This window comes from Stenotrophomonas sp. YJH_SMC_29 (assembly GCF_059371235.1).
Genome location: NZ_JCAFUK010000025.1, coordinates 1 through 55508 on the forward strand (window position 1 = coordinate 1; position 55508 = coordinate 55508).

Sequence of the window (55508 nt, forward strand, 5' to 3'; positions counted from 1 at the left end):
CAGCGGCCGGCACTACCAATCAATGTTCGGCACCGACATTCGCTGTTCAGCACCGCGTGCGCGCTTCGGCCGTGGTCGGCCTGGATGTGATGCCGGCCAGCGGCCGGCACTACCACAGCAGAACCGAAGCGCCGCGCAGATCGCGTTCCGGCGCACAGAGCATCCGCGATGGTAGTGCCGGCCGCTGGCCGGCAACCACATGACCCGCGCAGAGATGCGTGGCTGCCGGCCAGCGGCCGGCACTACCAGTGAATGTTCAGCGCGGCTTGCGTGTCCGTTTCGGCTTTGCGGTATCACCGCCGCTGGCGGCGCCATCCTGCAGTGCCTGCAGCCAGGACAACGTGTCCACGTAGTCGATGAAGTGGCGCAGGTAGCCGGGGCTGGTGGCCTGCATCGTATCCAGCATGCGCTGCACCAGCACCGCCGAGTTCAGCGGGCCGCCGTCGGCGGGGGCTTCGGTGCGCAGGGAGCGGCGCACCTGCAGTTCGCTGCGCAGCTCCGACCACTCGCGCTGCACCTGCTGCAGCATCGGCACCTGCGGGTAATGCGGCAGCGAGCGCGACCCCGCATCGAGATCACGCACCAGTGCGCGCAGGCCCTCCAGTGCTGGCGGCTTACTTGGCATCCGCGACCTTGGGCTTGGGAATCGGCGCGATCTCGACGCGACGGTTGCGCGCTCGGCCTTCCTCATTGGCATTGGAACTGACCGGCTGCTCGCTGCCGAATGCGGCGGCGAACACGGCGTCGGCCGGCACGCCATCGGCGATGAGCGTACGCGTCACGGTCAGCGATCGCTGCGCGGACAGCTCCCAGTTGTCGGCGAAACGACGATTGCCTTCGCGCACCGGCGCGTCATCGGTGAAGCCGCTGACCATCAGGATTTCCTCGCGGCTGCCCAGGTACGCGGCCAGCGGCGCGGCCAGGCTGCGCAGCAGCTCCTGGCCTTCGGGTTGCAGCTGGTCGGAGTTCAGCGCGAACAGCACGCTGCCGCTGATGCCGATGCGGCCATCCACCAGCGTCACGCGGCCGGCGGCCAGAGGTCCAGCCAGCGCCTGTTCCAGCGTCTGCAGGCGCTTGGCTTCGGCCTGGCGCTGTTTCACTTCCTGGTCCAGCCGCTGCGACAGCTCCAGCTGCACCGCGACCACGCCGACCAGGATCAGCACGAACGCGCCCAGCAGCACCGACATCAGGTCGCCGAAGGCGGCCCAGATCGGGGCATGCGAGCCGCCGTCGACCTCCAGCTCGTCGCTCATGCGCTGCCGGCCTTGCCGCGGCGCGCGGCCAGCTGCTGCAGTTCTTCCATTACCTGTTTCTGCGACAGCAGGCTGAGATCGACCACTTCGCGCGCCTGCGCCACGTAGTAGGCCAGCTGTTCATCGCTGCGGGCCAGCGAGGCATCCAGGGCGCCACCGATCTCTTCCAGGCGGCCGGACAACGCGGTGGCGGCGGCGCCGAACTGCGCGACGGCTTCGCCGAAGGTGCCGGCCAGCTGGCCCACTTCGGCAGCGCTGCCGTTGAGCGCGGCGGCGATGCCGTCCAGCTTGCCGGTCTCGGCAGCGATATGGTCGGTGAAGCGGTTGCCGACGCGTTCCAGCAACTCGGCCGAGCCACCGACCAGCGCGTCCACGGCGGTGCGCTGTTCGTGCGACGCATGGTTGACCGCATCGAGCAGCGTCTGCACGGTGGCCAGCAGGCGACCGCGTTCTTCCAGCATTGCGTTGTCGCGCACCAGGCTTTCGGACAGCGTGCTGCGCAGCTCGTTGATGACATCGGCGGCAGCCTTCGGCGCGGCCGCGGCGGTCTGCAGGAGGGTAGACACCTCGGCCAGCGTGGCACTGGCCTGCGCGCGACCGTTCTCGCCGATCTGCTGTGCGGTGGCCGCCAGCGTGTCGCAGACCTGCTGCTGCTGCGCGGCCAGGCGTTCGCCGTTGGCCTGCAGGCGCGCGGCCAGCTCGGTGGAAACATGCTGCAAGGTATCGCTCCAGCGCTGCAGGCGCTGTTCGTCGCCGGCCTGCACCTGCGCCTGCAGGGTGGCGTGGGCCTGCTGCAGTTCGGCACTGACCGCATCCCAGCGCGCCTGGCGCTGCTGTTCGCGGCTGTCCAGGCTGGCCTGCAGCTCGGCGTGCGCGGTGGCGACGCCGGCCTGCGCGGCCTGCCACTCCTGCGAGCGCTGCTGCTCGTGGTCCTGCAGCAGGGACTGGCTGGCGCAGTGGTGCTGGGCCAGTGCCTGCAGCAACGCCTGCGCGTGCTCGTCCAGCTGCTGGCCGGCTGCGAGCAGCGCCTGCTGCTGGCGCTCGACCAGCGCGGCGTTCAGGGCCTGCTGCTGCTCGGCGGCGGCGCGCAAGGCCTCTGCATTGCCCTGTGCATCGGCGTGCAGGCGCTCGCCGATGCGCGCCACCAGCGCTTCGGCGTGCGTGCCCTGGCTCTCGCTGAAGGCTTGCAGGTGCTGGCGCAGTTCACTGACCAGCGACTGCTGTGCCTGTGTCTGCTCGCTCACCACCTTGGCCCAGCTGGCCTCGGTGGCGACGCGGCTGCGCTCGAAACCCTCGCTCAAGCCAGCCAGCTGCTGCTGCACGGCCTGCTCGACACGGGCATGCAGAGCTTCGCCGTGCTCGGCCAGGCCGGCCAGCGTGGTTTCGGCCATCGGCTGCAGCGCACCACCGATGGCAGCGGCACTGGCTTCGGCACCTTCGCGCAGCGACTGCTGCAGCGAGACGGCCAGGCGTTCCTGCAGGGCCTGGCTCTGGGCCAGGAACTCGGCCTGGCCGGCCAGCAGGCGCTCATTGGCGACCGCACTGTGCTGTTCAAAGGTGCTGGTCATCGCCTGCAGGCGGTCGACCAGCGCCGGCAGCGCCGCGGACTGTGCCTGCAGCAGGCGCAGCGATTCGGCGCGCTGCCAGGCCTGCGAATACGGGTGCAGGTCGCCGGCAATGGCGCGGTCCAGCTGCTGCACGGCCTGCAGGCGGTCGCGGCGCAGCAGGGCGGCCAACAGGCCGAGCATGGCCGAGCTGGCCACGCCCGCGATCGAGGTACCGAATGCCACCGCCAGGCCCTGCACCGGCGAGGCCAGCGAGCCGCGGATGGCGGCCATGTCGGTGGCGCTCTGCAGGGCCAGGCCGGTGCCACGTAGCGTGTCCATCATGCCCAGCAGGGTGCCGAGCATGCCCAGCAGCACCAGCAGGCCGACCAGGTAGGGGGTCAGCACGGGTGCGGGCAGAGCAGTGCGCTCGCCCTCCACGCGCAGGCGCACGGCGTTGCGCAGGCCCAGCGGCACGCGTTCCAACCAGGCGGCAAGGCTCTCCTTCGCGCTGGACAGATCGCTCAGTGCGCTGCGCAGGCCGTTGCTGGCCTGGCGGTAGCGGTACAGCTCCACGCCGCCGGCGATGTAGCAGGCCGCGATGATCGCCGCCACCGCTGCACCCAGCGGATGCACCGAAACGTAGCCGATGCCGATCCAGCACACGGCCAGCAGGCCGACAAGGAAAACAACGACATGGAAAGCAGTTCTGGACATGGTGTTCCGGTCAGTGGGAGCGCAGGGCGGCTTGCAGCCCTTCGATCGGGTGGAAGCGCAGCTGCAGCTCGGCAAGCAGCAGCGTGCGCATGTCATGGCGGAAGGCCGCGCGCCAGCCGGGCTGGCCGTGCACGCGGTCAAAACGGGCGCCGAGCACGGCCGGCGCCGTGGCCAGCAGGCTGTGCTCGCGCGGGGTGAGGGTCTGTTCCATCACCGCATCGACCTCGGCCAGCCGCGCCAGCTCGGGCGAAACCTGCACCAGCTGGTCGCGCAGGCGGCCGCGCAGGCGCCCGGTGGCGGTCTGGATGGCCTGCTGCAGCACCCGGTAGCGCTGGCGCAGCGAGGCAAAGTTGGGTGCAGCGGCGGCTTCGGCCAGGTCCAGCAGGCGCTCGGCCTCGGCATCCTCGCTGATCGAGGCCCGCAAGCTGGCGTGGGCGTGGGCGCAGTCGGCCAGCACATCGTCGACCGCTTCGCTGGCCTCGCCCGGCTCGGGCAGGCGTCCACCCAGCGCCCCGGACAGGGCCACGGCACGGCTCCAGTCCACCCACTGGCCGAGGCGATCGGTCAGGGCGGGACTGGTGGCCGGCATCGCGCCGTCGCTGAGACGGGCGAGCAGGCGGAGGAACTCCGGTCCACCCAGGACCGGCTGCGCTGCGTTCGCCATCAAGGGGTGAGGGGCCAAAAACCGTTGATTTTACAACCAGATGAACCCGCCTGGATGAAGGCGCGGCCGGGGCAGGGCACCCGCAGGCGCGACAGGGCTTAGAATGTCCGGCTGCACCCATCCCGTTCGACCCCTGGAGTACCCCATGACTGTTGCGCAGTTCTACCCGATCGGCACCCCCGGACAGCCCTGGGGCGACGCGGAACGCGCACAGTGGCGGGCGCGCCAGCAGCGCCAGCGCAGCTACCAGGAGGATGTGGTGGCGGCCCTTGAGCGGCTGGACGACAGCGTCTTCGACGTGATCCAGTACGGCCAGCTGGACTATGCGCCGGACCACTACCCACTGTTCGCGGTGGTCAACCATGACTGGAACCCGGCGCTGCCGACCGCGCTGATCACCGGCGGCGTGCACGGCTATGAGACCAGCGGCGTGCACGGTGCCCTGCAGTTCCTGGAACAGCAGGCCGAGCGCTACCTGGGCCGGCTGAACCTGATCGTGGCGCCGTGCGTCAGCCCATGGGGCTATGAGCGCATCCAGCGCTGGAACCCGGATGCGATCGACCCCAACCGCAGCTTCCGTGATGGCGGCCAGATCGAGGAAGCGGCCGCGCTGATGCGCTGGGTGGCCGAGCGCAAGCCGAACCTGCTGGTGCACCTGGACCTGCACGAGACCACCGACAGCGACCTGCACGAGTTCGATCCGGCCCGTTGCGCCCGCGACGGCAAGCCGTTCGAGCGCGACACCATTCCGGACGGCTTCTACGTGATCGGCAACAGTGAAGATCCGCAGGCCGAGTTCCAGAAGGCCCTGATCGCCGCGGTCGCCCCGGTCACCCATATCGCTCCGGCCGACGCCGAGGGCAACCTGGTCGGCCTGCCGTTGCAGTCGCCGGGCGTGGTCTGGGGTGAGTCGCGTTCGATCGGTGCCTGCGCCGGCTTCACCGATGCGCGCTTTGCCACCACCACCGAGGTCTACCCGGACAGCCCGCGCACCAACCCGCAGGAATGCAACGACGCCCAGGTGGTTGCGGTGTGCGCCGGCCTGGATTTCGCCCTGGCCGCACAGTAACGCGCCACGTTCCGGGCGGTGACCGGCATCAGCCGGTGCCGCTCTGCCGGCGCAGTGGCGAGTGGCGCGGCGGTCGTCGCCCGGCAGCCGGCGAACACATCGCGTTCGCGCTGGTATACGGCGCTGCTGACACCGAACAGGCCCAGCAGGGAATGGAACACGTTGTCATGGCTGTACGCGCGGTGCAGCGCATTCCCGCCCAGGCAGCCCATGTCCAGGCCCGCGTTGCGGCTGAATTCCGTTGAGAACCACATCACCATCGGCACCTGGGTCTGTTCGCGCGGGGCGATGAAGTAAGGCGTGCCATGCAGGTACATGCCGCGTTCGCCGAGCGACTCACCATGGTCGGAGACATAGATCAGCGCAACGTCGCGGTGGTCCGAATAGCCCCGCAGCAGGTCGATGGTCTCCGCCAGCACCCGGTCGGTATGCACCAGGGTGTTGTCATACGTGTTGACCAGTGCCTCGTTGCTGCAGTGCTGGATCTGGTTGCTGTCGCAGGTCGGGCTGAAGGCCCGCGACGCTGCGGGATACCGTTCAAAGTAGGTGGGCCCGTGGCTGCCAAGCTGATGCAGCACGACCAGGGCATCGCCGTTGATCGCGTCGATGCGTGCGCCGAGCTGATGCAGCAGTACGTCGTCGTAGCAGGTGCCGTCGGTGTTGACGCACTGGCCGGCCACCTTGAGTGCAGGCATGTCCTCGGTCGGTACGCGCTCGCACACGCCCTTGCAGCCGCCATTGTTGTTGTTGCGCCAGAGCACGCCGACGCCGGTACGCTGCAGGATGTCGAGCACGTTCTCCTCGGTCGCCGCGCGGACGTCGTCGTATTGCTGGCGGGTCATCTGCGAGAACATGCACGGCACCGAGATGGCCGTTGCGGTGCCACACGAGGAGACATCATTGAAGCTGATGACGCCGTCGCTGCGCGACAGCCGCGGGTTGGTCGCGCGCGGGTAGCCGTTCAGCTGGAAGTTCTGTGACCGTGCGGTTTCACCGACCACCATGACCACCAGCCTGGGCCGTGGCCCCGCGGTGCGCCGTGCGTCCATGGCGATCGTGCGCAGCGGTTGCTGGCGGGTGCTGTAGCGGCTTTTCAGGTAGCCGTGGGTATGGCGCAGCACGTTCAACGGCAGCACCTGGTCGCGGATGTAGCGGTTGTTGCGCAGCAGTGAGGAATAGTCCTTGTAGAACCCAAAGCCGATCACCAGCAGCACCACCAACGACGCCAGGACATTGGCCGGCCACACCAGCAGGGAACGCAGCGAGGCCGCTCGGCGCGTGGTGCGCAGCAGGACCAGCGCGGTGGCCGGCAGCACGCCCAGCGCCAGCAGCGTGAGCAGCAGCGGTAGCGAGAGATAGGCGTTCAGTTCGGCCTGATTGGTTTCGAACACGTTCTGCACCATGCTGCGGTCGATCAGCACGTTGTAGTGCAGCATGAAGTAGCTGCACGCGGCGCTGACGACGACCAGCACCACCAGCAGCGGCTTGCGCACGAAGGGGAGTGCCAGCAACGGCGTCAGCAGCAGGTTGAACAGGCAGAACAGCAGCGGCGGCAGGCTGGCCAGGAACAGCACGCTGTGCAGGCTGTTGAGGTCGATCAGCCCCCACAGCGTCTTCCAGAGGGCGATGTTTCCAATCGTGGCGAAGAACAGTGCGGCGGCCCAGACCAGAACGATCGGATGGGGCCGTGGGAAACGGAGGCATTGACGCACGAGCAGGTTCCGCGGAACAGGAGTGCGCGCAGTATCGAAACGGCTTTATCAGGAAGTTGTCAGGATTGCCGGGCTAGCCCAGCAGGATCACGCCCCACACCGCACCGACCATCAACAACGCGGTGGTCTGCGCGGCGCTGCCCATGTCCTTGGCGTTCTTGGACAGCGGATGCTGCTCCAGCGAGATGCGATCAACCACGGCCTCAATCGCGGAATTCAGCAGTTCCACCAGAAGGCTGATGAAACAGACCGCCAGCACCAGCGCCCGCTCGACCGTGCTGATGTCCAGCACGAACGCGGCCGCCATCAGCAGTGCGTGCAGCAGCAACAACTGGCGGAATGCCGCCTCGCCGCGAAAGGTGGCGATGAAGCCATCGCGCGAATGGATGAGGGTGTGGAAGACGCGGCTCAGTCCGGTCTTGCCGTGCGGGTACTTGCCGCTGTCCTTGGGATGCTGCATGCCGTATCCAGAGCGGGGAGCAACCCCGAGCATGTGCAGCCCGATGTCAGGAATCCGTCAGATGCGGGGGCAGGGCCAGCGCAGGGTGAACCGGCACCCCTGCCCGGTGGATTCCACGGTCATCGTCCAGCCCAGATGCTCGACGATCCGCTGCACGATCGACAGCCCCAGCCCTTCGCCACTGTGCACGCCACTGGGCACGAAGCGCTGGAACTGCCGTGGATCGATGCTGGAGGGCAGGCCGGGTCCGGTGTCAGCGACGATGAGTGCGGTGTCGTGGAGGGTGATCCGCACTTCGCCGTTTTCGGTGTACTGGCAGGCGTTGCGCAGCAGATTCCACAGGATGCTGTGCGCCAGATCCGCGTTGGTGACCAGCACGGCGTCATGCCGGGCATCAAACGCAACGATCACGGGCTTGCCGGAAAGCCAGGGCTGGCAGCGTTCCATGCAGGCTTCGATCAACGGGCGCAGGGCCACTTCATTGCGCGGCACGGTGCCGGGGGCACGCGAGAGCAGCAGCAGGCAGGACAGCTGGCGCTGCATCTCCTGGGTGGTGCGCAGGATGCGCTCGGCGCTGGGAACCAGGTGGCTGTCGGGCGGCAACTGGCAGGCCAGCGTCTCGGCAGCACCACCGATGATGGCCAAGGGCGTGCGCAGCTCGTGGCTGGCGTCGCCGCTGAAGCACTGTTCGCGCTGCAGGAACCGTTCGAGCTCGTCACTATGGCGGGCAAAGGCGCGCGCGAGCACGCCGATCTCATCGCGTGCGTCCTGGTAGGGAAAGGGCTTGTGGCCGTCCTGCACCGCATCGGCCAATCGGGTGATGGGCGCGATGACGTGGGTCGCGACCTTGCGGCCGATCAGGAAGGCACCGAGCACGCAGATCGAAATGACCAGCGCGGCGAAGGCATTGATCAGATGTTCCAGATAGGCATAGTGCGCTGCGTCCTGCAGCAGGTAGTAGCGCTGGCCGCCGCTGTCGAAGACGCTCAAGTGCCACTCGTTGGGCGCCTCTTCGCCGTGATGGCCCGGGCCGTACTGGCGCAGCACAGCGGGCACGTCATCGGCATCGTACAACCGGGTCCCCGCTGGCAGGGCGGGGCGTTGGCCCCGGGCCAGCGCGGCCTGCAGCCGCTGCACTTCGCTGTGCTGGGTCCGCGCAACGACGGCGGCCCGGACCTGGTCGTAGTCGACCTGCTCGGCCAGCACGATGAACCCCATGGCACCGGCCATCAACAGCACGAACGAGATCGTGATGCGGGTGCGCAGGCTCAGGCGGCGGTAGAGGGACGCAGGGCTCACGCCTGCATGCGCCAGCCGACGCTGTGTACCGTGTTGATCAGCGCGGTGTCGAAGCTGCGGTCCACCAGCAGGCGCAGCTCATGGATGTGGGTTCGCAGCGCGCCGCTGTCCGGTGGTTCGTCGCCCCAGACCAGATACTCCATCTCCTGCTTGCGGACCACCGCGGGCGCCGCACGCACCAGGCACATCAGCAGCTTGTGCGACGTGGGCGTCAGCGCGATGCAGCGGCCTTGCCGCCAGGCCTGTGGTGAGCGCGTGTCCACCTGCAGGTCCTTCCACGCCAGCACGCTGTCGACCTGGCGACCCTGCGCGCGTCGTACCAGGGCCTTGATCCGCGCGTCCAGTTCCTTCAGCGAGCACGGCTTGACCAGGTAGTCATCCGCGCCCAGGGCGAGGCCCTGCACCCGGTCATCCACCGGGTCGCGCGCGGTCAGCATCAGGATCGGCACCGGGTTCTGGAACTCCTGGCGCAGCTTCTGGCACAACGTCATGCCGTCCAGGCGCGGCAGCATCAGGTCCAGCAGGATGGCGTCGTAGTCGTGCTGCGTGGCCCGGCGCAGTCCGCTGGCGCCGTCGCGGGCGTCGTCCAGCACGTAGCCCAGCGGTTCAAAGAAGGCATACAGGTTGGCAACCAGCTCGGGGTTGTCTTCGATGATCAGCAGGCGGGTCATGGCATGCGTCCTTGCGCGTGGCCGAACTCTGCCCGATCACTGGCTGATTGCCAATGCGCTGGCTGAATGGATCGCAATCGGCGCTCGGCGCCATCCAGCGACGTTCACTCGGCCGGGCTGCGTGAATCGCGGATCGAATAGATCACCGAAAAGATCTTCCAGCCTTGTTCGGTGCGGATCAGCTGCCACATTTCCTTGCCCCAGTTGGTCTTCACCCCATCGTCGTGGAAGCTGTAGTCGAACGACACCGAGGCCACATCGCCATCCGTCTCGATCTTCGTGTTGGAGAATGTCTCTTCTTTCGGCTTCGGCGAGGCCACCGCCCCGTCGATCAGTGCGATGAAGTTGTTGGCGGGAATCTGCCGTGCCTTGATCGCATCGGGCTTGGCCCTGCGGATGTCCTGCAGGCGCACATCCTCGGAAACGTACTGCCAGCCGATGTCTTCCGGTTTATCAGAGAAGAACAGGCTCATGTAGGTCGGCTTGTCCTTGTTGATCAGCGAGGTACGGAAGGATTCGACCACCTGTTTGATCGCCTCGACGTCGGCAGGGGCGTCCTTTGCGGCGTGGGCCGGCAAGCACGCCGGGAGGAAGAGGGCGAGGGCAGCGAAGCGTGCTCGTGCGTTGGGCATCATGGGGTCCTGGGGAGGAATAGGGGGGCGCTGGCGCATCACCGCGCGTAGGTTCGCCAGAAGAGCACGTGGTCTTCGGTCCTGTTGATGGCGACGAAGACTGATTTTCCGGATTCGGGCGCGCAGCGAAAGACGCGGTACGACGACTTGAGCGTCCAGTCGCCCGGCCACCAGTATCGATCGAACGCAACAGGATCGCTGCTACTGAATGTCGTTGCCTGGCAATCCGCAGGCAGCTGCAGTGATACCGCAGGGGGTTTGGTGAAGGCCAGCGCGCTGGTGTTCGAGTCGAGGTCATGTACCTCCCGCAGGTCGGTCGCCGCTTGCGGCACCCAGCCGGGAATCCATCCCTTGTTCACCATGTCGGAATCGAGCGCCTCGCGCAGCGTGTCGAACGAACTGTCCATCACCAGGCCGCAGGCGCACAGTACACTGCAGAGCGTCACGAAGATGGCGCGCCGGATCACTCCTCCAGGGCTGATCATCGTTGTCGTCCTCACCGGGGAGCATCCTGACCCGCTCTTCTGGCGCCAGACGCATGAGCCGCTCTCGCAGTTCCAGTCGCAGGGCCGGTCGCTGGATTCGGCATGGCGCTGCCCTTGGGCCCGTACCGCTTCACGAACAGACCGTGCTCCTGCGTGATCCTGTCCTTCCGGCGCTTGCCTGCCATCGATGGGTGTCCCTGCGTTCATCCTGAATCATCGGTCGGCGCACGCTAGCACGGTTGCCGGGCGCTGCAACAGGTCCGCTCGTCGTTGAGGTTTGACGTCGAAGAGCGTCTGCGCGGATGATGCGCGGGCGCGCGGCGCAGGAGGGGATCTGTCAATGAGGACACTGATGTGGGGACTGGCCGGCCTGTTCGTGGCGTACGTGGCCGGTTGCTCGGCGATCTCAGCGTGGCATTCCCACGCGCTTGCCTCGGTCCCGGTCGGGGCGAGCAGGGCCGAGGTACTGCGGGCGCTGGGGCACCCTGACGTGGTGGAGCACGCCGGTGCTCCCTTTACCCGCTATGCCAGCCGTGGATGCAGTGGTCGCTGTGCGCAGCGATGGTGGTATGAGAACCGGCTGGGCCTGGGTACCCAAGCTTGGTCGGTAGAGCTGGATGCTTCCGATCGCGTGCTCGCAACGTCGCGCTGGACATCACCGTAGAAGATCGCGACGAGCGCATGCGTATCCAACGACCTTTCATCTTCATCGCAAGCCTGGCCCTGATGGCGTGGTGCGGGCTGATGGGTGTACTGGTGCTCATCCATGGCTTCAACGAGCACGGTCTGCGCTGCGGCAGGCTGTGCTCACTGGAGACCTCCATCCGCCTGCTCTTTGGTCATCGGGGATTCGAAATACTGGTGGCGATGGGGCTATTTGCCACAGCGCTGATGTGCGGGTATATCGCGCTGCGGGAGGGCCTGCATGGCGGGCCGCGGAGGCGGGCGGGGCGCCGTGGGCGCAGACACCGCCGACCGGGGCGGCCCCGGTCGTAAGGTGTCTGCACCGAGGCAGATCGCTCCGCGTGGGACGTTGCAGGTCGCTTCAACGATGCAGGGCGTCGACAATCAAGCCGGTGGCGATCTCCACCAACAGGTACTCGTTGTCGGACTGGCGCACCCAGCGCCGGTCGCGGCCCGGCTCCCGCAGGTGATAGCGCGCGTAATCGTCTACCCAGTAGCGGCGGTCCACTTCGGCCCACGGCAGGCGCTCGCCACGACGCCAGGCCTTCTTCTGCCAACCCGGCGGCGGCGCATCGCGGTGGTGCGGGCCGCCTGCGTGCGGCGGCGGGCCGTTGCCGCGGGCATGGTGCGGCGGATCGGCGAAGGCGGGCGCTACGGCGAGTGCTGCGGCCGAGCCCACGGCAATGGCAAGAAGACGTATGGATGTCATCGGGATGCCTCCGTCATGGCCGCGATATGCGGCGCTGTGAGCGCGAATATAGGGCAGGCTGCGTGAATGAATACGGGTGTGGACAGGGCTTTCATGAACAGATCGGGGAGCGGCTGCGGCTGCGAAGACGACGTCAGCGGGCCGCACCAACGGCGATGGCCCCTGCAGCCCAACCGCCCCCCAGTGACAGGAACACATCCATCTGACGGTCGACCCGCTGCGCGCGCGAGGCGGCCAGTGCGGACTCCGCATCTGCCAGCGCGGCCTGGGCCGAAAGCACGTCGAGGAAATCGATCTTGCCGTAACGGTACAGTTGCTGTGCCTGCCCGGCGGCCCGCTCGGCATCCCCACGCGCCTGCGCCAGGCTGCGCTCGCGTTCAAGCTCCTGCGTGCAGGCAGAAAGCGCGGTCTCGGTCTGGCGCAGGGCCTGCAGCACGACGCCGTCGAAAGCAGCAAGAGTGGCCTCTGCATTGGCGCCGGCCGCCGCGATGCGGGCCTTGGCCACGCGGCGGTTGGGCCAGTGCCATGAGAGCAGTGGCCCGACGCTCACCCCGAAACCGTCGGCCGAAAGCAGCTGACGCCGCGTGCCCGCTGTACCCAGGGAACCGCCCAAGGTGACCCGCGGATAAAGGTCTGCGGTCTCTACGCCGATCATCGCCGTGGCCGCCGCAAGGCTGCGCTCGGCGGCACGTATGTCGGGGCGCCGCTGGAGCAGCTGCCAGCCGTCACCGACCGGCAGCGCCTGCTCCAGCTCAGGGGGCTGGGGGCAGGCTTCCGCCTCCCTGGGATAGTCTGCCGGGACCCTGCCCATCAGTGCGGCCAGCTCGAACAGTGCGGCCTGGCGCTCCGCCAGCAGGTGCGGTACCGCCGCCGCGCTGCGGTTGACCGCGGCGCCGGCACGGCTGACATCGAAGTCCGTTCCACGCCCGCCTGCAGCCAGGCGACGGGTTGCCTCCAGCGTGGCGTGCTGTATCGCCAGCACCTGCCGGGTTGCAGTGAGCGTGTGATTGCGGGTGCACACCTGGAGATAGGCCCGGGTGACGGCTGCAGCGACGACCACGCGGACCTGGTCCCGTGCCGCAGCGACGGCCTCCGCGTCCGCGTTGGCGGCTTCGATACCGCGGCGGATGCCACCTGCAAGATCCAGTGGATAGGAGAGGTGAAGGCCCAGCACATACGACTGCGGCGCGGCCGACGCCTGGGTGTAGCCACCGGCATGGGTGAGCGTGCCCGATGCATCCACGTCGGCTTGCACGGCCCCGCGCGCGCGGTACTCCAGCACGGTGGCGCTGGCGCGCCGGAGGTTGGCATCGGCGGCGCGCAGATCGGTATTGGCTGCCAGTGCTTCGCCTACATAGGCGTCAAGCTGCGGGTCGCCATACAGCTGCCACCACCGATCCGGAGGCACGTCGCGGCTGAACGATGCGTCCTGGCCCGAGATGAACGGCCGCGCCGCCTGGGGGGAGGCCGCGACGGCATTCGCAGGCAGGTGATAGTTGGGGCCGGAGACGCAGGCCGTCATCGGCAGCAGCAGGGCAAGCAGCCCACCACGCACTGTTCGCACGCTCACTTACAGGCTCCCTGTGCCGAGGGCGTGATGGTGACACTCGCGGTGCGACCCACGATCAGGCGGGTATCCGCCGGCGCATCGTCGATACGGATGCGTACCGGAATGCGCTGGGCCAGCCTGACCCAGGTATAGGTCGGTGCCACGGCAGGCAGCAGGTTGTGCGTGCTCGAGCGCTGATCGTCGGCAATGCCGGCGGCGATGGTCTCCACGTGTCCGCGGACATCGCGGGCGTCGCCCATCAGCCGCGCCACCGCGGCATCGCCCTCGGTGATGCAGCCCAGCTTGGTTTCCTCGAAGTAGCCCTCGATACGCAGGCTGCCGGTGTCGATCAGCGCCAGCGCCTGCGCGCCCGGTTGCAGGTAATCGCCCGCATGCAGGTCCAGGTTGGTGACGATGCCGTCGGTGCTCGCGCGCACCTCGGTGCGTTGCACGTTGAGTTGGGCAACGCGCTGTTCGGCCCGTGCCTGCGCCAGGGCGGCCAGCTCGGTGTCGACCTTGGCGGCATTGCGTTCGCGTGTTTCCGAGGCGACCAGGTTGCCCAGTGCGTTGTCCCGCATCGATTCGCGGCGGGCCAGCGCCAGCGTGGCGCGTGCGCTGCTGACCGCTGCGTCGGCCTTCTCAAGTGCGGCAGCGAAGCGCGGTTGATCGAGCACCAGCAGCAGTTGTCCGGCGCTGACCCGCTGGTTGTCGTGCACCCGCACCTGGGTCACCAGCCCCCCCATGTCTGATGCAACGCGCACCACATCGGCGCGCACCCGCCCGTCCCGCGTCCACGGGCGCATTTCGTAACGACTCCAGAGGGAAAGCGCGGCGACGGCAGCAAGTGCGCACACGCCCAGTGTGGCGCTCCAGCGCCCGATGACAGCAAGCAGGTGTTTCATTTCATTTCTCGAGCAGGGGCGCGAGCCGGATCATCAGCTCCGCCAGGATCACGAACAGGGACAGGCCCACCAGAGGCCGCGCGGCGAACCACCGGTACAGGCCCAGGCTGGCGAGCAGACGTGAGGTCAGCACCGACAGCACCAGCGCGGCCACCGCCACGGCGAGCAGTGCTGGAATGAGCACCCCATCAATGGAAAGATCAGAAAGCATGAGGTCAGTGCCGATGGGTGAGCGCGGGTACCAGCAGGTCGCGGCGCAGGCTGCAGAGCAGATGCAACAGGTGATCCCGATCAGCCCCGCTACTGGCCGTCGCGGCCTCGCGCATGCGGTCCAGCAGTTCCAGAAGATGGATGTCGACACTGCGTGCCGAGTGGGCGCGTACCCTGAAATGTGCAGCGATGCGTTCGACCAGCGCCGCATGAAGCGCACGAACCTGCGGGTTGTGCAGCCGCTTTTCCAGCGCGCGGAGCTGGCGGGATGCTCGTACCGCGCGCACGTCCGCAAACAATGCCCGCAGGTCGTGTGCGGCACTGGAACGGCTCCGCAACCGGGGAGCGAGCTGCCCGATGCGATCCAGCATGCGGCTGAGCCAGGCCCGGGCCACGCCACCTTGTCCGGCGGCGTGTCGTGCGATATCCCGACGGATCGAACGCTCCAACCGAGCGCGGTTGCGGCCCGCATCGGCGGTCTGGAACAGCTGCATGCTGCACAGTGCCACCGTCGTACCGATGAACAACGCAACGCTGTTGTTGAGTGCGCCGACGATGTTGACCGTATTGGTCGCGCCCAGGCCGGCGATGAGCGGAAACGTGAGCACCACGCCCAGCGCAGCCATGATGAAGGATGGCCGGGCCAGGAACGATCCGCACAGCAGCAGCACCGGCGCTAGCGCGGCAATCAGGCCGGTGATATCGGACAACGCGGGGAAGATCAGCAGACCGTAGAGCAGGCCGACGGCAACGCCGATCGACGACCCCACTAGATAGCGCATGACATGCGGCGCAGGCGCTTCGATCGTGCCGAACAGCACGCACGCCGTGCCGATGATGGACACCGCCGTGGCGCCCTCCGACCAGCCGGTAACGATCCACAGCACGCAGCTCAGCAGGATGCCGACGAACGCGCCCAGCGCGCTGCGCAGGGCAAGCCGATGATCCCGGTGAAGTACCGCACCCTGCGCATGTCGGGCAAGGCGGGCAGGTACATGCCGGCGCCAGCCGGGGCGGGCAGCGCATAGTTGTGCCTGCAGCACGCGGCAGTCGGCGTGGGCGAGGTCGAGCTCGGCCTGTTGCGCGGCGAGGCCGGTCTGCATCAGCTCGCGCCAGCCAGGCGAATCCATGGCGCTGGCCTGTGATGAGCGCAGCCGTGCGATGGAATCTTCCACCGCGCTGGAGAGCATCAGTACATCCAGCATCCGGTCATGCAGGGCGCGCAGGATCTGCACCTGGGCCACGCCGTGGGCGCTGTCGAAGGGCAGGTGGATCGACAGCACATGCAGCTCGAGCAGGTCGGCGGCCACTTTCGAGCGGTCCGTCGCCAGCACCGTGTCCGATGCACCGGCGCGCATGTCGCGTGTCCATCGTTCCGCGTCATCCAGCACGGCAGCAACCCGCGCGTGCACGCGCATCGAGACCCGGCGCGGCAGCACCAGCCCATGTACCAGCGTAGCCGCCAGGATGCCGATGGCGATTTCCTGCACCCGCGTGATGGCGATGGTGAACACGTCTCCCGGCACCATCACCGCAGGAAACCCGATCAGGCTGGTGGTATAGCCGGCCAGCAGGAACGCGTACGCACGTGGCGTGCGGTCGAGCATCGCCAGGTACAGGCACAGCGCCATCCAGGTCGCAAGCGCGGCGCTCAGCACCAGGGGTGCATTGGCGAAACGTGGCACCAGCACGACGGTGGCGACGGCCCCGCCCACGGTACCGAGCAGGCGGAACAGGCCGCGGCTGAGTGTTGCCCCGGAAAGGGGCTGCGACACCAGATAGACCGTCCCGATCACCCAGAACGGGCGATTCAGGCCGATCCTTAGAGAGACATACAGCCCCAGCGACGCGGCGAGCAGGCATTTGAGCGAGAACAGCACCGCCTCCTGGTCGGTCCTGAGGGCAGGGCTTTTCAACCAGGCGAATGCCTGGAACACGTGGGGACGGGCAGGGGTGGGGGCGTGCATGCGGCTCATGCTAGTGATCGGCCGCACTGGAGAATTTCGCTACAATGACAATCAATCGCTGAAACCGGCCAATGTGAGAATGGCTCGCATTTCGCTCCCCGGCTTTGACCTGGACCCGGACGAGACCGATCGCCCGGCGGTCGCCAGCCGCCTGCAGGTGGCCGAGCACGACGCAGAGATTCCCGTGCATGAGCACCGCAAGGGCCAGCTGATTCTTGCGCTGCATGGGGCGGTGACCTGCGAAGTGGCCAACGCGCTGTGGATCGTGCCGCCCCAGTGTGGCGTCTGGATCCCGGGCGGCATGCCGCACAGCAATCGCGCCACCGCCAACGCGCGCCTGTGCTACCTGTTCGTCGAGCCCGGCGTCGTCGACCTGCCGGCGCAGTGCGTGACGCTGGCGATCTCGCCGATGCTGCGCGAGATGATCCTGCACCTGGCCGACGCGCCGCTGGACTACCCGCATGGCAGCCACACCGACCGGTTGGCGCGGGTGCTGCTGGACGAACTGGTGCAGATGCCGGCCGAGCATCTGTCGCTGCCGGTCAGCCATCACCCGAAGGTGCGGGCGTTGGCGGCGGCGCTGTCGGCGGATCCGGCAGATCGCAGCACCATCCGCCAGTGGGCCATGCGCCTGGCCCTGGGCGAGCGCACGTTGACCCGGCTCGTTGAGCGAGAAACGGGATTGTCCTTCGGGCGCTGGCGGCAGCAGCTGCACCTGCTCATCGCTATTCGGGAACTTGCCGCGGGCGCATCGGTACAACGCGTTTCCGAGACGCTGGGCTATGAGTCGGTGACGGCCTTCATCACGATGTTCAAGAAAGCGCTTGGCCTTTCCCCGGCGCGGTACTTTGCGGTTCGCCTGCGTGGGCAGTAGCGGGGAACAACCCGGGAAGCCCCTGCCTGGAACAGCTACTTCGAGGTGCCGGAGACAGATTGAATCGCGGCCACCACCGCAGCAGGGTCCTCGCGCTGGACGGTGTGGCCGGTTGCCAGGTAGCGATGCGAGCCACGCGTGAAGCCCGAGAAGAGCAGGGCGTGCTGCGCCTTCCAGAGTGCCTTGCCCGCTGCGGTTTCTTCGAAGAACAGCGGTTCGGCAGCCAGCCGCGTTGCAGTCAGCAGCGCCACCGGCAAGTCCGGCATCGTGCGCGGGGTTTCCGCACCCGGTGCATCCAGCTGTTCGGTCAGCACGGCGTAGTCGGCGGCCATGGCTGGCGGCAGCATCGCCCGCAGCTGGGCATCATCTGCCTGCACGCGGGCACTGTCGGCCTGCTTGAACGCATGGCGCTGACCCATCGTGGCCGGGTCCACCAGCACCAGGCCCTGCAGGCGCTCCGGATGGCGGCGTGCAAACTCCGTGGCCAGCAGGCCGCCATAGGAATGACCCACCAGCACCACGCGGCGACCGGGAGCGAGCGTATCGATCACGGCCGTGAGGTCGGCCAGATGCGCATCGATGCGCTTGGGGTGACCGTCGCTGCCGGACTTGCCGAGTCCCGCACGGGCGTAGGTGATGCTGTGGTAGTCGCGCCCCAGACCGGCAACCACCTCCTTCCAGGCACCCGCACCCTGCCCGAAGCCGGATTCAAAGACCACGGTGATCGGGCCGGCCCCGGTCTCTTCGGCCTGCAGCGCGTAGGCACCGCGATCCACCTGGATTTCCCCTGCGTGCGCGGTGCCCGCCGCGGCCATCACCGCGGCCAGCGCCCACATCGTCACTCGGCTGCTCTTCATTGCCATTCCCCTGGGTCGTGACGCGTGCCGGCCCTTCCGATGGGTCAGGTCTGCAGCGGAGTGCCGCAGCCTGCCGACCTCGCGACAGATCGTGCTGGTAATGTAGTGAGGTAGAACACCGACTCCCTGTGCAGGAAGTCATGGGGACGGGGCGTAGACTGCTGAATGGCGTTGGATGCTTGAATCTGTGATCGGTTACGCGACTCCACACTTGAATGTGCAAGCGTCCTCAACGATAAAGGCGGCATGTGGCGCTGCCGCATTCCGGACCAGGGACGATCCGAAGCATGACGCGGGGCACAGCTCCGCGTTCTCGTTCCCGCCGGCGCTGTGTTCGTCCAGGAAGGAGAACAGGGATGTTGGAACGACTGAAGACCATTTCGTGTGCCGTGCTGGCGATCGTTGCCGTTGGCTGCTTCGCCCCCGCAGTGGCACAGGCGCAGGAAAGCAAGATCACCTGGCGCATTTCACAGCCCGGCGGCAATTCGACGCAGTACAAGACCCAGCAGCAGGCGGTGCAGGCGATCAAGAGCCTGCCCGCACCCAGTCCATTCCCGCCGGAGTTCCAGTTCGGCTGGCAGTCTGTCGACAAGATCAAGTCGAAAGTTGTGGACTTGAACGGCAATACGTCGATCACCTACTGGATGGGAAAAGCGCAACCTTCGGATCCAGACTGGACCTATCTGAGCACAGCGGAATTTACGACCGAAGAGGCGATGGTCGCGAGCTATCTCGCGGGCGTCCAGGCCACCAATCCTGTCTGTTCGGGTGCCGCTGTTACACCACAGGGAGACTGGTTCTCGGGTGTGCCCGAAATGGAGGGCGTGGTCGAGTCCAGGTTCTATCAGATCACGCATATGATTGGGCAGAACACGGCCGAATCGCCCTGCGCGCCCCACGTGAGTCAGGCGGCCTTTGGTCGCAAGCGCCGCGTTGAGTGCCCGGTTCCCCTCACACAGTGGTCCAATACGTATCAGGCGTGCGTCAACGAGGATTTCATTGCGACCATTACGTCGAAGTCGCAGAAGTGCGACAAGGACAGCGCCGGCACGAATTGTCCCTCGGATGAGGACAGCGAGGCGACGAACAAGGCGCCTTGCGACGGCAATGTCGGCAACCCATGTGATGTCAAAACGGGCGAGAAATACGAAATCGCGCCGGACTTCGATCTGGGCTGGATCGCGCTGACGCGCTTCTATCATTCCGGCATCTCGACCTCATCCGGTGGCTTCGGTTATGGCTGGACCCATTCGCTGGGCGCCCACCTGGCACTGGATGGCGTTGACAGTGTGGGCATCATTGAAAGTACTGGTTTCCAGCGTGCATTCAAGAAGGTCGGCCAAGCCTATGAGGCTGACGACGACAGTGGCGATCGTCTCGTCCAGAACGGCAACTGGACACTGTATTCGACGGGCTCCATCTCGACCTTCGGCGTCGACGGGCGTCTGACCGCCAAGCGCTTCCCGGATGGCACGTCGCTGACCTATATCTACGACGACAGCGACCGCCTTGCGGCGGTCACGCACAGCAGTGGTCGCACACTGGAGTTCGTTTACCAGTCCAACGACTATGAGGCGCTGATCAGTTCGGTGCTGGTCGAAGGCATTGCGCTCGCCGCCTATACCTACACGCCGCAGAACCAGGTCGCCACGGTGACCTATGCGGGTGGCGGTGTGCGCACGTATCACTACGAGAACCAGGACTTCCCCCAGCATCTGACCGGCATCACGGCGGAGGACGGGCGTCGCTACAGCACTTTTACCTATGATTCCACCGGCCGTGTGATCTCCAGTCAGCATGCCGGCGGTGCCGATGGCGTGACACTGGCCTACAGCCCCAATGGCGGTGCGGTGGTGACCGACGCGCTGGGGCGGCAGACCGACTACACCCTGACACCCGGGGGCGACACCGCTCCGTCGCGCAAGGTGACCGGCCTGAGTGATTCGCAGGGAACCGTCAGCCGGACCTACTACGACCAGAGTGTCGACTTCCGTCGGCGCCTGGATACCTACACCGATCGCCGCGGCATCCAGACCAAGCACACCTATGCGCAGGGTACCGATGCGGTGAGCGGCCGTGCCGTCAGCATCCATACCGTGACCGAAGCGGTCGGCTTGCCCGAGCAGCGTGTGGTGACCACGGCGCGCGACGCTGAAACCAATGCGGTACTGACCACCCGGATCGGCAATCGTGAAACCCGAACGTCCTTCAATGGCCGGCGCCAGCCGACAACCAACACGGTGACCGACACCGCTTCCGGTCAGACGCGCATCACCAGCTACACGTACTGCGAAGCCGCTGATGTGGCAGCGGCAGGCAGCTGCCCGGTGGAGGGGCTGCTGAAGAGTGTGGATGGCCCGCGCACGGATGTGGCCGATGTCGTTACCTATGCCTATTACTCGGCGGATGATGCAGGGTGCGCGACCGGAGGTGCCTGCACCTATCGCAAGGGCGACCTGCGCAGCGTGACCAATGCGCTGGGCCAGACGGTCGAGACTCTGGCCTACGACGCTTTCGGGCGGCCGTTGTCGGTCAAGGACGCCAACGGCGTGGTGACTGATTACACCTACCATCCCCGCGGCTGGCCGACCTCCATCACCGTGCGCGGCGCGACCACGGCCGAGGATCGGGTCACCCAGCTGGGCTACTGGCCAACCGGCCAGGTGCAGAAAATCACCGAGCCGAATGGCAGCAGCGTGTCCTACTTCTACGATGCTGCGCTGCGCTTGACCGATATCGAGGACAACGCGGGCAACACGATTCACTACACGCTGGACAATGCCGGCAATCGTCTCAAGGAAGACACGCTCGATGCAGGCGGTACCCTGCGCCGTACCCTGGCACGGACGTTCAACACACTCGGCCAGCTGACCGCACTGAAGGACGCAGGCAACCACGCTACCGGCTTTGCCTACGATGCCAACGGCAACCCGCAGACCGTGACCGACGCCCTGCAGCGCGTGACCAGCCAGCAGTACGACCCGCTGAACCGCCTGGCCCAGACCCTGCAGGACGTGGGTGGCGTGGCCGCCGAGATCCGCAGCCAGTACAACGCGCTGGACCAGGTCACGCAGGTCACTGACCCGAAGGGTCTGCATACCACCTACGCCTACAACGGTTTCGGTGATCTGACCGGCCAGGTCAGCCCGGACAGTGGCGCCAGCAGCTTCACCGTGGACGCCGCCGGCAACCGCAAGACCGCCACCGATGCGCGCGGCGTCACCGCCACCTATCACTACGATGCGCTCAACCGCCTGATCGGCATCGCCTATCCGGACCCCAATCTGGACGTGGGCTACAGCTATGACGTGGCGCCGGCCGCCTGTGCCGCCGACGAGCGCTTCGCCAAGGGCCGCCTGGGGCAGGTGCTGCACGCCAATGGCAGCACCCAGTACTGCCATGACCGTTTCGGCCAGGTCACCCGCAAGGTGCAGACCGTCAATGGTGTGGCCACCACCCTGCGCTATGCCTACAGCAAGTCGGGTCGCTTGACCGCGTTGACCTACCCCGACGGCAGCGTGGCCGACTACGTGCGCGATACCCAGGGCCGCATCAGCCAGATCGGCCTGACCCGCCCCGGCCAAGCGCGCCAGATCGTGGTGAACAACGTGACCTATGCGGCCTTCGGCCCGGCGACCGGCTGGACCTATGGCAATGGCCGCCAGCTGCAGCGTCCGCTGGACCTGGACTATCGCCCGCAGGCGGTACACGACCCGGCCGCAGGCGGCCTGTCGCTGGGCTATGGCTATGACCCGGTGGGTTCGATCACCGAGCTGAAGAACGGCACAGGCTCGACGGTGCTGGCCAAGTACGCCTACGACACGCTGGGCCGCCTGACCCAGACCCAAGACGGCGCGACCGGCACGCCGATTGAAACCTATGCCTACGACGCCACCGGCAATCGCACCGCGCTGACCACCTCGGCAGGCACCGCCAGCTACACCTACCCCACAACCAGCCATCGCCTGACTGCGGTGGATGGCGAAGCGCGCACCCATGACGCAGCGGGCAATACCACCAGCATCGGCAGCAAGACCTTCACCTACAGCGATGCCAACCGCATGAACGCGGTGAAGCAGGGCAATGCGGTGGTGGAAAGCTACAGCTACAACCATCGCGGTGAACGCGTACTGCGTACCCCGGTTAGTGGCGCAGCGCAGATCACCCTGTATGACGAGGCAGGGCAGTGGCTGGGCAACTACTCGGCCACGGGCCAGGCGCAGCAGCAGGCCATCTGGCTGGACAACTACCCGGTGGCACTGATCAATGTGCCAAGCACAGGTGTGCCAGAGCTGGCCTACGTCCAGCCGGATCATCTGGGTACGCCGCGCGTGGTGATCGATCCAGTGCGTGATGTCGCGATCTGGGAGTGGAGCAATAAGAGCGAGGTGTTCGGCAACCAGATTCCGAGTGCGGATCCGGATGGTGATGGCCTGCCCTTTCTATTGGCTCTCCGTTTCCCAGGGCAGCAGGCGACCGATGCGAGCGGCTTCTTCTACAACTCGCAGCGAGAGTATGACCCTGAGGTTGGACGGTATTCTCAGGCCGATCCGTTGGGATTGAATGGTGGCATTTTGTTGTATCTCTATGCGAGTGCGAGGCCGGTCGCTTCGATGGATCCATTTGGGTTGCTGGATTGGGAGTTGAATCCGGTTGCATGGAAGAGGGGAACTCGAAATGGCGACATGACTGCGACGTACCCGGGCGCACCGACATCTGAATTCAGGGCCAATACGCTTGCTCGGACGACCATGGAATGGACTATCAGCCCTAAGTGCAATTGCGATGCTGCGGGCCACTATCTTGAAGAATATGCCGTTGGCCTCACCCCCACTGTGCTGATGCGCGACCGATATGATTCCCCTGCCATCAGGCGTTCGACGATTCGTGACGAAATGGATCATGTCGGAGACCTGCAGGGCTGGGCCGAAAATGCAAGAGCGGCCGCAGAGCGATTCGAAGCTAGTATTGGCGCAAACCGGTATCAGAGCGCGCAGGAATGTGAGGTGCAAAGTGCTGCCGCAATGCAGAGCCATTTGTCGGAGAGCATTCTTCCTGCGGTGATCAGGTCAAGGCAACAGTGGGATGATAGTGGCAAGCATCGATTGATAATCAGGGGGCGGTGAATTGAAGAACGTCGCGCTTTTCCTAGCGATCGCACTGAGTAGTGCGGCATGTTCCACACTTGATGGTCACAAGGTCTGCAGTGAGGCCCAGATAAGGTATGTCGAATCGGCTTCAGTTGCCGAATCCAGGGTTGGCAGATTCGAGGTGACACATATGTCTGGTCCCGCAATCCGGATTGCGCTCGACGGTCCTGACGGTCATGTCGCTGCCCGGAGCGCGGTCACCGAGCAGAGACAGAAGGGAAGCCCAAGTTGGAAGATTTTCAACCCGATCCTTGAGGAGGTTGCTGGCCCCACCCGGAGTCTGCGTGTCAGTCGCGGCAAGCCGCAGGTAGTATTGTTTGATGCAAACGGTCTCTTCGTTCCCGGGCAGGCAGATGAACATAAGGAATACTCAGTAGTGTTTCGCGACATCAATGGATGTGACTACAGGTCTGAGCCTTTCACCCCTTGATTCCGACTGCCGGGGGCGAGGCTTGGGCTGTTTGTGGCGGGTTCAGGAATCCGTAGCGGGATGGCCATGCGCGTCGAGACGGTGGCGCATGGACGTGGCGGATTCCGCGAGGCCGCGCCCGTTGCTACCGATTCTGTCTTTCCTTGCTACGGATGGAGAGTGAAATCCTAAAAAGCTGGGCGGCGGCGTTCTTTGCCAAAGAATCCACGTGAGGTACGCCTTCGTCGCCAGTCAGAGGACTCTCTATCCCACCATGCTGCTCTGCCGAGTGCTGGCTGTTTCCGTGTCGGGATTTGAGGACTACTTAGGCCGACAGTCTGCCGGAACGAGCGATTCTCTGATGCCGACCGTCGTACCGAGATCCTGGCCGTTCCACAAGGCCCGCAGGAGCACGTATACCCGCCATAGCAAATGGCGGCGGTGTCACGTTTCGGTCGTTCAGCTGTATACGTCTGAGAGGTTCGCGTAGATGAATGAGGATTTCAACGCGCTCGAATGGTGTGACGCCACGTTGCTGGCTATCAACATTGATAGAAGCAATCCAGGCGTATGCGATGAGGTAAAGGTCCAGGTGCGCTGGCCGGACGGCCGGCAGGAAATCGTTTGCTTCTCGGAAGCCTACGGGTGCTCGGCGCTCATGAACTTCGGTGTACTGGGGGAGGAGGGAATAGAGTTCGCCAAGGTCGACGATGACGAGCCGGGACTCGCTGATCTTCTTGATCGTTGGAAGGCGGTCGGCTATCCGCTGTCCGGTCTGAAGAGTTTCCGTATCGAGACCAGCTCGACCGGAAGCGTCATTCTCATCTACGCCAAGTCATGGCGGATCGAGCATCTGCCGATGGCGGACGCGGTGCTCTGAAGGACATTCCGTGCCCAGATTCCTCACCCCCGACGAGGTCTCCCTCATCCACAGGCTGCTGCCGGAGACGACCGAGCTGTCCGAACGGTTGTTGAAGGATCTGGCGCTCGCCCAGGTGGAGGACGTGGAGGTCGTCGGATTCGGGGGCGTGGTGTTCCTGTCCAGCACGACCCAGGTCTTCGGAAGCGACATTGCCACGGCGATGCTTGCCGATGCCGACGGCGTGCCGGTGAGAGTCACCCTGTGCCTGGACAATCACGATCAGCTCTTCGAGCTGGAGCTGTGCAAGGTGGACTTCTCGCCGATCATCGGCGTCGATCTGAGGAGCGCTTTCAGCGAGCAATGACGCCTCCTGGAATCAGTCCACGCTGAAGGGCGTAGCGCCGGGATTCACCCTTCGGAATCGGACACGGCCTGGCGCTGCACTTCGGTTTCCATCCGGATTGCTTGCAGGTTCTGGAAGCTAGGTTCGACGTCATGTTCGAGCGAGCTGCTTCCATCCGGGTAGTGAAAAGTGGTTCGACTCTCTGGGTGCTTTACCATTGATTGAATTGATTGAGTTAAAAGCGTCGAATGAAGAATGGGTTCGAAGTATGCGTTGCGGGCATTGGTTGATTTGTAGGCAATAAAGATATATCTGCCCGTGAATAGACTGATGAATCTTGCATATTCTCTCAGGAATGATTCATTGAGCCAGGGGTAGTAGTCCCGCGTGATTGCCAAATCTCCGTCGACCTTGACATCCCACCCGCCGTGGGGCGAATTGTTGTCATCAAAAATGACAATCATGCCGGCAGGACGGCCGGCTTTGCATCATTGGGCCACGATGATGGCAAAGCTCCTGACAGTGGTACTTCTGATTGGAGTGGGATTTGGATTATCCGATGGCGCTTGCGCCATCGGAAAACGGCCCTTCAAGATGATCCAGTTCTGCGTGCACGACCAAGAGGGCCTGGATCTGTTCAAACAGACCCTCCGCGCTATCGCCAAGGACGAAGGAATGCAGTTCTTCGATGGCAGCGCGGAATTGGATCGGCAGCTCGCCAAGTCAAAGGTCGACGTGAAGCGTCCTGTCGTCTACGTCGGAGTCAAGCGGGAAGATGGCTCCGGAATGGAGGCGGGGAACCTCGGATTGGATCGCTTCGAGATAGCTATTGGCTTCTCTGAAGGGAGGAAGCCTGCCGAGGCCCAGTCATTTTCTGTCCGTGTCGAACGCACCTTGGCCGAGCGCTGGAATGTACTCGCGATTCCACCGGACAAGGGCGCTGCGCCGCTGGCATGTCGGGCGGGCAGGCCACAATCGGTCGCGCGATGAAAGAGCCTATGTCGGATGATGGAGGGGGCAGCCTGATCGTCCGCTGCCATTACGGATCAATCTGCAACCGCCCCACCGCCTGCGCGCACAGCGACTGGCAAGCCATGACCAACCCCTCCATCACCCGGTCGCCCACGTACTCTTCCGGTTCCCCGTTCTGACGGGTGCGTTCGGCCGCCAACAGCATTTCCAGCACCACCCGCAATCCATTCAACGCGCAATCGGCATCGGCCAGGGCCAGGCAGCGACCGGGCAGCTGATGCCGCTCCGGCCAGGGTTGTCCGTCGGCCGCCGCACCGGAGCCGATGCGGTTGAGATTGGCAATGAAGGTGTTCCTGTCCACAGCAGGCGCCGCCGGTGGCGAACCGTCGTCGCCGGCGGTGTTGCGGTAGGCGTGCAGATGCGGGAGGTCCGATTCGTTCATGGCAAGGCTCCGTGCAGGGCAATCGGTAGCCGCCACCCATAAAAGTGGCGGACGGTACGTGGTTCGAATCCGGGTTGGTCCCAAGCCGGTGGGCGCGAACGCCCCCACGCACCGCCCGCCATAGCCGGCAGACGGATTGCCAGCCGGCGCCACGGAATGTGACGCCGACTGGCAAGCGCAATCACTCAGGACCAACTCGGGATTCGAAACCCGGCCACCCTTTTCCGGTGGCACGCCATCTGAGCCCCTGGCGCTGTGCAATGCCAATCAGAAGAGTTGCAAACATCACTCGATTGGAGACGCTTTTGACATTGTCCTACGCTGTTAAGCCCCGCCAGTGCTGGCTGGCGTAGTGATCCGCCCGCAACGTGCAATCTGCGACAGGTGTCGAGGTTGTCACGGCGAACGGGACGGGCGGGGAGGGCCTATCACGACAGGCGGTGCCAATTCAGGCTGCGTGGCTCCCGGGTTGACGCTTTCAACGCCCCAGCGCACTCTGCGGGCTGGGGTCGACAACCCGTTCAGGGGCAGGGCTGCAGGGTGGTACCAGGAGGCGGAACAGCCATGAGCCAACTCACCGACAGCTTCGGACGCAGCTTTCCGTACCTGCGCTTGTCGCTCACCGAAGCCTGCAACTTCCGGTGCAGCTACTGCCTGCCCGACGGGTACCAGGCCGATGGCCACCCGCGCTTCCTGCAGGTGGATGAAATCGCGCGCCTGGTGCGGGCCTTTGCCGCGCTGGGCATGAGCAAGATCCGCCTGACCGGTGGCGAGCCCAGCCTGCGCAAGGATCTGGACGAGATCATCGCCACCGTGGCGGCGGTGCCGGGCATCCGCAAGGTGGCCATCACTACCAATGGCACGCTGCTGCCGCGGCGCCTGCCGGGCTGGCACCGGGCCGGACTGACTGCGCTGAACGTGAGCATGGACAGCCTGCAGCGCGAACGCTTCAAGACCATCACCGGCCATGACCGCCTGCCGGAGATCCAGCAGGGCCTGGCCCTGGCGCAGGCGTTGGGCCTGCCGGCGATCAAGCTCAACGCGGTGCTGCTGCGCGGCCTGAACGACGACGAGCTCCCGCAGTGGATGGAGTACCTGCGCGATCGCCCCTTCAGCGTGCGCTTCATCGAGCTGATGCGCACCGGCGACAACGAAGCCTATTTCCAGCGCCACCACCTGCGCGCCGATCGGGTGATCGAGCAGTTGCTCGCCGCGGGCTGGCACGAGCGACCGCGCGCGGCCGATGCTGGCCCGGCGCGCGAGTTCGGCCACCCCGACCATCGCGGCAGCATCGGCATCATCGCCCCGTATTCGCGTGACTTCTGCAAGGGCTGCAACCGCCTGCGGGTGACCGCCAGGGGCGACCTGCGGCTGTGCCTGTTCGGCGAGTTCGGCGTGCCGCTGCGCCCGCTGCTGCAGCGCGACGATGACCACGACGCGCTGCTGGCACGCATCACCACCCAGCTTGGCCTGAAAGCGGCCGGGCATGGACTGCACCAGGGCCAGACCGGGCTGACCCCGCACCTGGCCTCCATCGGAGGATGAGCAACACGATGAGTGGGGAATTGAACGCGGCGTTCCACATGGCCGATGTGCGCAACAAGCGGATCAGCCGCCGCCGTGCGGTGGCGGTGGGCGAGCTGCATGCCGGCCCGGTGGCGTATCCGCTGATTGTCGAGCGCCGCCTGCCCAAGGGCGATGCGCTGGTGATGGCCGAGATTGCCGGCCTGCAGGGCGCCAAGATGGCCTCGATGCTGATGCCGCTGTGCCATCCGCTGCCGCTGGAACTGGTGCAGGTGTTCTGCGCGCCTGTGCCGGAACGGCAGGCGATCCGCGTGTGGTGCGAGTGCGCCAGCGAGGCGCGCACCGGCGTGGAGATGGAGGCACTGGCCGGCGTCAACGCGGCGCTGCTGACCCTGTACGACCTGAGCAAGCCGGTGGAGCCGGCACTTAGCATCGAGGGCATCCGCCTGCTGTTCAAGGAAGGCGGCAAGCGCGGGGTCTGGCTGCACCCGGATGGCATGGACGAGGCCGAGCTCGCGCGTTTCAAGCCGCGTGCGCCGAAGGGCCTGGAGGGCGGTGCCTGCGCGGTGATCACGCTGAGCGATCGCGCCAGCGAAGGCACCTATGAGGACATCTCTGGCCCGACCCTGGTGGCCGGGCTGAAGAAGCTGGGGGGCGAGGTGGTGGCCGCAGAGGTACTGCCCGATGGCATCGAGCCGTTGGCCAGCCGCCTGCAGGCCTTGGCCGCCGACGGCGTGCGCCTGTGCCTGTGTACCGGCGGTACCGGGCTGGGCCCGCGCGACCTGACCCCTGAGGCGCTGCGTTCCTTGAACGCGCGGCCGGTGCATGGCCTGGCGCAGATGGTGCGGGCCCTGAGTGCGCAGCACACGCCGATGGCCTGGCTGAGCCGCGCCGAGGTGGTGCAGCTGGGCAACATGCTGGTGTTCGCGCTGCCCGGCAGCCCGAAGGCGGCGGCGCAGTGCCTGGACATCCTGGCGCCGGTATTGGGCCACGCCCTGGCGATGGTCGAGGGGGATGGCCACTGATGATTGCCTACAGCGAGGCCTTGCAGCACCTGCTGGACGCGGCCACGCCGCTGCCGGCCGAACGCCTGCCGCTGCACCAGGCCGCGGGCCGCACGCTGGCCCGTGACATCCACAGCGCGCAGTCGTTGCCGCCGTTCGACAATTCGGCGATGGACGGCTTCGCGCTGCGCGCCAACGGCACGGCGTTCGAGACCGGTACCGAATTTGCCGTGCAGGGTTGGCAGGCGGCCGGCGATGCCGGTGCCGACGGCGGCGAGGGTGCCTGGGAAATCATGACCGGTGCGCGCATGCCGGTTGGGCTGGATACGGTGGTACCGGTCGAGAATGTGGAGATCCTCGCCAGCGAAGAAGGACGCCCGACCCGCATTGCCCTGAAGGGCACGGTGAAGCCAGGCCAGAACGTGCGCCTGCGCGGCGAAGATGTGAGTGACGGCGAGCGCGTGCTGCAGGCCGGGCAGGTGCTGGACATCAATGCGCGCACCCTGCTGCATGCGATCGGCGTGGGCGAGGTGGCGGTGGTGGCGCGGCCGAAGGCGGCGGTGATCGCCACCGGCAAGGAACTGGTGACCGAGGCGGCGCAGGCGCTGGAATCCGGCCAGATCCGTGACAGCAACCGGCCGTATTTGGTCGGTCGCCTGCAGGCCGCCGGTGCCGAGGTGGTCTGGCAGGGCACGGTGGGCGATGACGTGGCCGCGTTCAATGCGGTGCTCGATGCAGCGCTGGACGCGGGTGCGCAGCTGTTGATCAGCACGGGCGCGGTGTCGGCCGGCCGCTACGATTTCATTCCCTACGCGCTGCGTGGCCGAGGTGCGCGCATCGTGTTCCACAAGGTCGCGATCCGTCCCGGCAAGCCGTTGCTGTTCGCGGTGCTGCCCAATGGCGCGCTGTATTTTGGCCTGCCGGGCAACCCGGTCTCCGCTGCCGTGGGCCAGCGCTTCTTTGTCGAGCCGGTGCTGCGCCGCCTGCTGGGGCTGGCACCCGAGCGGGTGCTGACGTTGCCGCTGCAGGCCGACGTGCGCACGCCGCCGGGCCTGCGCTTCCATGCGCGGGCCCGGGTGGAAGTGGACGCGCATGGCCGGCTGAGTGCGCGCGTGCTGGCCGGGCAGGAGTCGTTCCGTTTGATGTCCATGCTGCAGGCCAATGCCTGGGTGGTGCTGGAAGGCGAGGGCGGCGTGGCCGCTGCCGGCACGCCGGTGCGTGTGCAGGGCTGGGGTCATCAGGACCCGGTGCAGCTGGCGAGCCAGGAGCCGTGATGAAACAGGTGAATGTGCAGTTGTTCGGTGCGTTTTCCGATCTGGATGCCAGCCGTGAGATCGCGGTGGAGGTGGCCGGTGGCACCGTGGCCGATCTGCGCCAGGCGCTGCGCGAGCTGCTGCCGCTGCGTTGGCCGGGTTTCCGTGCTGGCCTGCTGGATTACTCGGCGTTCGCCGACCAGCAACGCGTGCTGCGCGACCACGAGGCGCTGCCCGACGATGGCCGGGTGGCGATCCTGCCGCCGGTGAGCGGGGGCTGAGCGATGAACGAGAAGATCATCGCGAAGGTGGTGGACAGCGCGCAGGCGGCGATCGATCCGGCCGAGGGCATCGCGGCAGTGTCCGATCCCGGCTTCGGCGGCATTGACGTGTTCATCGGCAAGGTGCGCGATGTCAATGTGGGCCGGCGGGTGACCGGGATCACCTACGATCTGTTTGAACCGCTGGTGCTGAACGAATTCAAGCGCCTGGCCGCCGAGGTCGAAGCCACGTTCGGGCCGAAGCTGAAGCTGTATGTGGCCCATGCCAAGGGCCGGCTCGGCATCGGCGATGTGGCGGTGGTGGTGGCCGCCGGCAGCCCGCACCGTGACGAAGCGTTCCGCGCCTGCCGGCAGTTGATCGAGGGGGTCAAACACCAGTGCCCGATCTGGAAGCAGGAGCATTACGAAGACGGCGACAGCCAGTGGAGCGAAGGTTGCAGCCTGTGCCATGCGGACAGCGAAGCTTCGCAGTCCCACGACCACACCCATGACCACGGGCATTGACCGCGCCCTTCGGGGGGGCGTCGGGTCCAGTAGATCCACGCCATGCGTGGATGAAGCTCTCGCGATGAATCCGGCCGGCGCAGCCACGCATGGCGTGGCTCTACTGCGATGAGCATTAACGGCATCGTGCTGGCCGGTGGCCTGTCCACCCGCATGGGCCGCGACAAGGCGCTGCTGCCCTGGCACGGCCGCACAGTGCTGGAACACATGCGGGGGCTGTTGCTGCAGGCGGGCGCCGGGCGGGTGTGGGTGAGCGGTGACTACCCGGCGTTTGGCGGAATTCCGGACCGGGTCGCACGCTGCGGCCCGCTGGGCGGCCTCTACAGTGTGGCGATGCAGATGCCCGATGGCCCCGCCTGGGTGGTGCCGGTCGATATGCCGCAGGTGACACCCGCGCTGTTGCAACGGCTGCAGGCCGATCAAGGGCGTGCCTGCACGGTATTCGACGGTGAACCGTTGCCGATGCGCTTGCAGATCGATGATCATTGCCGCCGCGTGCTGCAGGAGCTGATTGAGGATCCGACGGCGCGTCGTTCACTGCGCGCCCTGCAGGAACGCCTGGGCGTGACCCGGCTGCCATTGGCACCCGAGGATCGGGCGTTGCTGCTCAACTGCAATACGCCATCAGAGTGGGAGTCCATCACAGCATGAAGGTCCAGCTGCAACAGCAATCGATGCGCCTGCGCGTGGATGAGGAAGAACTGGCACGATTGCTGGCAGGCGAGTCGGTCGAGAACCTGACCCGCTTTGGTGGCAGCGGTGGCTGGGGCGTGGCGCTGTCGCTGCATGCCGGCGATCAGGCGGTGTTGCTCGATGGCGGGACATTCTGCCGGTTGGTATTGCCGCGTCAGGCCGTTGAGTCGCTGGCGGGAAGGCTGCCTTGCCGCGATGGCCTGGGCTTCGGTATCGCGTTGGATGACGACAGCATGCTGCAGCTGCAGTTCGACGTGGACGTGCGCGACAGCGTGCGCCAGCGTGGCCCGCAGCGGCGTTCCGAACCCGCGCCAGAGTAGGCGCAGGTTGCGCAGGGCCGGATGGCGCGCTGTCGTATGATGAGGGCCTTCGTTCCTGCGTTGCTGCAATGCCTCATACGCCGCCCTCTGCTGCATTTTCCCGGCCAGTCACGCCGAACCCGGCAGCCGCCGATGACGGAGACGCGCTGCACTTCTGCAGTACCTGCGCCTTTTCCGATGCCTGCATGTCGCAGGGCTACGACAAGGCCGCGTTGGGTGAACTGCACGTGCTGGTCGATCACGTGGGTCCGTTCCAGGCCGGTGACTACCTGTTCCGTGCCGGCGATCCGTTCGATTCGATTGCGGCGGTCCGCGCGGGCATGGTCAAGACGTTCGTCGATGACAGCCAGGGCAATGAGCAGGTGCTGGGTTTCAGCCTGCCGGGCGAGGTGATCGGGCTCAATGCCATCCACGGAGCGCGCTTCCCGTGCAATGCCGTGGCGCTGGACACCGTCTACCTGTGCCGGATCTCGTTTCCGCGATTGAGCCTGCTGGCCACGCGCATGCCGGGGCTTCAGGCGCGGCTGTTCAGCCTGCTCAGCGCCGAGATCGGCAAGGTCACCACGCTGGCGGCCAACCATCGCACCGAGGAGCGCATGGCGGCGTTCCTGCTGGATCTTTCACAGCGCTACGCCCGGCGGGGCTTCTCGGCCACGCGTTTCAACCTGAGCATGGCCCGCACCGAGATCGCCAACTACCTGCGGATGGCGCCGGAGACGGTGAGCCGGGTACTGCGCCGCTTGAGCGACGACGGCGTGATTGCGGTGAACCAACGTGAGATGCTGTTGCTGGACCCGGACCGGCTGGCGGCGCTGGCCGCGGTGCGGGAATCCGGACTGGACTGATCAGGCAGGGGGACTGGGCATGAAGCGAGCGGGAGTGTTGTGGCTGGGGTTGCTGGCCTCTGTGCCGGCCTGGGCCGCCGATTTGACGGTGTCGGCGGCTTCGAGCCTGACCGAGAGCTTCCGCGAACTGGGTGCGACCTATGAGAAGACGCACCCGGGGACCAAGGTCGATTTCAACTTCGCCGCCTCTGGCGTGTTGCTGCAGCAGATCAGCCGCGGTGCACCGGTGGATGTGTTTGCGTCGGCCGACGAGACCACGATGGACCAGGCCCAGCAGCAGAACCTGCTGGCGGCCGGCACCCGCGCGGTGTTCGCAGTGAATGCGCTGTGGGTGGTGGTGCCTCCGCAGGCCAAGGCGCCGCCGCGAACACTGAAGGATCTGGCCGGCGCCGGCGTGCAGCGCATCGCACTGGGCAACCCGGACAGCGTGCCGGTGGGCCGCTATGCCAAGGGCGCGCTGGACGCGGCAGGGCTGTGGCCGTCAGTGCGGGGCAAGGCCATCACCACCCAGAACGTGCGCCAGTCGCTGGATTACGTGGCGCGCGGTGAAGTGGATGCGGGCTTCGTCTATGCCACCGACGCGCAGGCGATGCCCGACCGTGTGCGCCGTGCGTTCGTGGTGCCGGTGTCCGGGCGCATCGCCTATCCGCTGGCGGTGACCAGCGCCAGTACGCAGCCGGCTGAGGCCAGGCGCTTCGCTGCCTTCGTGCAGTCGCCGCAGGGCCAGGCGATCCTGGCCAGGCACGGGTTCGGCACCCCCTGAGGCATGGATCTGGACTGGACCGCGCTGGGGTTGTCGCTGAAGGTGGCCGGCTGGGCGACCGCGATCAATCTGGTGCTGGGTGTGGCGCTGGGTGCGCTGTTGGCGCGTCGGCGTTTTCCCGGCCGTGAACTGCTGGATTCGGTGCTGACCTTGCCGATGGTGCTGCCGCCGACGGTACTGGGGTATTACCTGCTGGTGCTGATCGGCCGCAACGGCCCGATCGGCGCGTGGCTGCAATCGTGGTTCGGCATCAACCTGGTGTTCACCTGGCAGGCCGCGGTGATCGCGGCGGCGGTGGCCTCGTTTCCGTTGGTGTTCAAGCCGGCCCGCGCCGCGTTCGAGAATGTGGACGGGCAGCTGGAGCAGGCCGCGCGCACGCTTGGCGCGTCCGAAGCCGCGGTGTTCTTCCGTGTCACGCTGCCGCTGGCGTGGCGCGGCATTCTTGCCGGCCTGCTGCTGGCCTTCGCACGCGCGATGGGCGAATTCGGCGCGACGCTGATGGTGGCCGGCAGCATTCCCGGCCGGACGCAGACGCTGTCGATCGCCATCTACGAGGCGGTGCAGGCCGGGCAGGATGGGAAGGCCAATGCGCTGGTGATCCTGACCTCGGTGGTGTGCATCGTGATCCTGTTGCTGGCCGCGCGGCTGGTGGGCGGGCCTCGCCGGGAGCTGCGTGATGTGGCTTGACCTGCGCGTGCAGCGCCGCCTGCAGGCCGCAGGCCAGGCATTCGTGCTGGACGTCGCGCTGCAGTGCACGCAACGGCAGGTGGTGCTGGCCGGGCCGTCGGGAGCGGGCAAGAGCCTGACCCTGAAGGCGGTGGCCGGGTTGCTGCGGCCAGGTCAGGGGCATGTACGCCTGCAAGGCCAGGCCGTGTTCGATACGGCCACTGGCGTGGACGTGCCGCCGCAGCACCGTCGGCTGGGGTATGTGTTCCAGGACTATGCGCTGTTCCCGCACCTGAGCGTGCGCCAGAACGTGGCGTTCGGGCTGGAGAAGGGCTGGTTGAATCCGCGCGTGGGCCAGCGCTTCGACGCAGTGGAGCAGTGGCTGCACGCATTCCGCATCGACACGGTGGGGGATCTGCTGCCATCACAGATATCCGGCGGGCAGCGCCAGCGCACGGCCTTGGCGCGGGCACTGGTGACCCAGCCGCAGGCGCTGCTGCTGGACGAGCCGTTCTCCGCGCTGGACCACGACCTGCGCCAGCACCTGCGCCAGGAACTGGAGGCGGTGCTGGACAAGACCGGTATTCCGCTGCTGTTGATCAGCCACGACCCGCAGGACGTGGCGATGTTCGGCCAGCAGGTGGCGCGCATGGTGGACGGCCGCATCGTCGGCGGTTGACCCGTGATGGACGCACCGGCGATGGTGGGTCACATCTGATGGTAGTGCCGGCCGCTGGCCGGCAACCCTGGAATCCGGAGCAGCCGGCCAGCGGCCGGCTCCACCAAACCGGGATTCGCGCGGTCCCGGTCAGGGATGACCGGTGAGGGTCGTGCCGGCAACCCTGGAATCCGGAGCAGCCGGCCAGCGGCCGGCTCTACCGTGATGCACAGGCGATGATTGGCTACATATTCTGGTAGTGCCGGCCGCTGGCCGGCAACCAAGGCATGCTGGGCAGCCGGCCAGCGGCCGGCTCTACCGGTTCAAGGTCCGTGCAGTCCAGTGGTACGGGTCAATACAACTCGCAGTGCGTGCGGCCTTCGCCCCGCAGCGCGTCCCATTGGCCTGCACCGGCGACGGCATCGATGGCCTCGCGTACCGCGCCTTCCAGGTGGCGCTTGTTGCCGCACAGGTACACATGCCCGCCGCGGGCCAGCACATCACGCACCTCGCTGGCACGCTGCTGCAGTAGATGCTGCACATAGACCTTGTCGGCGCCATCGCGCGAGAACGCGGTGTGCAGGCCGGCCAGCACACCGCGCGTGTGCCAGTCCTGCAGCTGGTCGCGGTACAGGTAGTCGTGCTGGCGATGCTTCTCGCCGAACACCAGGTGCACTTCGCGCTCGCAGGCACTGGCCTGCAGCTCCTGCAGCAGGCCCATCAAGGGTGCGATGCCGGTGCCGGTGCCGATCAGCAGCAACGGCGCGTGCCCGGTATCGGGCAGGTGGAAGCCGGGGTTGGAACGGCAGTACACACGGGCGAGGCCGCCGCCGTGCAGCAGGCTGCCGGTGGCAGTGCCGAAGCGCTCGCGGCCGCGCAGGGGGTAGCGCACTTCGCGCACGCACAGGCTCAGCTGGTCGTCGCACGGGTGCGAGGCGATTGAATAGGCACGCGGCAGCCGCGGTGACAGCAGTTCACGCAGCCGGGGCAGCGGCACGGTGTCCCGGGTGGCGTGGTCCTGCAGCACGTCCAGCAGGTCCAGGCCGTGCAGGTAGGCGTCCAGCTCGCGCTTCTGGCTGACCTTCAGCAGGCCCTTCAGCGTTTCGCTGCCACCGAGCCGGGCCAGCTCGCGCAGGACGCTCTTGCTCAGCAGGCGCAGCTCGCGGTCGCGCAGGGCGGCCACGGCCGTGGTATCGCCGTACCAGCGGGCCACTGCGTGCAGCAGGGTTGGGTCGTTCTCCGGCACCACGTGCAGGGTGTCGCCCGCGCGATAGGCCATGCCACTGCCGGCAATGTCCAGTTGCAGGTGCCACGCGGCCGGGTCGCTGCTGTTCAAGCGGCGGCGTTCGAGGATGCGCGCGGCAAAGGCGTTGTCTTCACCATAGGCGGTGACCTGCAGGTGCAGGTCCTGGCCAGCGCTGAGGTCGCCATCCAGCACCTGGCCGAGCACCGGCTGCCATTGCTGGAAAAACGGCTCGTAGCCGAGGTCGGCATCCACGCGGCGCAACAGCGGCTGCGCCTGGCGCTCGCTCAGCGCGGCATCCAGCGCCTTGGTGAAGCCGCAGAAGCTCGGGTAGCCGGTGTCACCGAGGCCAAACACCGCGTAGCGCAGGCCGCTCAAGGTCGGGGTCTGGCGCAGGGTTTCGAAGAAGCGCTCGCCATTGGCCGGCGGTTCGCCATCGCCGAACGAGCTGGAAATCGCCAGCAGCACGTCGCCGTGGCCGAGACTGGCTACGTCGATGTCGTTGAACGGGAGTACCTGCGGCCCATGCGGCTGCAGGCCCGCGCCCAGGCGCTGGGCCAGGGCGCGGGCATTGCCCGACTCGGACGCGTAACCCACCAGCAGGCGGCTGAAGGGCATGCTTGTCGGCAGGGCGTTCACGCGGCCTCGTAGAAGTCGTCGAACTTTTCCTTGCTGAACTCGACCAGGTCGTAGTTCTGCATCAGGTCGTTCACCACGCGGCGGATGCTGATGTAGGCGGTGATGTTGCCCTCGGCGTCGAACAGCGGCTGCACGGTGGTATCGACCACATAGAGCACGCCGCCCTTGCCCAGGTTGGGCACGATGCCGGTCCAGGTGCCGCCGGCCTTGATGGTGTCCCACATGTCCTTGTAGACGGCCTTGGGTACGTCTGGATGGCGCACGATGCTGTGCGGCTGGCCGATCAGTTCCTCGCGGGCAAATCCGGTGAGGGTGCAGAACAGGTCATTGGCGTAGGTGATGTTGCCCTGCAGGTCGGTGGTGGAGATCACCATGACGTTCTGCAGCGCATTCAGGAGCTGGGCGTTGTCGGGGGAGTAGCTCATCGCAGGATCCTTGTAGAGGCCGGCAGTGCCGGCGTGTTCGGGTCCTGCATAGAGATACGCCCGCGCGGCGGCCGGTGGTTTGACATTGGTCAAGCGCGTGGCGTGATGGGCTGCGACCGGGTGTCGCAGGGAGAATCCCTGCAAAGCCGAGCCCATTTCGGCTCGAGCGGCAACAGGACTGCCCGCAGCCGAACGTGCGCCCGGCGCTACAGGAGAGGCGCGGGCGGCGGGCGGGCGCGCGTCATGTGTACTGAGCTCATGACGCCTTGTCACAAAGAAATCGCCATGGCTTCACGGTTGGTTGATCGCATGGAGGGCTATTGTCCTGTTGAGCCTCTCGCTGGCGTCCCCCACGTCCTGCGTCGACTTCCTTCCCAGCCTCAGCGCCCGTCCGGGCGCCGCTGGCGTCTGTCTGCCTGAAGCATCCGAGATCATCCCCATGGCCCGCGCCGCCCAGTCCGCTTCACCCGTTGCGATCTCTCCCGTCACGCCCGTGCCGATCGGCACCCGCCGCGGCCACTCGCAACCGTTGGATCTGCCGGAACTGGTGCAGCGCGTGTTGTTCGTTGCCACCGAGATGGCGGACTTCGTCAAGGCCGGTGGCCTGGGCGACGTCGCTGCGGCCCTGCCGCGTGCGGTGCGCGGTGCGTGTGATTCGCGCGTGCTGCTGCCCGGCTACCCGGAGGTACTGCAGCGCCTGCCACAGCTGCAGCGGGTGGGGCAGGTCAGCGCACGGGCCGGCCTGCCGGCGTGCACGGTCGGCATGGCGGTGCAAGCCGACGGCCTTCCGATCTACGTCCTGCTGTCGCCCGAGCTGTACGAGCGTGAGGGTTCGCCCTACGTGGACGGGCAGGGGCAGGAGTGGAAGGACAACGCGGTTCGATTCGCCACGCTTTCGCATGCGGCGGCGGAGATTGCGGCTGGGCGTGCCGGGCTGGACTGGTCGCCGCAGCTGCTGCACCTGAATGACTGGCCGGTGGCCATGGCGGCCGCCTACGTGCGTTGGGACCGGACGGCCGTGCCGACCCTGCTGACGATCCACAACCTGGCTTACCAGGGGCTGTTCCCCTACGCGCTTGCGCCGGTGCTGGGCGTGCCGGCCGAACACCTGGATGAACTGCACTTCCACGGGCAGATGTCGTTCCTGCAGGGCGGCATCACCAACGCCACGCGGCTGAACACGGTCAGCCTGCGCTACGCGCAGCAGATCACCGCCCCGGATGACGGCTGCGGGCTGCATGACCTGTTGGCGCGTCGCGCAGCCGGCGGGCACCTGAGTGGCATCGTCAACGGCATCGACGCCAGCTGGGACCCGCGCCGCGACATCCATCTCAAGGCCCACTTCGGCATTGGCGAGTGGACCGGGCGCGCCACCAACGCCCATGCGGTGCGCAAGGCGTTCGGGCTGGCGCCGTCGACCGGGCCGCTGTTCGCGGTGGTCTCGCGGCTGGTGCACCAGAAGGGCCTGGACATCACCTGCGACGTGGCGCCACAGATCGTGGCGGCCGGCGGCCAGCTGGTCATCATCGGCGGTGGCGAGCCGCAGGTGGAAGCGCAGGTGCAGGCGCTGGCCCGGCGCTACCCGGGGCGGGTGGGCGCCTTCATCGGGTTCGAGGAAGCGCTGGCCCGCCAGATGTTTGCCGGCGCCGATTTTCTGCTGATGCCTTCGCGCTTCGAACCCTGCGGACTGAGCCAGATGTACGCGCAGCGTTTCGGCTGCCTGCCCATCGCACACGCGACCGGCGGACTGGTGGATACCGTGGAGGACGGCGTGACCGGTTTCCTGTTCCATGGCGCCAATGCCGATGGCCTGCGCCGCTGCGTGGAACGGGCGATGCGCACCTTCCGCCTGCCGGCGCTGCTGCAGGCCATGCGCCGCGCGGCCATGCTGCGGCCAGGGGGCTGGGATGCGGCAGGGCGCGCCTACCTGGCGTTGTACCAGCAGACCTGCCAGGTGGCCGCATGAGCCACGACAGCCTGCATCTGGCCGCCCTGGAGGATGAAACCATCGCGGAGGCGGGATTGGAGCAGCGTGTCGCGCCGGCGCTGGAGGACCTGGTCCATGCACGCCCGGCCGATGCATTCGCCTGGCTGGGCCCGCATCGCCAGCCAGAAGGCGGACGCCAGCTGCGCGTGCTGGTGCCGCACGCGCAGCGCGTCGAGGTGATTGCAGACGACGGGCGGCGCTGGGACCTGTCCCCCGGCCCTTTGCCCGGCCTGTTCGAGGGCGCGGCCGGCGACGCGGCGATACCGCTGCTTGCCCTGCATTTCGAACAGGGCGTGGAGCAGGTGCACGATGCCTATGCGTTCGGTCCCCTGTTGGACGAAGCCCTGCTGCAGCGGTTCCATGCCGGTGATGCCGATGCGGCGCGGCAGCTGGGTGCGGTGCCGACGCAGGTGCAGGGCATTGCGGGCGTGCGCTTCGCGGTGTGGGCGCCCAATGCCCGGCGGGTCGCCGTGGTTGGCGATTTCAACGGGTGGGACGGCCGACGCCATCCGATGCGGCTGCGTCACACCGCCGGCGTGTGGGAGCTGTTCCTGCCGGGCGTGCAGGCCGGTGCCCGCTACAAATTCCGCATCGTCGGCGCCGACGGCCGGGTGATGCCCGACAAGTTCGATCCGATGGCGCGCTGGGCCGAGCTGCCACCGGCGACCGCATCGCGGGTGCCTTCGGCTGTGCCGATGCAGTGGCACGATGACGCATGGTTGGCGGCCCGCCGCCAGGCCGGAACCCGCGCACCGCTGTCGATCTATGAAGTGCATGCGGGCTCCTGGCAGCGCAGCGACGACGGTGCGCCGCTGGACTGGGATGCCCTGGCCGACCGGTTGATTCCGTACGTGGCCGGGCTGGGCTTCACCCATATCGAACTGTTGCCGGTCAGCGAGCATCCTTTCGGCGGTTCCTGGGGCTATCAGCCGCTGGGGATCTACGCGCCGACGGCGCGCCACGGCACGCCGCAGGCCTTCGCGCGCTTCGTGGACCGCTGCCATCAGGCCGGCATCGGGGTGATCGTGGACTGGGTGAGCGCGCACTTCCCCAACGATGCCCATGGCCTGGCCGGGTTCGATGGGACCGCGCTGTACGAGCACGCCGACCCGCGCGAAGGGGTGCACGCCGACTGGGACACGCTGATCTACAACTATGGCCGCAACGAAGTGGCTGCCTACCTGATCGGCAGTGCGCTGGAGTGGGTGGAGCGCTTCCATATCGACGGTCTGCGCGTGGACGCAGTGGCGTCGATGCTGTACCGGGACTACAGCCGTGCCGAGGGCGAGTGGATACCCAACGAGCAGGGCGGACGCGAGAACCTGCAGGCGGTCGCGTTCCTGCGGCGGATGAACCAGACGCTGCGCGAGCGCTTTCCGGACGTGCTGGTGATCGCCGAGGAATCCACTGCATGGCCGGGGGTGACCGCGCCGGTGGAGGAGGGTGGGCTTGGCTTCACCCACAAATGGAACATGGGCTGGATGCACGACACCCTGCAGTATATGGGGCGCGACCCGGTCCATCGCCCGCATCACCACAGCGAGATCAGCTTCGGCCTGGTCTACGCCTTCTCCGAACGGTTCGTGCTGCCGCTGTCCCACGACGAGGTGGTGCACGGCAAGGGGGCGCTGCTGGCCAAGATGGCCGGCGAGCCGGCGCAGCAGCTGGCCCAGCTGCGCGCGTACTACGGCTTCATGTGGGCGCACCCGGGCAGCAAACTGCTGTTCATGGGCGGTGAGTTCGGCCAGGGCCACGAATGGTCGCACGATGCGGCGCTGGACTGGGCACAGGCGGCCAGCAACGAGGGGCAGGGCCTGTCGCGCCTGCTCGGCGATCTCAATGGCGTGCTCCGCGCCGAACCTGCGTTGCATCGCGACGAGCGCGACGAGCGGGGTTTCGACTGGAGCGTGGCCGATGACAACCGCAACAGCGTTTACGCGTTCATCCGCCGGGATCCTGCCGGCAGCGGCCGCACCCTGCTGGTGGTGAGCAACTTCACCCCGGTGCGGCGCGAGGGCTACCGGGTCGGCGTGCCGCAACCGGGGCGTTGGAGCGAACGGCTCAACACCGACAGCGCGTACTACGGCGGCGGCAATAGCGGCAACCTTGGAGCAGTGCATACCGAGCCGCGGCCGATGCATGGCCACGCCCAGTCGCTGCGGCTCACGCTGCCGCCGCTGTCCACGCTGTACCTGCAGGTTGATGCATGACGACAGTCGCGCCGCGCCTGGGCGCATGGCCTGTGGCCGGTGACCGGGTGGAGTTCCGCGTATGGGCACCGGACGCAGTCGCGATGGCGCTGTGCCTGCACGGCACGCAGCGACCGATGCAACGCGACCCGGACGGCTGCCACTGGCTGCGAACGCCGGCATCGCACGGCGACCGGTACCGGTTCCGCCTGCCTTCCGGCCAGGAGGTGCCTGACCCGGCCTCGCGCTGGCAGCCGGACGGCCTCGACGGCGACAGCGCGGTGGTGCTGGATACGGAGGCAGCGCGGCCTGCCTGGCACGGGCATGCCTGGCAGGACCTGGTGATCTATGAAGTGCATATCGAAGCGGGCGGCGGCTTCGCTGCGCTGGCTGCGCAGCTGCCGCTGCTGGCGGCGCTGGGCGTTACCGCCATCGAACTGATGCCGGTCGCGCAGTTTCCCGGGCAGCGCAACTGGGGCTACGACGGCGTGTTCCCGTATGCGCCGGCCCATGCCTACGGCGGGCCGGCAGCGCTGAGGACCTTCATCGAGGCGGCGCACGATGCAGGGCTGTCGGTGCTGCTGGATGTGGTCTACAACCACTTCGGACCGCAGGGCAACCACCTGCGCGATTACGCGCGCGGGTTCTTCCGTGACGATCGCAGCACGCCGTGGGGCGAGGCCATCGACTTCCGCCAGCCCTGGGTGCGGCGGTTCTTCATCGACAATGCGCTGATGTGGCTGCGCGACTATGGCGTCGACGGACTGCGCCTGGATGCGGTGCACGCCATTGACGATGACCGTTTCCTGCAGCAGCTGGCCGACGAGGTACGTGCGGTGGCCCCGCACGCGCACCTGGTGCTGGAGAACGAACGCAACCAGGCGCGGTGGCTGCGCGGCGCCTACCAGGGACAGTGGAACGATGACTTCCACAATGCGCTGCACGTGATGCTGACCGGCGAGCAGGAGGGCTATTACGCGGCCTATGCCGGTCGCGCCGAAGCACTGCTGGCCCGCTGCCTGGCCGAGGGATTCGCCTGGCAGGGCGAACCGGACCTGCGCGGCGATCCCCGCGGCGAACCCAGCGCCGACCTGTCGCCCGCGCGTTTTGTGGTATTCGCGCAGAACCATGACCAGGTGGGAAACCGCGCTTTCGGCGAGCGCCTGTCGATGCTGACCGATCCTGCGCCGCTACGCGCGGCGCTGGCACTGACCCTGCTGACGCCGATGATCCCGCTGCTGTTCATGGGCGAACCGTGGCAGGTGCAATCGCCCTTCCTGTTCTTCACCGACTACGCGCCGCCGCTGGACGAGGCGGTGCGTGAAGGGCGTCGCCGTGAGTTCTCCGGTTTCAGCGCCTTTGCCGACGCCGCCGCGCGCGCGCGTATTCCGGACCCGAACGATGCGGCGACCCTGCAGGCGTCGTACACGCCGCCGCCTGGCGATGATCCTTGGTCGCAGCACTGGCTGCGCTGCACGGGTGAGTTCCTCGGCCTGCGCAGGCGCTATCTGCAGCCGGGCCTGCCGCAGGCGCGGTCGCTGGGCGCGCGCGTGCTGGGCCAAGGCGCGGTGCAGGCAGGCTGGCAGTTGCCCTCGGGCCAATGGTGGATCGCGATCAACGTGGGCCCTGTGCCGGTGGCGCATGCGGTGCCGGCCGGCGACTGCGTCGTGGGTCCGGACGCGGCCGGGATGCTGCCGGCAGGCGGCGGCGTGCTGGCCTGCTGGATCGCCGCATGAGCACGGATGCAGCGGTGCGCGAAACGGCCCGCCGTGCGGGCCTGCTGGTCCGCTGGACCGACGTGGCCGGTGCCGCGCGCGAGGTCGCGCCGGACGTGCTGCGCGCCGTGCTGGAGGGGCTGCAGTGCGAGGCGGTGCCCGAGTACGCTGGCCTGCGCACGGCCTGCTGCGGACAGCTGCTGGCGATGCCGGAGGCAGCCGGCGCGGCATGCTGGGTGGATGAACAGGGAACAGCGCTGCCCGCCCGTGCCGATGCGCAGGGCCGCTGGCGCGTGCCGGACCAGCCGGGTTACTGGCAGTGGCGCCGGGGCGACCGGGAACAGGCGGTTGCGGTGGCGCCACAGCGTGCCTGGTGGCCGCGGGGCACGCTGCGCGGCTGGGGCCTGTCGGCGCAGGTGTACAGCCTGCGCGCCCCTGGCGATGCCGGCATCGGTGACAGTGCCGGCTGTGCACGGTGGAGCGAGCTGCTGCACCGGCATGGCGGCGACGCACTGGCGTTGAGCCCGCTGCACGCCGGCTTGCCACCGGGCCCGGGCTACAGCCCCTATTCGCCCAGCGACCGGCGCTGGCTCGACCCGCTGCAGGTCTCCCTGCCGCAGGTGCTGCCCGAGGCTGCCCACAGCGTGCTGGGCGGGGACGAGGCGCTGGCGGCGGCGGTGGAAGCGGGGACTGCCGCACGTCGCATCGACTGGCCGCACTCGGCGGCAGTGAAATGGCGCTGGATGCGGCAGGTTCGCCACTGGATTGCAGCGCAGGCACCGGCGCAGCACGCGCAGATCGAAACCTGGCGTGCCATGCAGGGCGATCCGCTGCGGGACTATTGCCAGCATGCCGCCGACCGGTTCACCGGCAGCGCGGACGACCATGCGTTTGCGCAGTGGGTGGCACGGCAGGGCTGGGCGCAGGTGCACGCCACGCTGCGCGACCAGGGCGCCTCGATCGGGTTGATTGCCGACCTGGCCGTGGGCTGCGCGCCGCAGGGCGTGGAGGCACGCACCGGCGAGGCTGATCTGCTGCAGGGACTTGAGCTGGGTGCGCCGCCCGATGCGTTCAATCCGCTCGGCCAGGCCTGGGGCATCACCAGCTGGTCACCGATGGCGTTGCAGCGGGAGGGCTTCGCACCCTACCTCCGCGTGCTGCGCGCCGTGATGGCCGACCGCGGCGGCCTGCGCATCGATCACATCCTGGGCCTGCTGCGGCTGTGGGTGCTGCCCCGTGGCGCGGGCGCCGGGCAGGGGGTGTACCTGCGCTATCCATTCGATGATCTGATCAACCTGCTGGTGCTGGAGTCCTGGCGGCATCGCTGCGTGCTGATCGGCGAAGACCTGGGCGTGGTTCCGCCGGGCATGCGCCAGCGGCTGGCAGCCCGGGGCATTCTGGGCATCGAGGTCCTGCCGTTTGCCCGCAACGGCGCGCGCTTCCTGCCGGCGCCGCAGTGGCGCCGCGATGCAGTGGCGATGCCCTCCACCCATGATCTGCCGCCGCTGGCCGGCTGGCTGCGCGGGCGTGACCTGCGCTGGCGTGCACGCCTGGGCGAGCTGGCGGACCTGCCAGCGGCGCTGCGCGCGCGCGCCAGCGACGCACAGGCACTGTCTGCAGCAGCCGGCGGCGAGGGCGCGCCGCTGGACGCCAGGGCGCTGTCACTGGTCGCCCACTCGGCGTCCCGGCTGGCGTTGCTGCCGCTGGAAGACGCGCTGGGCGGTCGCGCACAGGTGAACCTGCCAGGCACCGTCGACGGCCATCCCAACTGGCGCCGCCGCCTGCCGCCGACGTGGGATGTTGACGCTGTCGATGCGCGGGTGGCGCGCCTGAGTGCCACGCGCCGCAGGACCGGGCAATGACGGGGCTGCGTGCCACCGCGCGCCTGCAGCTGCACGCAGGCTTCGACCTCGGGGCGGCTGCCGCGCAGGTGCCGTACTACGCCGCGCTGGGCGTCAGCCACCTTTACCTGTCACCGATCGCTGCGGCGATGCCCGGGTCGACGCATGGCTACGATGGCATCGACCCGGCTCGCATCAATCCGGAACTGGGGGGTGAAGCGGGCTTCCGGCAGCTGGCGGAAGTGACGCGCGCGCATGGCATGGGCCTGATCCTGGACATCGTGCCCAACCATCTGGCGGCGTCCCCGCACAGCCCGTGGTGGAGCGATGTGCTGATGCACGGGCCACGAAGCCCGCACGCAGCATGGTTTGACATCGACTGGGAGGCGCCGGGCTGCGAGGGCCGGCTCTGGCTGCCTGTACTGGACCGGCCGTTGCATGACGCCGTGCGCGACGGCGTGGTGCGCGTGGTGGTGGACAACGCGCGGCCCGTGCTGCGCCACCATGGGCTGGCATTGCCGTTGTCGCCGCGCAGCCATCCGCTGGAGCCCGCGCAGTGGCTGGCGTGGGCCGAGCGCTGCAATCGCAGTGTTGAACGGTTGCACACGCTGCTGCAGCGGCAGCACTACCGGCTGGCCTGGTGGCGCACGGCCGGCGATCAGGTGAACTACCGGCGCTTTTTCGATATCAACGAACTGGCCGCGCTGCGGGTGGAGCGCGAGGATGTGTTCGACGCAGTGCATGCGCTGCCGCTGCGGCTGGTACGCGAGGGATGGGTGGACGGCCTGCGCATCGACCACGTGGATGGCCTGTCCTCCCCGGGCGCGTACCTGCAGCGCCTGCGTCAATCGCTCGACGCCGCCTGCGCGGCCGGCGGTCGTGAGCCGCAGGCCGTCAGCCTGCATGTGGAGAAGATACTGGCCGAGGGCGAGCAGCTGCCCGACGGTTGGGCCTGCGACGGCACCACCGGCTATGACTTCATGGACCAGGCCGGTGCCTGGTTGCACGACCCGGCGGCTGCACCCGCGCTTTCGCGCACGTGGCAGGCGCTGGGCGGTGACCCGCGCAGCTTCGACCGGATCCAGCAGGACGCCCGCGCCATGTTGCTGCGCCAGGGCCTTCATGCCGACTTCCAGCGGCTGCTGCGCAGCGCGCAGCAGGTCCTGCAGCCGCGGCTGGCCGAAGCCGATATCGGAGTGGCTGCGCTGGCCCGCGCATTGGCTTCAGTGCTGGGGCATTACCGCACCTACCGGCCCTATTCGCTGCAGGGGGCGGGTGAACGAAAGGCGCTGGCCGACGCTGCCGCCGCAGCGCGCCAGGCGCTGGACGGTGCGGCACGCGCGGCGCTGGACCTGCTGCTGGCAGTGCTTCCCGGCGAGGCGCAGGCCGAGCGCGCACTGCGTGTGCGTTTCGGTCAACTGGCCGCGCCGTTGAATGCCAAGTCGGTGGAAGACACCGGGTTCTATCGCTATTTCAGGTTGCTCTCGCGCAATGAAGTCGGCAGTGATCCGCAGCGGCTGGGCATGCAGGGGCGCGCGCTGCTGGAACAGGCCACGGCGCGCCTGCGTCGCCATCCCAGGGCATTGCTGGCGCTGGCCACCCACGATCACAAGCGGGGCGCGGACAGCCGGGCGCGACTGGCGGTGCTCAGCACCTGCCCGAGGGAGTGGCAGGACGCGGTCCAGTGCTGGCGCCGGATGGCGGCCACGGCCGGCATGCCGGTGCCGTTGCCGGGTGCCGAGGCGTACGCGCTGTGGCAGGCCCTCGTGGCGGCGTGGCCGATGCACGGTGCCCCCGGCGCCGACTTCGAATCGAGGATGGTGCAGTGGCTGACCAAGGCATTGCGCGAGGGCAAGCGGGTCAGCAGCTGGTCTGACCCCAACGTGGCTGTAGAGGAGGCCACCGCGCAGTGGCTGCACGCGCTGCTGGACGCAGCGCCCCTGCAGCCGGTGCGCGAGGCGCTGGCGACCTTCGTCGCACGCATCGCGCCGGCAGGCGCCTGCAACGGCCTGGCGCAGCTGTGCCTGCAGCACTGCCTGCCTGGCGTGCCCGATCTTTACCAAGGCGGGGAAGGCTGGGACCTGAGCCTGGTGGACCCGGACAACCGGCGTGCCGTGGACTATCCGGCGCGGCAGGCGTGGCTGCGCGACACGCGCGCGTGGCCGGCGCTGCTGGAGGACTGGCACGACGGTGGCATCAAGGCATTCCTGCTGCGGCAACTGCTGGATTGCCGCCGCACGCACCCGCACCTGTTCCTGCGCGGCCAGCTGCAGCCGTTGTCGGTGCCCGCGCGCTCGCCGTGGCTGGCGTTCACGCGCAGCCACGAGGCACAGGTGTTGCTGGTGATCGTGCGGCGTGGTTCGCCCACGGCGATGCCCGGTCCCGGCCTGCACGCCGTGCACGACGTCGGCACCGGCGTGGCGCTGCGCGGGCTGCCGGCAGGCCCCATGCGCAACCTTCTGGACGGGCGCATCGAACATTTCAACGCAACCGCAGACGTGGGCAGGCTTCTGGCTGGCAGCCCGCTGGCGATATGGATCAACGAGGAGACAGGTAGGGATGGACAGCAGGGAACGACGGCAGCGGATTGAGGCACTGGCCCACCAGATCTGGGAAGCCGAGGGGCGCCCGGACGACCAGCAGCAGCGGCACTGGCACATGGCCGAGCGGCTGGTGGAGGCCGAGATCGCCGCAGCACGTGGCGAGGAGGAAAACGATGGCCAGCCGTAAATGGGCGCAGACCTCGCGCGTGCGCGAAGGGCGGCCCTTCCCGCTGGGGGCGACCTGGGACGGGCTGGGCGTGAACTTCGCGCTGTACTCGCGGCATGCCACCCGGGTCGAACTCTGCCTGTTCGACGCGCGCAACCGCGAAGTGGAACGCATCGCGCTGCCGGAGTACACCAATGAGATCTGGCATGGCTACCTGCCGGATGTGCGGCCCGGGCAGCGCTACGGCTACCGGGTGCATGGCCCGTATGCGCCGGAGGAAGGCCATCGCTTCAATCCCCACAAGCTGTTGCTGGACCCCTACGCCAAGCAGATCGTCGGCGAGCTGAAATGGGCGCCGCACCTGTTCGGCTACACCCTTGGCCATCGCGATGGCGACCTCAGCTTCGACCGCCGCGACAGCGCCGGCTACATGCCGCGCTGCGCCGTGATCGATCCGGCCTTCAGCTGGGGCGCCGAACGTGCGCCGGCCACGCCCTGGGACCGCAGCGTGATCTACGAAGCGCACGTGCGCGGGCTGACCATGCAGCATCCCGCCGTCCCGCTGGCCGAGCGCGGCACGTTCTCCGCGCTGCGCCACGACGCGCTGGTCGATCATCTCAGCGACCTCGGCGTAACCGCCATCGAGCTGCTGCCCGTGCATGCCTATGTGGATGACCAGCAGCTGCTCGAGCGCGGCCTGCGCAACTACTGGGGGTACAACACCATCGGCTTCTTCGCGCCGCAACCGCGCTACCTGTCGCTGGGTACGGTGGCCGAGTTCAAGCAGATGGTCGCGCGGCTGCACAACGCCGGCATCGAGGTGATCCTGGACGTGGTCTACAACCACACCGCCGAGGGCAACGAGCTGGGCCCCACGCTGTCGTTCAAGGGCATCGACAACGCCAGCTACTACCGCCTGGCCGATGATCGCCGCTATTACATCAACGATACCGGCACCGGCAATACGTTCGACCTGACCAACGCCGGCGCGCTGCGCATGGTGATGGACTCGCTGCGCTACTGGGTGACCGAGATGCGGGTGGACGGGTTCCGTTTCGACCTGGCCACCATCCTCGGCCGTGAGCGGCATGGCTTCGACGCTTCGGGCAGCTTCCTTGATGCCGTGCGCCAGGACCCGATCCTGAGCCAGGTGAAGCTGATTGCCGAGCCATGGGACATCGGCCCGGGGGGCTACCAGCTGGGCCAGTTCCCGCCGGGGTGGGCGGAATGGAACGACCGCTTCCGCGATACGGTGCGCGCGCTGTGGCGCGGCGATGGTGGGCAGCTGCCGGAATTCGCTACCCGCTTCACCGGTTCGGCCGACCTGTTCGATCACCATGGCCGGCGACCCTCGGCCAGCATCAACCTGGTGACCGCACACGACGGCTTCACCCTGCATGACCTGGTGAGCTACAACGATCGCCACAACGAAGCCAACGGCGAAGACAACCGCGATGGCCATTCGCACAACCTCTCCAGCAACCATGGGGTGGAGGGCGATACCGATGATCCGGCGATCCTGTCGGTGCGTGCGCGGCAGATGCGCAACCTGCTGGCCACGCTGCTGCTGGCGCAGGGGACGCCGATGCTGCTGGCCGGCGATGAGTTCGGGCATTCGCAGCAGGGCAACAACAACGCCTACTGCCAGGACAATCCACTGAGCTGGATCGATTGGGAGCGTGCCGCGCAGCCGGCGGCGCAGGCGCAGGTGGCGTTCGTGCGGCGCGCGCTGTCGCTGCGGCGGCGCTACGGCCTGCTGCGCAGGAACCGGTTCCTGCGCGGTGAATACGATGAAGCGCTCGGCCTGCGTGATATCGACTGGCGGCACCCTGATGGCCGCGCGATGGAGGCGGCGGACTGGCACGATCCGGCGCTGCGGGCGCTGCTGATCATCCTGGACGGTCGCAGCCCCGACAGCGGCCTGCGCGAGCCGGGGCGGCATGTCAGCCTTGCACTGCTGCTGAATGCCGGCGACCAGCCGCAGCAGTTCCGGGTCTCGGACGAGGCGTTGTCGTTCCGGCGCGTACTGCTGCAGACCGATGAGACGCCGGTGGAGCCGGACGAGGCGGGCAGCTGGACCCTGCCGCCGCGCAGCCTGTGCCTGCTGGCGGCCAGCAGCAGCGCCTGACGGCAGCGCGCGTACAGGGCGTGCTGCGATGAGTGGCCAGCGCCGGGCCATTGCCCGGCGCACCACGCAGTCAGCCCATCAGGTAGCGCAGCAGGCCGGCCGAGGCGACGCCGATCAGCACCGTCGGCAGCATCGACAGCCGGGTGGCGGCCAGCAGGGTGATCGCCAGCGCGGCCAGGTCGGCGGGTTGGTCGGCGACGAAGTCCGGGGCGATCACCGAGATCAGCACGCAGCCCGGCGCGGCTTCCATCACCGTCACCGCGCGCTTGCTCAACGTGCGGTTGCGCAGCGCGAGGAAGCCGACGATGCGGGTCAGGTAGGTGGCGGCGGCCATCAGCACGATGGTCAGCACCGTGGTCCAGTGGATCAGCCCGTTGAACATCATGCCGCATCCTCCGCCAGCAGCCAGGCCGCCGCCAGGCCCGCGAGCGCGCCGCTGGCCACGTACCATGCACCCGGGATCAGCAGGTAGGTGGCTGCGGCCACCACCAGGCTGACCAGCCACGGCCGCGCCGCTTTCATGCCCTGCCACATGCCGCGCAGCAGCACCAGGAACACGGCAGGGAAGGCCATGTCGAAACCATAGGCATGGATGTCGCCCAGCAGCGGGCCGACGATCGCGCCCAGCGCGGTGCAGGCGACCCAGACGGTGTAGAGGCCCGCCGAGACGCCCAGGTAATAGGCCAGGCTGAATCCAAGGGCACGGCGGCGCGCATCGGCCACACCCATCGCCCAGCTTTCATCGCACATGAAGAACAGGGCCGGCAGGACCCGGCGGCGCGGCAGGTGCTGCAGCAACGGGGCCAGGCTGGCGCCCATCAGCAGGTGGCGGCTGTTGACCAGCGCGGTGATTGCCACGATCAACGCGATGTGCGGCGGCGAGGTCCACAGTTCGACGGCGGCGAACTCCGAGCCGCCAGCGAAGTTGAGCCCGGTCATCAGCGGCACTTCCAGTGCGCTCAGGCCCTTCTGGGCCGCCTGGGCGCCGAGCACCAGGGCGAACGGGATGAAGCCGATCATCACCGGCACGGCGGCACGCAGGCCGCGCAGGAATTCGGCGCGCGGCGCGGTGTCGCAGGTATCGGGCAGGGGCAGGGAAGTACGGGCGTCCATGGAGGGCACAACGGGGTGGGGTGCTCCATGCTAACGGGCCAATCACGAAATCGGGTTGCGTTGATGCCACTTAATTCGGGATGATTGAAATTTCCTGCGGCCATGCGCCACCAAGGTGGAATTGCATGCAGTACCAGCTCGACAGCCTTGATCGACGCATCCTCGACGCCCTGCAGTGCGATGGCCGCCTGCAGAACCTGGAGCTGGCGCGACGGGTCGGGCTGTCACCGTCGGCGTGCCTGCGCCGGGTGCGGCTGCTGGAGGAGGGCGGTTACATCGACCGCTACGTGGCGCTGTTGAACGCGGCCAAGGTGGGCCGTGGCTTCACGGTGTTCGTGCGGGTGTGGCTGCGCGGGCAGGACGAGGACACCACCAACCACTTCATCAACAGCATCAAGTCGTTCCCGGAAGTGCTGGAATGCCATCTGATGGCGGGTGACTGCGATTTCCTGCTGCGGGTGGCGGTGGCCGATCTTGATGCCTACCGTCAGTTCCAGATGCAGCACCTGAACCGGATTGCCGGCGTGCAGAACACCAAGACCGAGATTCCGATGCAGCGGATCAAGCAGACGACCCAGCTGCCGCTGTGAGGGATGGTGGTGCGGCCGGGTTGCACCCGGCACCCGCAGGTAGTGCCGGCCGCTGGCCGGCAACCCCAGGAGCAACAGCCGAAGCAACCGCCGAAGCAACAGCCGAAGCAACCGCCGAAGCAACAGCCGAAGCAACAGCCGAAGCAACAGCCGAAGCAACAGCCGAAGCAACAGCCGAAGCAACAGCGTGCATTCCGCGGGATGGCGGGGTGGGTCCGGTTGCAGGGGACGCCGTAAACCCTTCCATGGGGGCTTGGCCGCGGCATCCATGCCGCGGACACCCCTGCAACCAGACCCACCCCGCCTTCGACAGTTTCCCGCGATCTGCCGGAACGGCATGAGCTGCTCTTGGTGGGTGTCGACCTTGGTCGACACGTTTGGGCCGGCACGGGGTCGGATCCCGTTGCTTCGCAACGGGCTCTGACCCCCAGGGGCAGATGATCATGTCTGCTCGAGTCATTGATTCCTGATGGGTGATCGGCTTCACGGAGCCTGCCTCGACGCCCGGCCGTGGGCGGCGGTCATCGCAATGACATGTGGCCCCGGTACGGTTTGAGCCCGCTTGCGGGTCGCGCGCGGGCCGGGTTTCCGGCCGCGCCGTGCGTCCACTGCAGCTGCTGTCGCTGCCGAGGGTCACGTGTTCTACGTCAGGGGGCTGAATGGACACCATGCGGTCAGAACTTGGAAGGTGGCGATCGCCGCATGGCTGCTGCTGTCCTCTGCCGCTGCGGCGCAGGACGCTGTTCATGCCTACGACATCCCGGCGCAGCCGCTGGAACAGGCGGTCGAGCGCTTCAGCGTCATCAGCGGGTGGTCGGTGATGTACCCGGGCGACCTTGCCGCCGGGCGCAGCAGCTATCCGCTGCACGCCAACCTGCCGCCACTGCCGGCACTGCGGGCGCTGCTGCAGGACTCCGGTATCGAGGCCGAGGTGATCGGCGAGCAGCGTGTGGTGCTGCGCCGGGGCACGCCCTTGGCGACCGGCCCCGACGTTGGTGCTGAACTCCCTGAGGCCGAGCGTCGGCGTCGCTACGGTGGCCTGCAGCAGCGCCTGCGTGCGGCGTTCTGTGACGACCCGGAGATCGCGCCCGGCCGCTACGCTGCCACGCTGCGCTTCCGCATTGATCGCGAAGGCCACGTGCGCGAGCCCGCGCTGCTGTCCGGCAGTGGCAGTGATCGCCGCGATGCACGCCTGCTGCAGGCGATGCAGGGCCTGCAGCTGGCGACCGGGGCCGCCGCGCTGCCCCAACCGGTGACGCTGCAGATCCGTCCTTCCGGCACCGGCCACGATTGTGGCGGTCGCTCGCCCCTTCCATGACTTCAAGGATTCGAACATGAGCAACGGTACGGCTGGGGCAGTTGACCTGATGGACCACCTGGTGGGTGCCTACGACGAGCTGAAGCGCCGGCTGGCGCGCAAGCTGGGCTCGGAGGAGCTGGCCGGCGATGCGCTGCAGGACACCTGGATGCGCCTGAGCGCGCGTCGCGACCGCCTGGACGCGGTGCAGAACCCCGCGGCCTATCTGCTGCGCATGGCGATGAATACCGTGATCGACCGCCAACGTGCCGACCACCGTCTGCTCAGCCTGGAAGAAGTGGAAACACTGATGGACATGGCCGACCCGGCACCGGGCCCGGCGCAGGCGGCCGAACTGGACTTCGCGCTGGAGGACATGGTCGGCCTGCTGCAGCGCATGCCCGAGCGTCGCCGCCGCATCCTGCTGGCGATCCGCGTCGACGGCCTGCAGCAGCGCGACGTCGCCGACCACCTGGGGGTGTCGCTGCGGCTGGTGCAGCGTGAGCTGAAGGCGGCCCAGGACTACCTGGCCGAACGCAGCGGGCAGGGGCGCCAGGTGCGGTTCTGAACGGCGGCATCCGTCTACACTTTGACGCCGAGCAGAACCCCGCAGCGTGCGGGTCCGGCATGAGCCCCCATGGATCCTGACGATCGCCCGCAACGCCCGCTGGATGCCGTCGAGCGCCAGGCGCACGCGTGGGTGGTGCGGCTGACCTCGGGCGAGGCCACTGCGGCCGACGGGCGCAGCTTCCGCGCGTGGTGCGAGGCTGATCCCCGTCATCGCGAAGCATTCGGCCGTGCGCGCCGGCAATGGGAGCAGGTACGCCTGGCCGGCGAGCAGCTGCCTGCCGCTGCACGCCAACCGCTCGCGCCGACGCCGACCCAGCGCTGGAGCCGGCGTGCCTTCCTGGGCGCGGCGATTGCCGCCCCCGCCAGCCTGGCAGTGGTGGCGGCGATCCGTCCGCCGTTGGGGCTGTGGCCCCCGGTGACGGCGATGACGGCCGATTTCCATACCGGCACCGGTGAGCGGCTGCAGATCGCGCCTTCGCCGCAGCTGAAGATCGAACTGGATACGCAGAGCAGCATGCGCCGACGCGTGGACGCGCAGGGCGAGGGTTTCGAGCTGGTGCAGGGCCAGGCCGCGATCGAAACCGGGGCCGGCCTGCGCCTGGCACTGTTCGCCGGCCCGGGCTGCGTGATTGCTGATGAAGGCGCGGTGCGCCTGGACGTGCGCAACACCCATGGCCGGGTGCAGGTGACCTGCCTGCGGGGCAGCGCCCGCATCGAGCACCCGCAGGGCCGCCTGCAATTGCAGGCGGGGCAGCAGACCCGCTACGACGAGCGCCTCAGTGGCGTGGTGGCCGAGGCCGTCGCTGCCGAGGTGAGTGCCTGGACCGAGGGCATGCTGGTGTTCCGCCGCGCACCGCTGCGCGAGGTGGTGGACGAGATCAACCGCTATCGCCGCGGCAAGGTGCTGCTGGGTGAGTCGGCGTTGGCGCGCGCGCCGGTGAGCGGACGCTTCCGCATCGATGATCCGGACGCGGCGCTGGAGCAGCTGCGCCTGACCCTGTCGCTGGATCTGCGTCGCTTTCCCGGTGGCATCGCCGTCCTTGGATAGATGAAGACGCGGGCCGTGCGCGCCGCGCAGGGCCGTTGCAAGCAAGGAGAAGCCTGGGGTGCGCAACGAGACCATCGGTGTGCTGGATCTGCGTCGCAATCTGTCGGCGCTGCTGGAGACCACCCAACGACGCCCCCTGATGGTGCACCGCTACGGCTCGCCATGGGTGTGCGTGGTGTCCGATGCGCAGTGGCAGCAACAAAGGGTGCTGCTGGAGTTCGATCCGCAGTCGCATCCGCTGGCGATGCTCCTGCGGCTGCAGCAGCAGCTGCTGCCCCTGGCTGAAGCCGGGGCACTGCCGCCGGCGGCGCTGGCACGCGCACTGCTGCTGATGGACATGCATGGCCTCGACGGCGTTGCACAGCTGCATGAGCAGGTGCTGCACCATCGGCTGTGGCACTGGTTCGTGGCGGGCGGCGACGGGGTGATGGATGGCTGGCAGCTGCCGGCCGTGCGCAGTGCGATGGCGTCGTGGTGCGATGACGTGGACATGACCGATGCCCTGGTTGCCTTCGCTGCGCGCAGCGACGTGGCGGTACTGGCGCGCCGTTGTGGCGGTGAGGCACCGCGGATGCAGCGCGAAGCCTGCAGGCGGATGACGCTGCGATGACGCTGCCGATGAAACACCACGCAGCGTACAGCGCTGCAATTGCGCTGTCGCTTCACCTGCCTCGCTGACGTCTTCTCCAGAGTACGACGCACCATGCGTCGCGGAGCACGGGCGACGCAGATGGCAGACAGCCGCAGGATCAGCATGCTGGAGCTGGATCGCCACCTGAGCCGGTCACTGGAGCAGGCGCGGCATGCACCGGTGAACGTGCAACGTTACGGCCACTCCTGGGTCTGGCTGCTCTCCAGTGATGCCTGGGCGGACGCAGCGCGCTGGGCGGCACTGGACGGCAGTGCACATCCGCTGGTGCCACTGCGAGGCGCGCTCGATCCAGTGCTACGGCCGTGGCCCGAAGCGGCCATGCATGTATTGCCGCTCGACGCGGGGGATGCGCGGCTGCTGCAACGTGCGGCCCTGCTGGTGGTCGTGCGCGATCTGAACAGTACCCAGCGCGTCT

The 55508-nt window shown here is 67.5% G+C and carries 53 protein-coding genes (1 of these 53 running past the window's edge); 31 read left to right on the top strand and 22 right to left on the bottom strand.

Going from position 1 to position 55508, the window contains the following annotated elements; all coding sequences use genetic code 11:
• Positions 1-256 precede the first annotated feature (256 nt).
• The 4 genes from AC5P9I_RS19855 to AC5P9I_RS19870 are packed head-to-tail and all read right to left on the bottom strand — an operon-like array spanning position 257 to position 4178.
• Positions 257-625: a DUF2894 domain-containing protein gene (locus AC5P9I_RS19855; RefSeq protein WP_049469554.1), complete on the bottom strand. Its 369-nt coding sequence runs from the start codon at positions 623-625 to the stop codon at positions 257-259.
• Positions 615-1253, bottom strand: a complete 639-nt coding sequence (locus AC5P9I_RS19860; protein WP_049469557.1) for an OmpA family protein — start codon at positions 1251-1253, stop codon at positions 615-617. The genes AC5P9I_RS19855 and AC5P9I_RS19860 overlap by 11 nt, the downstream gene beginning before the upstream one ends.
• Positions 1250-3514 carry a DUF802 domain-containing protein gene (locus tag AC5P9I_RS19865; protein WP_049469558.1) on the bottom strand — a complete coding sequence of 755 codons (2265 nt, stop codon included), beginning with the start codon at positions 3512-3514 and terminating at the stop codon, positions 1250-1252. Before AC5P9I_RS19865 ends, AC5P9I_RS19860 begins: the two co-directional genes overlap by 4 nt.
• A gap of 10 nt (positions 3515-3524) precedes the next feature.
• On the bottom strand, positions 3525-4178 hold the full coding sequence (locus tag AC5P9I_RS19870) for a DUF3348 family protein (protein ID WP_049469560.1): 654 nt from the start codon (positions 4176-4178) through the stop codon (positions 3525-3527).
• A 145-nt stretch (positions 4179-4323) separates the two neighbouring features.
• Between AC5P9I_RS19870 and AC5P9I_RS19875 the strand changes: the two genes are divergently transcribed.
• Complete coding sequence (locus tag AC5P9I_RS19875; RefSeq protein ID WP_088476363.1) at positions 4324-5247, top strand: M14 family metallopeptidase; 924 nt, start codon at positions 4324-4326, stop codon at positions 5245-5247.
• Here AC5P9I_RS19875 and AC5P9I_RS19880 read toward each other — a convergent pair.
• The 6 genes from AC5P9I_RS19880 to AC5P9I_RS19905 all read right to left on the bottom strand — a co-directional run bounded on the left by AC5P9I_RS19880 (position 5151) and on the right by AC5P9I_RS19905 (position 10506).
• Positions 5151-6959: a phosphoethanolamine transferase gene (locus AC5P9I_RS19880; protein WP_049469566.1), complete on the bottom strand. Its 1809-nt coding sequence runs from the start codon at positions 6957-6959 to the stop codon at positions 5151-5153. The genes AC5P9I_RS19875 and AC5P9I_RS19880 overlap by 97 nt on opposite strands.
• A 73-nt stretch (positions 6960-7032) precedes the next feature.
• Positions 7033-7419, bottom strand: coding sequence for a diacylglycerol kinase (locus AC5P9I_RS19885; protein WP_049469570.1), 387 nt, complete (start codon positions 7417-7419; stop codon positions 7033-7035).
• Between the two features lie 57 nt (positions 7420-7476).
• Positions 7477-8718: a sensor histidine kinase gene (locus AC5P9I_RS19890; protein WP_049469573.1), complete on the bottom strand. Its 1242-nt coding sequence runs from the start codon at positions 8716-8718 to the stop codon at positions 7477-7479.
• Positions 8715-9389: a response regulator transcription factor gene (locus tag AC5P9I_RS19895; protein WP_049469575.1), complete on the bottom strand. Its 675-nt coding sequence runs from the start codon at positions 9387-9389 to the stop codon at positions 8715-8717. The genes AC5P9I_RS19890 and AC5P9I_RS19895 overlap by 4 nt, the downstream gene beginning before the upstream one ends.
• Before the next feature lie 104 nt (positions 9390-9493).
• Complete coding sequence (locus AC5P9I_RS19900) at positions 9494-10024, bottom strand: Cif family virulence factor (RefSeq protein WP_049469578.1); 531 nt, start codon at positions 10022-10024, stop codon at positions 9494-9496.
• A 35-nt stretch (positions 10025-10059) separates the two neighbouring features.
• Entirely contained in the window at positions 10060-10506 is a 447-nt protein-coding gene (locus tag AC5P9I_RS19905) for a YbbD-related protein (protein WP_049469580.1), read from the bottom strand.
• A gap of 681 nt (positions 10507-11187) precedes the next feature.
• Here AC5P9I_RS19905 and AC5P9I_RS19910 point away from each other — a divergent pair.
• Positions 11188-11502 carry a hypothetical protein gene (locus tag AC5P9I_RS19910; protein ID WP_049469586.1) on the top strand — a complete coding sequence of 105 codons (315 nt, stop codon included), beginning with the start codon at positions 11188-11190 and terminating at the stop codon, positions 11500-11502.
• Between the two features lie 49 nt (positions 11503-11551).
• On the opposite strand, the gene AC5P9I_RS19915 is transcribed toward AC5P9I_RS19910, so the two are convergent.
• The 5 genes from AC5P9I_RS19915 to AC5P9I_RS19935 form a co-directional block, all read right to left on the bottom strand.
• Positions 11552-11899, bottom strand: a complete 348-nt coding sequence (locus tag AC5P9I_RS19915) for an RcnB family protein (protein WP_019659905.1) — start codon at positions 11897-11899, stop codon at positions 11552-11554.
• Between the two features lie 133 nt (positions 11900-12032).
• The gene (locus AC5P9I_RS19920) at positions 12033-13469 is read right to left on the bottom strand and encodes an efflux transporter outer membrane subunit (RefSeq protein ID WP_049469589.1); all 1437 of its coding nucleotides are present in this window, start codon (positions 13467-13469) and stop codon (positions 12033-12035) included.
• On the bottom strand, positions 13466-14350 hold the full coding sequence (locus AC5P9I_RS19925; RefSeq protein WP_049469591.1) for an HlyD family secretion protein: 885 nt from the start codon (positions 14348-14350) through the stop codon (positions 13466-13468). The genes AC5P9I_RS19920 and AC5P9I_RS19925 overlap by 4 nt, the downstream gene beginning before the upstream one ends.
• Position 14351: 1 nt before the next feature.
• Entirely contained in the window at positions 14352-14561 is a 210-nt protein-coding gene (locus AC5P9I_RS19930; protein WP_049469594.1) for a DUF1656 domain-containing protein, read from the bottom strand.
• A gap of 4 nt (positions 14562-14565) precedes the next feature.
• Entirely contained in the window at positions 14566-16527 is a 1962-nt protein-coding gene (locus AC5P9I_RS19935; RefSeq protein ID WP_231353099.1) for an FUSC family protein, read from the bottom strand.
• Between the two features lie 79 nt (positions 16528-16606).
• On the opposite strand from AC5P9I_RS19935, the gene AC5P9I_RS19940 reads away from it, so the two are divergent.
• Entirely contained in the window at positions 16607-17401 is a 795-nt protein-coding gene (locus AC5P9I_RS19940) for an AraC family transcriptional regulator (protein WP_049469596.1), read from the top strand.
• 35 nt (positions 17402-17436) lie between these two features.
• Here AC5P9I_RS19940 and AC5P9I_RS19945 read toward each other — a convergent pair whose 3' ends face one another.
• Complete coding sequence (locus tag AC5P9I_RS19945; RefSeq protein ID WP_088476362.1) at positions 17437-18258, bottom strand: alpha/beta fold hydrolase; 822 nt, start codon at positions 18256-18258, stop codon at positions 17437-17439.
• 356 nt (positions 18259-18614) lie between these two features.
• Between AC5P9I_RS19945 and AC5P9I_RS19950 the strand changes: the two genes are divergently transcribed.
• The 3 genes from AC5P9I_RS19950 (at position 18615) to AC5P9I_RS19960 (ending at position 25043) form a co-directional block, all read left to right on the top strand.
• Positions 18615-23384, top strand: a complete 4770-nt coding sequence (locus AC5P9I_RS19950) for an RHS repeat-associated core domain-containing protein (RefSeq protein WP_235644229.1) — start codon at positions 18615-18617, stop codon at positions 23382-23384.
• A 923-nt stretch (positions 23385-24307) separates the two neighbouring features.
• Positions 24308-24697: a hypothetical protein gene (locus AC5P9I_RS19955; RefSeq protein WP_049469603.1), complete on the top strand. Its 390-nt coding sequence runs from the start codon at positions 24308-24310 to the stop codon at positions 24695-24697.
• 10 nt (positions 24698-24707) lie between these two features.
• Entirely contained in the window at positions 24708-25043 is a 336-nt protein-coding gene (locus tag AC5P9I_RS19960) for a DUF6984 family protein (protein WP_049469606.1), read from the top strand.
• Between the two features lie 44 nt (positions 25044-25087).
• On the opposite strand, the gene AC5P9I_RS19965 is transcribed toward AC5P9I_RS19960, so the two are convergent.
• Complete coding sequence (locus AC5P9I_RS19965) at positions 25088-25486, bottom strand: hypothetical protein (RefSeq protein WP_187756572.1); 399 nt, start codon at positions 25484-25486, stop codon at positions 25088-25090.
• 40 nt (positions 25487-25526) lie between these two features.
• Between AC5P9I_RS19965 and AC5P9I_RS19970 the strand changes: the two genes are divergently transcribed.
• A complete protein-coding gene (locus AC5P9I_RS19970) occupies positions 25527-26012 on the top strand; it encodes a hypothetical protein (RefSeq protein ID WP_223224778.1) in 486 nt (161 codons plus the stop codon).
• A 49-nt stretch (positions 26013-26061) separates the two neighbouring features.
• On the opposite strand, the gene AC5P9I_RS19975 is transcribed toward AC5P9I_RS19970, so the two are convergent.
• A complete protein-coding gene (locus AC5P9I_RS19975) occupies positions 26062-26436 on the bottom strand; it encodes a hypothetical protein (RefSeq protein ID WP_049469609.1) in 375 nt (124 codons plus the stop codon).
• A gap of 564 nt (positions 26437-27000) precedes the next feature.
• Here AC5P9I_RS19975 and moaA point away from each other — a divergent pair.
• The 11 genes from moaA (at position 27001) to AC5P9I_RS20030 (ending at position 34968) form a co-directional block, all read left to right on the top strand.
• Positions 27001-27981 carry a GTP 3',8-cyclase MoaA gene (moaA, locus tag AC5P9I_RS19980; RefSeq protein WP_049469613.1) on the top strand — a complete coding sequence of 327 codons (981 nt, stop codon included), beginning with the start codon at positions 27001-27003 and terminating at the stop codon, positions 27979-27981.
• Between the two features lie 8 nt (positions 27982-27989).
• Complete coding sequence (gene moaCB, locus AC5P9I_RS19985) at positions 27990-28985, top strand: bifunctional molybdenum cofactor biosynthesis protein MoaC/MoaB (RefSeq protein WP_049469616.1); 996 nt, start codon at positions 27990-27992, stop codon at positions 28983-28985.
• The gene (locus tag AC5P9I_RS19990; protein ID WP_049469620.1) at positions 28985-30238 is read left to right on the top strand and encodes a molybdopterin molybdotransferase MoeA; all 1254 of its coding nucleotides are present in this window, start codon (positions 28985-28987) and stop codon (positions 30236-30238) included. Before moaCB ends, AC5P9I_RS19990 begins: the two co-directional genes overlap by 1 nt.
• The gene (locus AC5P9I_RS19995) at positions 30238-30498 is read left to right on the top strand and encodes a MoaD/ThiS family protein (protein ID WP_049469623.1); all 261 of its coding nucleotides are present in this window, start codon (positions 30238-30240) and stop codon (positions 30496-30498) included. The genes AC5P9I_RS19990 and AC5P9I_RS19995 overlap by 1 nt, the downstream gene beginning before the upstream one ends.
• Positions 30499-30501: 3 nt before the next feature.
• Positions 30502-31002 carry a molybdenum cofactor biosynthesis protein MoaE gene (locus AC5P9I_RS20000; protein ID WP_049469626.1) on the top strand — a complete coding sequence of 167 codons (501 nt, stop codon included), beginning with the start codon at positions 30502-30504 and terminating at the stop codon, positions 31000-31002.
• A gap of 108 nt (positions 31003-31110) precedes the next feature.
• Complete coding sequence (gene mobA / locus AC5P9I_RS20005; protein ID WP_049469628.1) at positions 31111-31653, top strand: molybdenum cofactor guanylyltransferase; 543 nt, start codon at positions 31111-31113, stop codon at positions 31651-31653.
• On the top strand, positions 31650-32015 hold the full coding sequence (locus AC5P9I_RS20010; RefSeq protein WP_049469631.1) for a hypothetical protein: 366 nt from the start codon (positions 31650-31652) through the stop codon (positions 32013-32015). The genes mobA and AC5P9I_RS20010 overlap by 4 nt, the downstream gene beginning before the upstream one ends.
• Positions 32016-32083: 68 nt before the next feature.
• Positions 32084-32860, top strand: a complete 777-nt coding sequence (locus AC5P9I_RS20015; RefSeq protein WP_049469633.1) for a helix-turn-helix domain-containing protein — start codon at positions 32084-32086, stop codon at positions 32858-32860.
• A 19-nt stretch (positions 32861-32879) separates the two neighbouring features.
• Entirely contained in the window at positions 32880-33623 is a 744-nt protein-coding gene (gene modA / locus AC5P9I_RS20020; protein WP_130767974.1) for a molybdate ABC transporter substrate-binding protein, read from the top strand.
• A gap of 3 nt (positions 33624-33626) precedes the next feature.
• Positions 33627-34310 carry a molybdate ABC transporter permease subunit gene (gene modB / locus AC5P9I_RS20025; RefSeq protein ID WP_130767975.1) on the top strand — a complete coding sequence of 228 codons (684 nt, stop codon included), beginning with the start codon at positions 33627-33629 and terminating at the stop codon, positions 34308-34310.
• Positions 34300-34968, top strand: a complete 669-nt coding sequence (locus AC5P9I_RS20030) for a sulfate/molybdate ABC transporter ATP-binding protein (protein ID WP_049469640.1) — start codon at positions 34300-34302, stop codon at positions 34966-34968. Before modB ends, AC5P9I_RS20030 begins: the two co-directional genes overlap by 11 nt.
• A 331-nt stretch (positions 34969-35299) precedes the next feature.
• Here the strand turns inward: AC5P9I_RS20030 and AC5P9I_RS20035 are convergent, their stop codons facing one another.
• Positions 35300-36829, bottom strand: coding sequence for a diflavin oxidoreductase (locus AC5P9I_RS20035; RefSeq protein ID WP_049469641.1), 1530 nt, complete (start codon positions 36827-36829; stop codon positions 35300-35302).
• On the bottom strand, positions 36826-37254 hold the full coding sequence (locus AC5P9I_RS20040; RefSeq protein ID WP_049469642.1) for a PAS domain-containing protein: 429 nt from the start codon (positions 37252-37254) through the stop codon (positions 36826-36828). Before AC5P9I_RS20040 ends, AC5P9I_RS20035 begins: the two co-directional genes overlap by 4 nt.
• 439 nt (positions 37255-37693) lie before the next feature.
• On the opposite strand from AC5P9I_RS20040, the gene glgA reads away from it, so the two are divergent.
• The 7 genes from glgA to glgX are packed head-to-tail and all read left to right on the top strand — an operon-like array spanning position 37694 to position 49823.
• Positions 37694-39220 (top strand): glycogen synthase GlgA, encoded by a 1527-nt coding sequence (gene glgA, locus AC5P9I_RS20045; RefSeq protein WP_088475920.1) that lies wholly within the window; start codon positions 37694-37696, stop codon positions 39218-39220.
• Positions 39217-41451 carry a 1,4-alpha-glucan branching enzyme gene (locus tag AC5P9I_RS20050; protein ID WP_130767976.1) on the top strand — a complete coding sequence of 745 codons (2235 nt, stop codon included), beginning with the start codon at positions 39217-39219 and terminating at the stop codon, positions 41449-41451. Before glgA ends, AC5P9I_RS20050 begins: the two co-directional genes overlap by 4 nt.
• Positions 41448-43166 (top strand): malto-oligosyltrehalose trehalohydrolase, encoded by a 1719-nt coding sequence (treZ, locus tag AC5P9I_RS20055; RefSeq protein ID WP_049468516.1) that lies wholly within the window; start codon positions 41448-41450, stop codon positions 43164-43166. The genes AC5P9I_RS20050 and treZ overlap by 4 nt, the downstream gene beginning before the upstream one ends.
• The gene (locus AC5P9I_RS20060; RefSeq protein ID WP_088475922.1) at positions 43163-45007 is read left to right on the top strand and encodes a 4-alpha-glucanotransferase; all 1845 of its coding nucleotides are present in this window, start codon (positions 43163-43165) and stop codon (positions 45005-45007) included. The genes treZ and AC5P9I_RS20060 overlap by 4 nt, the downstream gene beginning before the upstream one ends.
• Positions 45004-47577, top strand: coding sequence for a malto-oligosyltrehalose synthase (gene treY, locus AC5P9I_RS20065; protein ID WP_088475923.1), 2574 nt, complete (start codon positions 45004-45006; stop codon positions 47575-47577). The genes AC5P9I_RS20060 and treY overlap by 4 nt, the downstream gene beginning before the upstream one ends.
• The gene (locus AC5P9I_RS20070) at positions 47546-47716 is read left to right on the top strand and encodes a DUF2934 domain-containing protein (protein WP_074725295.1); all 171 of its coding nucleotides are present in this window, start codon (positions 47546-47548) and stop codon (positions 47714-47716) included. The genes treY and AC5P9I_RS20070 overlap by 32 nt, the downstream gene beginning before the upstream one ends.
• Entirely contained in the window at positions 47703-49823 is a 2121-nt protein-coding gene (gene glgX, locus AC5P9I_RS20075) for a glycogen debranching protein GlgX (RefSeq protein WP_049468521.1), read from the top strand. Before AC5P9I_RS20070 ends, glgX begins: the two co-directional genes overlap by 14 nt.
• Positions 49824-49893: 70 nt before the next feature.
• On the opposite strand, the gene AC5P9I_RS20080 is transcribed toward glgX, so the two are convergent.
• Positions 49894-50208, bottom strand: coding sequence for an AzlD family protein (locus tag AC5P9I_RS20080; protein ID WP_049468524.1), 315 nt, complete (start codon positions 50206-50208; stop codon positions 49894-49896).
• Entirely contained in the window at positions 50205-50936 is a 732-nt protein-coding gene (locus AC5P9I_RS20085) for an AzlC family ABC transporter permease (protein WP_049468526.1), read from the bottom strand. The genes AC5P9I_RS20080 and AC5P9I_RS20085 overlap by 4 nt, the downstream gene beginning before the upstream one ends.
• Positions 50937-51061: 125 nt before the next feature.
• Between AC5P9I_RS20085 and AC5P9I_RS20090 the strand changes: the two genes are divergently transcribed.
• The 6 genes from AC5P9I_RS20090 to AC5P9I_RS20115 all read left to right on the top strand — a co-directional run.
• Entirely contained in the window at positions 51062-51526 is a 465-nt protein-coding gene (locus tag AC5P9I_RS20090) for an Lrp/AsnC family transcriptional regulator (protein ID WP_049468528.1), read from the top strand.
• A gap of 637 nt (positions 51527-52163) precedes the next feature.
• Complete coding sequence (locus tag AC5P9I_RS20095) at positions 52164-52844, top strand: STN domain-containing protein (protein ID WP_049466490.1); 681 nt, start codon at positions 52164-52166, stop codon at positions 52842-52844.
• 16 nt (positions 52845-52860) lie between these two features.
• Positions 52861-53391, top strand: coding sequence for an RNA polymerase sigma factor (locus tag AC5P9I_RS20100; RefSeq protein WP_049466488.1), 531 nt, complete (start codon positions 52861-52863; stop codon positions 53389-53391).
• A gap of 69 nt (positions 53392-53460) precedes the next feature.
• Positions 53461-54441 carry a FecR family protein gene (locus AC5P9I_RS20105; protein ID WP_049466486.1) on the top strand — a complete coding sequence of 327 codons (981 nt, stop codon included), beginning with the start codon at positions 53461-53463 and terminating at the stop codon, positions 54439-54441.
• Positions 54442-54499: 58 nt separating this feature from the next.
• Positions 54500-55051, top strand: coding sequence for a hypothetical protein (locus tag AC5P9I_RS20110; protein ID WP_049466485.1), 552 nt, complete (start codon positions 54500-54502; stop codon positions 55049-55051).
• A gap of 120 nt (positions 55052-55171) precedes the next feature.
• Positions 55172-55508 carry the 5' portion of a hypothetical protein gene (locus AC5P9I_RS20115; protein WP_049466483.1) on the top strand. Its footprint extends 248 nt past the window's final position, so only the first 337 of its 585 coding nucleotides appear in the window; the start codon lies at positions 55172-55174; the stop codon falls past the right edge of the window.

Excerpts from the sequence above, each read along its gene's own strand:
- AC5P9I_RS20010 (WP_049469631.1), top strand. The coding sequence starts at position 31,650 with ATGAAGGTCCAGCTGCAACAGCAATCGATGCGCCTGCGCGTGGATGAG.
- moaA (WP_049469613.1), top strand. The coding sequence starts at position 27,001 with ATGAGCCAACTCACCGACAGCTTCGGACGCAGCTTTCCGTACCTGCGC.
- AC5P9I_RS19905 (WP_049469580.1), bottom strand. The coding sequence starts at position 10,506 with ATGATCAGCCCTGGAGGAGTGATCCGGCGCGCCATCTTCGTGACGCTC.
- AC5P9I_RS19950 (WP_235644229.1), top strand. The coding sequence starts at position 18,615 with ATGTTGGAACGACTGAAGACCATTTCGTGTGCCGTGCTGGCGATCGTT.
- AC5P9I_RS20030 (WP_049469640.1), top strand. The coding sequence starts at position 34,300 with ATGTGGCTTGACCTGCGCGTGCAGCGCCGCCTGCAGGCCGCAGGCCAG.
- AC5P9I_RS20015 (WP_049469633.1), top strand. The coding sequence starts at position 32,084 with ATGCCTCATACGCCGCCCTCTGCTGCATTTTCCCGGCCAGTCACGCCG.
- AC5P9I_RS20040 (WP_049469642.1), bottom strand. The coding sequence starts at position 37,254 with ATGAGCTACTCCCCCGACAACGCCCAGCTCCTGAATGCGCTGCAGAAC.
- AC5P9I_RS19945 (WP_088476362.1), bottom strand. The coding sequence starts at position 18,258 with ATGAAGAGCAGCCGAGTGACGATGTGGGCGCTGGCCGCGGTGATGGCC.
- treZ (WP_049468516.1), top strand. The coding sequence starts at position 41,448 with ATGACGACAGTCGCGCCGCGCCTGGGCGCATGGCCTGTGGCCGGTGAC.
- modA (WP_130767974.1), top strand. The coding sequence starts at position 32,880 with ATGAAGCGAGCGGGAGTGTTGTGGCTGGGGTTGCTGGCCTCTGTGCCG.
- AC5P9I_RS19875 (WP_088476363.1), top strand. The coding sequence starts at position 4,324 with ATGACTGTTGCGCAGTTCTACCCGATCGGCACCCCCGGACAGCCCTGG.
- AC5P9I_RS19955 (WP_049469603.1), top strand. The coding sequence starts at position 24,308 with ATGAATGAGGATTTCAACGCGCTCGAATGGTGTGACGCCACGTTGCTG.
- AC5P9I_RS19975 (WP_049469609.1), bottom strand. The coding sequence starts at position 26,436 with ATGAACGAATCGGACCTCCCGCATCTGCACGCCTACCGCAACACCGCC.
- AC5P9I_RS19970 (WP_223224778.1), top strand. The coding sequence starts at position 25,527 with ATGGCAAAGCTCCTGACAGTGGTACTTCTGATTGGAGTGGGATTTGGA.
- AC5P9I_RS20085 (WP_049468526.1), bottom strand. The coding sequence starts at position 50,936 with ATGGACGCCCGTACTTCCCTGCCCCTGCCCGATACCTGCGACACCGCG.
- AC5P9I_RS20070 (WP_074725295.1), top strand. The coding sequence starts at position 47,546 with ATGGACAGCAGGGAACGACGGCAGCGGATTGAGGCACTGGCCCACCAG.
- AC5P9I_RS19895 (WP_049469575.1), bottom strand. The coding sequence starts at position 9,389 with ATGACCCGCCTGCTGATCATCGAAGACAACCCCGAGCTGGTTGCCAAC.
- AC5P9I_RS19860 (WP_049469557.1), bottom strand. The coding sequence starts at position 1,253 with ATGAGCGACGAGCTGGAGGTCGACGGCGGCTCGCATGCCCCGATCTGG.
- AC5P9I_RS20060 (WP_088475922.1), top strand. The coding sequence starts at position 43,163 with ATGAGCACGGATGCAGCGGTGCGCGAAACGGCCCGCCGTGCGGGCCTG.
- AC5P9I_RS19930 (WP_049469594.1), bottom strand. The coding sequence starts at position 14,561 with ATGCTTTCTGATCTTTCCATTGATGGGGTGCTCATTCCAGCACTGCTC.
- AC5P9I_RS19870 (WP_049469560.1), bottom strand. The coding sequence starts at position 4,178 with ATGGCGAACGCAGCGCAGCCGGTCCTGGGTGGACCGGAGTTCCTCCGC.
- AC5P9I_RS20050 (WP_130767976.1), top strand. The coding sequence starts at position 39,217 with ATGAGCCACGACAGCCTGCATCTGGCCGCCCTGGAGGATGAAACCATC.
- glgA (WP_088475920.1), top strand. The coding sequence starts at position 37,694 with ATGGCCCGCGCCGCCCAGTCCGCTTCACCCGTTGCGATCTCTCCCGTC.
- AC5P9I_RS19865 (WP_049469558.1), bottom strand. The coding sequence starts at position 3,514 with ATGTCCAGAACTGCTTTCCATGTCGTTGTTTTCCTTGTCGGCCTGCTG.
- treY (WP_088475923.1), top strand. The coding sequence starts at position 45,004 with ATGACGGGGCTGCGTGCCACCGCGCGCCTGCAGCTGCACGCAGGCTTC.
- AC5P9I_RS20090 (WP_049468528.1), top strand. The coding sequence starts at position 51,062 with ATGCAGTACCAGCTCGACAGCCTTGATCGACGCATCCTCGACGCCCTG.
- AC5P9I_RS19940 (WP_049469596.1), top strand. The coding sequence starts at position 16,607 with ATGGCTCGCATTTCGCTCCCCGGCTTTGACCTGGACCCGGACGAGACC.
- AC5P9I_RS19965 (WP_187756572.1), bottom strand. The coding sequence starts at position 25,486 with ATGATTGTCATTTTTGATGACAACAATTCGCCCCACGGCGGGTGGGAT.
- AC5P9I_RS19885 (WP_049469570.1), bottom strand. The coding sequence starts at position 7,419 with ATGCAGCATCCCAAGGACAGCGGCAAGTACCCGCACGGCAAGACCGGA.
- AC5P9I_RS19855 (WP_049469554.1), bottom strand. The coding sequence starts at position 625 with ATGCCAAGTAAGCCGCCAGCACTGGAGGGCCTGCGCGCACTGGTGCGT.
- mobA (WP_049469628.1), top strand. The coding sequence starts at position 31,111 with ATGAGCATTAACGGCATCGTGCTGGCCGGTGGCCTGTCCACCCGCATG.
- AC5P9I_RS20000 (WP_049469626.1), top strand. The coding sequence starts at position 30,502 with ATGAACGAGAAGATCATCGCGAAGGTGGTGGACAGCGCGCAGGCGGCG.
- modB (WP_130767975.1), top strand. The coding sequence starts at position 33,627 with ATGGATCTGGACTGGACCGCGCTGGGGTTGTCGCTGAAGGTGGCCGGC.
- AC5P9I_RS19900 (WP_049469578.1), bottom strand. The coding sequence starts at position 10,024 with ATGATGCCCAACGCACGAGCACGCTTCGCTGCCCTCGCCCTCTTCCTC.
- AC5P9I_RS19995 (WP_049469623.1), top strand. The coding sequence starts at position 30,238 with ATGAAACAGGTGAATGTGCAGTTGTTCGGTGCGTTTTCCGATCTGGAT.
- AC5P9I_RS19915 (WP_019659905.1), bottom strand. The coding sequence starts at position 11,899 with ATGACATCCATACGTCTTCTTGCCATTGCCGTGGGCTCGGCCGCAGCA.
- AC5P9I_RS20105 (WP_049466486.1), top strand. The coding sequence starts at position 53,461 with ATGGATCCTGACGATCGCCCGCAACGCCCGCTGGATGCCGTCGAGCGC.
- AC5P9I_RS19925 (WP_049469591.1), bottom strand. The coding sequence starts at position 14,350 with ATGAAACACCTGCTTGCTGTCATCGGGCGCTGGAGCGCCACACTGGGC.
- AC5P9I_RS19935 (WP_231353099.1), bottom strand. The coding sequence starts at position 16,527 with ATGCACGCCCCCACCCCTGCCCGTCCCCACGTGTTCCAGGCATTCGCC.
- AC5P9I_RS20080 (WP_049468524.1), bottom strand. The coding sequence starts at position 50,208 with ATGATGTTCAACGGGCTGATCCACTGGACCACGGTGCTGACCATCGTG.
- AC5P9I_RS20100 (WP_049466488.1), top strand. The coding sequence starts at position 52,861 with ATGAGCAACGGTACGGCTGGGGCAGTTGACCTGATGGACCACCTGGTG.
- moaCB (WP_049469616.1), top strand. The coding sequence starts at position 27,990 with ATGAGTGGGGAATTGAACGCGGCGTTCCACATGGCCGATGTGCGCAAC.
- glgX (WP_049468521.1), top strand. The coding sequence starts at position 47,703 with ATGGCCAGCCGTAAATGGGCGCAGACCTCGCGCGTGCGCGAAGGGCGG.
- AC5P9I_RS19910 (WP_049469586.1), top strand. The coding sequence starts at position 11,188 with ATGCGTATCCAACGACCTTTCATCTTCATCGCAAGCCTGGCCCTGATG.
- AC5P9I_RS19990 (WP_049469620.1), top strand. The coding sequence starts at position 28,985 with ATGATTGCCTACAGCGAGGCCTTGCAGCACCTGCTGGACGCGGCCACG.